This is a genomic window from Nocardioides sp. P86, from assembly GCF_023712465.1.
Classification (GTDB): domain Bacteria; phylum Actinomycetota; class Actinomycetes; order Propionibacteriales; family Nocardioidaceae; genus Nocardioides; species Nocardioides kribbensis.
On the sequence record NZ_JAMAYE010000001.1, the window covers coordinates 1,087,826 to 1,143,981 of the forward strand.

Genomic DNA, 56,156 nt, shown 5'->3' on the forward strand with positions numbered 1-56,156 from the left:
GGCCGCTCGCCGGCGCCACCGACGTGCGCGACGCACTGCTGGCCGCCTACGGCGACCCGAGCCGCGGCTACCACGACCTGCGCCACCTCGCCGAGGTGCTCGACCGGCTCGACGAGCTCGCCGCGCGGGGTGCGGCCTACCCGCAGCGCCCGGTGGTGCTCGCCGCGTGGTTCCACGACGGGGTCTACGACGGCGAGCGTGACGCCGAGGAGCGCTCGGCCGCCTGGGCCGAGCGCGCCCTCGCCGCCCACCTGCCGGCCGAGGAGGTCGCCGAGGTCGTGCGCCTGGTCCGGCTGACCGAGACCCACCAGCCCGAGGACGACGACGCCGCCGGCTGCGCGCTCTCCGACGCCGACCTGGCCATCCTCGCCGCGCCCCGCGCGCGCTACGACGACTACGTCGCCGCCGTGCGTCGCGAGTACGCCCACCTCGACGACGAGACCTTCCACGAGGGCCGCGCCCGGGTGCTGGAGAGCCTGGCCGAGAAGCCGGAGCTCTTCCACACCGCGCACGCCCGCCGCACCTGGGAGGCCCCGGCCCGCGCCAACCTCGACGCCGAGCTCGCCTCGCTGGGGGCCCGCACGGGCCGCTCCGAGGCCGTCAGCCGCTAGGGCGCCCCCGCCTCTGCGTCGTGCGCAGCCCCGCCGCGCGCAGCCGGGCGACGAGCTCGCGGCTGCTGACCGGCGTGGCACCCGCGGCCACGACGTCGTCGTACCACTCCGAGGGCACGTCGTAGTGGTCGCGGTCGAAGCCGCGCTCGGTGAAGCCCTGCGCCCGTGCGAAGGCGTGCAGCTCGTCGTAGGACGTGTCGCTGGCCAGGTGCGACCAGAGCCGGCCGTGGCCGGCGGCGTTGGGCGGGTCGATGAGGATCATCGGGTGCTCACGCACCCCATCCTGGCACCGCGCGCCGCACGAGGTGCTCGAGCGCCCGCAGCGAGGCGGCCTCGTCGAGACCACCCACGTCGAGGTCGAGGAGGTCGGGACGCTGCCCGGTGAGCGCCTCGAGGCGCGAGATCCACAGCGCCGGACCCTGCTCGCCCTCGCCGTCGACCACGCCCGCGACCGCCCGCGCCAGCGGCGTCGAGTCCCCGCGTCCCGCGCGCCGCGCGGCGACCTCGGCCGCCGGCGCCCGCAGCAGCACCGAGCAGACGTCGGCCCCGGCAGCGTGCGCGGCCCGCTCGAAGCCGGCCAGGCCCGCGGGGTCGGCGAGCAGCTGCGGCAGCACCACGTCGCGCCCGCCGCGCAGGTGGGCCGTGACCATCGCGTGCGCGACGGGTCTGGCCACCTCCCCGGTGGCGGCGAAGTCCTCCCGCCACCCACCGACCCACGTGCGCAGCGCGTCGACGTCGAGGAGCAGCGTGCCCGGGTGGGCGTCCGCCCATCGGGCGGCGAGGGCCGACTTGCCGATGCCGGGCGGTCCGTTCAGGTGGAGGAGCAGGCTCACGCCTCGACCCGGTTGCCGTCGTCGTCCCAGTGGGCGGCCACCTTCTTCGAGGGCTGGACGCGCGGCGGCTCGCCCGGCATCTTGGGGTGGTCGGGCGGGTAGTTGAGCTCCCCGCCGGGCAGCTCCTCCCACAGCTCGAGCAGCGGCTGGAGCGAGCCCGCCGCGTCGTCGATGCCGGCCCACGGGTCGCCGTGCTCGCGCAGCCGCTCGGGCACCGTGACGATGTTGAGCTCGCGGGGGTCGCGCAGCTCGGCCAGCTCCTCCCACGACAGCGGGGTCGAGACGGGCGCGCCGGGCAGCGGGCGCAGGGAGTAGGCGGAGGCGATGGTGCGGTCGCGGCAGTTCTGGTTGTAGTCGACGAAGATCCGCTGCCCGCGCTCCTCCTTCCACCAGTTCGTGGTGACGCCGGGGTCGCGGCGCTCGAGCTCGCGGCCCAGGCCGATGGCGGCGTGGCGCACGTCGATGAAGTCCCACTCCGGGCGGATGCGCACGTAGACGTGCACGCCGCGGTTGCCCGAGGTCTTGGGCCACCCGACCAGACCGAGCTCACGCAGCAGACCGTCGGCCACGCCGGCGACGCGCACGGCATCGGCGAAGGTCGTGCCGGGCTGGGGGTCGAGGTCGATGCGCAGCTCGTCGGGGCGGTCCTGCCAGCCCTCGACCGCGGGGTCGCGGCGCACCGGCCACGGGTGGAAGGTGATCGTGCCCATGTGGGCGCACCACACCGGCACCGCGATCTCGGTCGGGCAGATCTCGTCGGCGGTGCGACCCGAGGGGAAGGTGATGCGGGCGGTCTCGAGGTAGTCGGGCGCCCCCTTCGGCACCCGCTTCTGGTAGAACGCGTCGGCGTCCTTGTCCTGCGGGCCCGTGGCCAGCCGCATGCCGGGGCGCACGCCGGAGGTCCAGCGCTCCAGCGCCGTGGGACGACCGCGCAGGGCCCGCATCAGCCCGTCGTCGACGGACGCGACGTATTCCGCCACGCCCAGCTTGGTGACCTCCGGGGTGCGGTCGGTGGCCTCGAAGACCACTCGGTCGGGGCTCGAGACCCGCACGGCGCGCCCGCCCGCCTGCACCTCGACCGCGCTCGCCTTCGCCATGGGCGCCACCGTAGCGGCGAAACCCGGTCGTGACGGGCGGCGCACGCGCCGTAGCGTGACCACGTGCGCCCCGACCCCCTCTCCGATCACCACCCCGACCCCCACCCCGACCTGGTCGTCGACCGGCTCGACGTCCACAGCACCGACGCGGGCGAGCTCGCCCGCCTGCGGGCGTACGCCGACGCCTGGAGCCTCGGCTTCCACGAGGGCGGGCTCGACGACGACAAGCACCGCCGCTGGCTGGAGTCGACCCGCACCGACGACGCGGTGCTGCGGGCGGTCTGGCCGCGCACCAGCCGGGTGGCGGGCACGCCTGCGCCGGTGGGCACCTTCACCAGCTGGCAGCAGCAGGTCAACGTCGGTGGCGGGCGTCTGCTGCCGCTGCACATGATCACCGACGTCACCGTGGCCCCCACCCACCGCCGCCGCGGCCTCCTGCGCCGGCTGATGGGCGAGGACCTCGCCGAGGCCGCCGACCGGGGGCTGCCGCTGGCCGCCCTCACGGTCTCGGAGGGCTCCATCTACGGCCGTTACGGCTTCGGCGTGGCCACCCGCCGCCGGCGCATCGAGGTCGACCTCACGACCCGCTTCGCCCTGCGCGACCAGGTCGAGGACACCGGGGCGCTCGAGCTGGCCACGCCCGCCGAGGCCTACCCGGTGTGCCGCGAGGTCTTCGCGCGGGTCCTGGCCACGACGCGGGGCATGGTGGCGCGCCCGGCCCACCACGCGGTCCACGACAGTGGTGAGCACGACTGGGAGACCGGTGGCCCCGACCGCGCGTCGCGGGTGGCGGTGCACCTCGACCCCTCGGGCACGCCCGACGGCTACGTCCGCTTCCGTGTCAAGGACACCGACGGCGGGCTGGTGGAGGTGCGCGACCTGCAGGCCCTGGGCCCGCAGGTGCACCTGCGGCTGTGGCGCTTCCTCGCCGACCTCGACCTGACCGCGAAGGCGCGCGCGATAGCCCCGGTCGAGGACCCGCTCGACCTCGCGCTCACCGACCCCCGGGTCGTCACCACCACCGAGGTGCGCGACGTGCTGTGGCTGCGCGTGCTCGACCCGGTCGCGGCGCTGGAGGCGCGGCCGTGGAGCGCCGACGCGACGGTGGTGCTGGGCGTCGACGACCCGCTCGGTCACGCCGCGGGGACCTTCCGGGTCACCACCGAGCAGGGACGGGCACGGGTCGAGGCGACCGACGAGGCGCCCGGCGTGCGGCTCGGCGTCGACACGCTCGGCGCCCTCTACCTCGGCGACCGCTCCGTGCTCACCGCGGCCGCCGCGGGTCGGGTCACCGGGTCCGACGTGGCGACGTGGGCCGCGATGGCCGACCACGCCGGTCCGGCACCCTGGAACACCACCGGCTTCTGAGCGTCGCCGCCGGGGTCCGACACCGCGGGACCGGGGCTCCCCCCGGATGTCCCGGCTCCCGCGGCGCGGGGTCGGTGGGGCGGCCCTCAGCCGCGGGAGGCCTCGCCCAGCAGCGAGTTGGGGCTGAAGACCGGTCGGCGGTCCTCGTCCTCGGCGGTGGCGCGCACGAACTCGAAGCCCGACGTGGTGACCACCCGCCAGTGGTCGACCCGGGCGGCCAGGTCGGCCGCGCACGTCAGGTGCAGGGGCGGGGCGTGGAAGGCGTTGCGCCCGATCTCCAGGTCGTCGCCGACGAAGGCCACCGGGCGCCCCAGCGACTCCGCGCAGGCCCCGCAGATGCGGCTCAGGGCGCACTGGGTCACCCGGCGGGCCACGAGCTGGAGGTCGCCGGCGTCGTCGCGCTCCCAGGCGAAGGGAGCGTCGACGGCGTCGACGTCACGGCTGAGGCCCCGGATCATGACGCCTTCCGCGACCAGCCGCCCAGCTCGGCGCGGCGCGAGGGACGCTCGGCGTCGCTCTTGCGGCCGCGCTCGACCGGGGCGCGGTCGGGGCTCGGGGGCTCGGGCTTGTCGGAGGTGGTGAAGCCGTTGGGCACCGAGAGCTTGATGATGGTGCGCAGCGCCTGGCCGTACTGCTTGTGCAGCGGCCCGATCGTGTAGGGGATGTCGTACTTGTCGCACAGCGCGCGGACCTTGACCGCGATCTCGCCGTAGCGGTTGCTCGGCAGGTCGGGGAAGAGGTGGTGCTCGATCTGGTAGCCCAGGTTGCCCGACATGATGTGCAGCAGCGGGCCGCCCTCGAAGTTGGCCGCGCCGAGGATCTGGCGCAGGTACCACTCCGCGCGGGTCTCGTCCTCGATCTCCTCCTCGGTGAAGTGCATCGCACCGTCGGGGAAGTGGCCGCAGAAGATGATCACGTAGGACCACAGGTTGCGGGTGACGTTGGCCGTGGCGTTGGCGGTGAGGGTCGTGCGCCAGTGCGGCCCGCTGAGCGCGGGGTAGACGACGTAGTCCTTGAGCACCTGGTTGCGGCCCTTGCGCCAGATCTGCCCGAGCTGGCGCTTCATCTCCTTCGGGTCCTTCTTGCCCTTGCGGATGGCCTCGATGTCGAGGTCGTGGAGGGCCACGCCCCACTGGAAGAGGCTGGCGAGCAGCGCGTTGTAGACCGGCTGGCCGAGGTTGGCGGGGTGCCACTTCTGCTCGCGGGCCATGCGCAGGATGCCGTAGCCGATGTCGTTGTCGTGGCCGAGCACGTTGGTGAACTGGTGGTGCACGTAGTTGTGGGAGTGCTTCCACTGCTCCGCGGGCTGGGCGGTGTCCCACTCCCAGTTGGAGGAGTGGATCTCGGGGTCGTTCATCCAGTCCCACTGGCCGTGCATGACGTTGTGGCCGATCTCCATGTTCTCCAGGATCTTGGCCACGCCGAGCATCGCCGCCCCGGCCGCCCAGGCGGGCTTGCGGTGCGAGGCGAGCAGGGTGACGCGGCCCGCGAAGGCCAGGCCGCGCTGCACCTTGATCATCCGGTTGATGTACGCCGCGTCCGCGGCCCCGCGCGACTCCTCCACCTCCGCGCGGATCGCGTCGAGCTCGCGGCCGATCTGCTCCACCTCCTCGTCGGTGAGGTGGGTGTACTCCCGGACGTCCGAGATGGCCATGGGTCCTCCAGTGGGTGCAGCGGTGCGGGGGCTGGTGGGTCGGGTGGGTCAGATGTCGAGGGTGCAGTCGCCGGCGGCGGCGGTCACGCAGGTCTGGATCTGCTCGTTGGGCTGGGCGTACTCCTCGCCGTTGCGCAGGTCGCGCACCGCGCCGGAGACGAGGGTGACGGTGCAGGTGTGGCAGATGCCCATGCGGCAGCCGTAGGGCATGCCCACGCCCGCCTGCTCGCCGGCTTCGAGCACGGTGGTGGCGCCGTCGGCGTCCACCGTCTTGCCGGAGTTGCGGAAGGAGATCGTGCCACCCTCGCCGCCGGCGTCGCCGAGCTTCAGCGAGAAGCGCTCGAGGTGGAGCCGCTCGGCGACCCCCTCGGCCTCGAAGTGCTCGCTGAGCGCGTCGAGCATCGGGCCGGGGCCGCAGGCCCACGTCTCGCGCTCGCGCCAGTCGGGGCACACGCGGTCGAGGTCGGCGGGCGCCAGCATGCCCTCGGTGTCGGTGTGGAGGCGGTGCACGGTGAGGCCCTCGTGGCCCTCCTCGAGCCGGTCGAGCTCGTCGCGGAAGATCATCCGCTCCGCCGTCGGCGAGGAGTAGTGCATGACGACGTCGGGCATCGAGCCACGGCGGTCGAGCGTGCGCAGCATCGACATCACCGGGGTCACCCCGGAGCCGGCCACGAGGAAGAGCATCCGCGCCGGCGGGGGGTCGGGGAGCACGAAGTCACCCTCGGGCAGCGCGAGCCGCACGATCGTGCCGGGGGCCAGGCCGTTGACCAGGTGCGAGGAGAGCAGGCCCTCGGGCATGGCACGCACCGTGATCGCGATGGTGCGGCCGCTGCGTTTGGGCGCTGAGCTCACCGAGTAGGAGCGCCACTGGTACTTGCCCTCGACCTGCACGCCGATGCCGACGTACTGGCCGGGCTTGTGGTCGTAGCGCCAGCCCCAGCCGGGCCGGATCACCAGGGTGGCGGCGTCCTCGGTCTCGGGCACGACCTTCTCGATGCGGCCGCGCAGCTCGCGGGTCGACCACAGCGGGTTGACCAGCGAGAGGTAGTCGTCGGGGTGCAACGGGGTGGTCAGCTTCGAGCCCGCCCTGCGGACCCGCTCCCACGGGATCGTCCCTGCCATCGGCCCAGTGAACAGGCGTTCTCCCACTGGCGTCAACGGGTCGGAGGGGTGAACCTCCCCGACGTACTCTGGGGGTATGACCTACTCCGTTGAGAAGACCGACGCCGAGTGGCGCGAGCAGCTCTCCCCCGACGAGTACGCCGTCCTGCGCAAGGCCGGCACCGAGCGGGCCTTCACCGGCAAGTACACCGACACCGAGACCACGGGCGTCTACCGCTGCAAGGCCTGCGAGGCCACGCTCTTCGAGTCCGACACCAAGTTCCACTCCGGCTGCGGCTGGCCGTCGTTCTACCAGCCGATCAGTGACACGATCGAGTACATCGAGGACACCAGCCACGGCATGAAGCGCGTCGAGGTCCGCTGCGCCAGCTGCGGCTCCCACCTGGGCCACGTCTTCCCCGACGGCTACGGCACCCCCACCGGCGACCGCTACTGCATCAACTCCATCAGCCTCACGCTGGAGGAGAAGGCGTAGGTCGGTCGGCGTGACTCTCCGGGTCGCCATGTGGTCGGGGCCGCGCAACCTCTCCACGGCCCTGATGCGCAGCTTCGAGCACCGCGCCGACTGCACCGTCGTCGACGAGCCGCTCTACGCCGCCTACCTCGCCGCCACCGGTCTCGACCACCCCGGCCGCGACGAGGTCATCGCCTCCCAGTCGACCGACTGGGAGGCGCTGGCGCGCGAGCTGACCGCGGGCCCCGTGCCCACGCCGCTGCAGTACCAGAAGCACATGACCCACCACGTGCTCCCCGATCTCGACCAGGGCGCGCTGGCCTGGCTGCGCCACGCCTTCCTCGTGCGCGACCCCGAGCGCGTGCTCACCTCCTACGCCAAGGTGCGCGAGGAGCCGACGCTGGAGGACCTGGGCCTGCCGCAGCAGCTGGCGCTCTTCGAGCGCTTCGGCGGCCCGGTGGTCGACGCCGCCGACGTGCTCCGCGACCCGCGCGGCACGCTCACGGCCCTGTGCGCCGCGCTCGGTCTCGCCTTCGACGAGGCGATGCTGTCCTGGCCCGCGGGCCCGCGCGACACCGACGGCGTCTGGGCCCCGCACTGGTACGCCGGGGTCGAGGCCTCCACCGGCTTCGCCACCTCCTCCCCCGGCGGGCACGACCCGCTGCCCGAGCGCCTGGCGCCGCTGCTCGAGCGCTGCCGCCCCTTCTACGACGCGCTGGCCCCCCACCGGCTGCGCCCCGCCACCGACCAGGAGTCCTGAATGCTGCAGCAGTTCGACCCCCGCAACGCCGACCTCCAGGTCAACGTCGGCGGCCGGATCACCCACCGCGACGAGGCGGCGGTGAGCCCGTTCGACTCCGTGGTGCAGGGCGGCGACGCCGTCTGGGAGGGGCTGCGGCTGCACCGGGGCAGGATCTTCGGGCTCGACGAGCACCTCGCCCGGCTGCGTCGCTCGGCCAAGGCGCTGGCCTTCGCCGAGATCCCCTCCGACGCCGAGATCGTCGAGCAGCTGCGCCGCACCCTGGCGGCCAACGACATGCACGACGACGTGCACGTGCGCCTCACGCTGACCCGCGGGGTCAAGGTCACCAGCGGCATGGACCCCCGGCTCAACACCTCCGGGCCCACGCTCATCGTGCTCGCGGAGTTCAAGTCACCGGTCTACGACGCCTCCGGCATCACCCTGGCGACCTCCTCGGTGCGCCGGCACCGCGCCGACTCCCTCGACCCCAAGATCCACCACAACAACCTGCTGACCTCGATCATGGCCAAGGTCGAGGCCACGGTGGCCGGCGCCGACGACGCCCTCATGCTCGACGACGCGGGCTTCGTGGCCGAGACCAACGCCACCCACGTCTTCCACGTCGCCGGCGGCCGCGTGCGCACCTCCACGACACGGGCGTGCCCCGAGGGCATCACCCGCGAGACGGTGCTCGGGCTCTGCGCCGACCTCGGCCTGCCCACCGAGGTGTGCGAGCACTCGCTGGTGGAGCTCTACACCGCCGACGAGGTGTTCGTGACCGGCACCATGGGCGGGGTCACGCCGGTGGTCGCGATCGACGGGCGCACCATCGGCGACGGCGCGCCCGGCCCGGTCGCCGCGCGCATCTCCGCGGCGTACGCCGAGCTCACCGCCCGCTCCGGCACCGTCGTGGCCTGAGCCGGCCGCCGCTCAGGGCAGGCGCTGGACCAGCTCGGCCACCGGCACCAGGGCACCGGTGTAGAACGGGATCTCCTCGCGCACGTGGCGGCGGGCGCGGCTGGCGCGCAGGTCGCGCATGAGGTCGACGATGCGGTGCAGCTCGTCGGCCTCGAAGGCGAGGATCCACTCGTAGTCGCCGAGGCCGAAGGAGGCGACGGTGTTGGCGCGCACGTCGGGGTAGGGCCGCGCCTGCATGCCGTGCTCCTTGAGCATGTCGCGGCGCTCCTCGTCGGGCAGGAGGTACCACTCGTAGGAGCGCACGAAGGGGTAGACGCAGACGTGGCGCTTCGGCTCCTCGTCGGCGAGGAACGCCGGCACGTGCGACTTGTTGAACTCCGCGGGCCGGTGCAGCGCCATCTGCGACCATACCGGCGCCAGGCGCGAGCCGAGCGCGGTGCGGCGGAAGCGGTGGTAGGCCGACTGGAGGGCCTCGGAGTCGGCGGCGTGCCACCAGACCATGACGTCGGCGTCGGCGCGCAGCCCGGCGACGTCGTAGACGCCGCGCACCACGACCCCCTCCTCGGCCAGCTCGGCGAGGAGCTTCTCGACCTCGGCGCCCTCGGCCTCGCGGTCGGCGTCGCCGAGCACCCGGTCGAGACGGAAGACCGACCACGTGGTGTAGCGGATGGAGTCGTTGATCTCGCGCAGCCGGGCGGCGTTGGTCTGGGTGTCGCTCATGGCTCCATCATGCCGCGCGGGGCCTCGTCGGCCCACGTGACCCTGGTCGCCAGCAGCTCGCGCACCGCGCGGTGGGCCGAGCCGACGGCTGCGGGGATGCCGACCCCGTCGTAGGCCGCCCCGCAGACCGCCAGGCCCGGCACCTGCGCGACCGCGGTCCGCACCCGCGCGACGCGCGCGACGTGGCCCACGGCGTACTGCGGCAGCCCGCCGCCCCAGCGCTGCACGTGGGTGTCGACGGGGCGGGCGTCGAGCCCGGTCAGCGCGTGCAGGTCGGACAGCGACGCGGCGACGAGCTCGGCGTCGTCGGCCTGCAGGGTGCGCTCCTCGCGGTGACGGCCCAGCGAGGTGCGCAGCAGCAGCACGTCGTCGCCGTCGACCAGCCCGCGGCCGGCCTCGCGCACCCACGCCCACTTGGAGAAGGAGTACGTCGCCGCCTTGATCCGGCGGCGCTCGACCGGTGGCACCAGGAAGCCCGACGTGTCGGCGGCCGCCAGCGCCGGGGCGTCGGCGGCCCGTACGGCGAGGGTCACCACCGCCACCGAGGCCGTCTCCACCGCGGCCAGCTCGCTCGCGGCGGCGGGCGCCACGTCGGCGAGCAGCCGCGCGGTCGGCGCGGGCGGGGTGGCCAGCACGACGAGGTCGGCGCGCAGCAGCTCGGGGTCGGTGGTGGGGCCGAGCAGCAGCTCGAGGCCCTCGGGCGTGCGGCGCAGGCCGCGCACGGTGGTGCCGGTGCGCACGCGCAGCCCACCGGCGGCGACCACCGCGTCGGGCAGCGCCCCCATGCCGCCGGACGGCCCCGCAAAGACCGGGCCGGCGTACGTCGTGGGCACCGCGCCGCCGTGGGTGACCACCGAGCCGCGGGCGGCCAGCGCCACCAGCTGCGGCACGGCGGCGCGCGCGGAGATCTCACGGGCCAGACCGGAGTAGACCCCGCCGAGCAGGGGCTCGACGAGCCGGTCGGTCACCTCGGGGCCGAAGCGGGCGTCCACGAGGTCGCCGACGGTGACGTCGGCCCCCGGGTCGCCCGGGTCCCCCAGGTCGCTGGCGGGAAGGTCGACCTCCCGGGCGGCCCGGGCCAGGCCCTCGGGCGAGAGCACGCCGGAGGCCTCGAGCGCGGCCAGGTCGAGCGGCACCCCCATGAGCGAGCGCGGCAGCGGCCGCATCGCCCCGCGGCTGTGGATGCGCGAGCTGACCACGGCCGGGTGCTCGACCTCGAGCCCGACCGCGCGGGCCAGGTCGACGCCCTCGGCTCGGCGGTTGAGCATCGCCTCGGCGCCGACGTCGACCAACGCCCCGGCGACCTCGTGGCGGAGCAGCTTGCCGCCGACGCGGTCGGCGGCCTCGAGCACGACGACCTCGTGGCCGGCCTCGGCCAGGTCGCGGGCCGCGGCGAGGCCGGCGATGCCGCCGCCGACCACCACGGCCAGGGCGCGGGGGGTGCCGGGTGCAGCCATGCCACCAGCGTCTCAGAGCGGCCCACGCCGCGACGACCGGGTGCGGGGTCGTCGCGGCGTGGGAGTCGGGGGGTGGAGCCGGGGCAGCGGCAGGGGGGGGCTCAGGCCGAGGCGGCCATCCGTCCGAAGCCGCTGCGGTGGAAGACCAGCGGGGCGTCGGCGACCGCGCCCTCGACCGACTCCACGGCGTGCAGCTGGAGCAGCACGATGGTGTGGTCGCCGGCCTCGACCTCGCGGTAGAGCGAGCAGTCGAAGCGGGCCAGGCCCTCGTCGAGGGTCACCGCACCGTCGTCGGTGGTGGAGATGTCGATGCCGGTGAAGCGCTCGTCGACCGGCCCGGCGAGCTGGCGGCAGACCCCGCCGTGGTGGTCGGCCAGCACGGTGACGCCGAGGTGGTCGGCGCGGCGCAGGTCGGGCCAGGTCTTGGAGGTGTTGGCGATCGAGAACGACACCAGCGCCGGCTCCAGGCTGACCGAGGTGAAGGAGCTCGCGGCCAGCCCGACCGGGCGTCCGTCGACCTGCGCGGCCACGGCGACGACCCCGCTGGGGAAGATGCCGAAGGCCTCGCGCAGGCGCTGGGGGTCGAGGTCCTGGTTGGTGGAGAGGGCGGTGACGCTCATGCGGGGGCTCCTGTCGGGAGGTGGGGGTGGAGCGCGGGGTCGAGCAGGGCGGCCACGCGGGGCCGCGCCGTCGCGAGCCAGTCGGCGTAGGCCGCCGGGTCGTCGTGGTGCTGGTCGAGCACGTAGAGGCCGCGCACCGGCACGGTGGCGCCGAGCTCGGTGAGCACCGGGCGCAGGGTGAGCTCGGGGGCCAGGGCGTGCGCGGGGCCGGCGCCGAGCATCAGGGGCACCGCGACGCCGCGCAGGCCGGTGCCGGCGGCGAAGCGGTCGAGGAAGAGCTTGAGCAGACCCGTGTAGGTGGCCTTGTAGGTCGGGCAGGCCACCACGACGAGGTCGGCCTCCCCCACGGCCTCGACGAGGTCGGCGACGACCGCGCTGGACCAGTCGAGCAGGGCCGGGCCGAGCTCGGCGAGGTCGACGGCCAGGTCGGGCTCCTCCCCCGACAGCTCACGGGCCAGCAGCGTGGCGGCCCCGAGCGTGCGCGAGCGCGGCTTGGGGTTGCCGACCACCACCGCCACGCGGGGGCGGGCCGTCACGACGCCGCCGTGCGGCCGGCGGCCTGGAACGGCACGGCGGTGTTGTGGTGCACCGGCGGGGCCGGGTGCTCCCACAGGCCGCGCTCGGCCAGGATCGGCAGCACGCCCTCACCGAAGTGGTAGGCCCCCTCGAGGTGGGGGTAGGCGGAGAGGACGAACTCGTCGATGCCGACGGAGTGGTACTCCTCGATCCGGTCGGCGACCTGCTCGTGGCTGCCCACGAGGGCCGTGCCCGCGCCACCGCGCACGAGGCCCACGCCGGCCCAGACGTTGGGGTGGATCTCCAGGTCGTCCTTGCTGCCGCCGTTGAGGTCGAGCATGCGGCGCTGACCCTCCGACTCGCTCTTGCGCAGGCCCTCCTGCACGGCCTTGATCGAGGCCGGGTCGATGCCGGCGAGCAGGCGGTCGGCCTCGGCCCACGCCTCCTCGGCGGTGTCGCGCACGATGGTGTGCATCCGGATGCCGAAGCGGATCGGGCGCTCGGCACCGCGTCCCTCCTCGGCCGCGAGCTTCCGGATCCAGTCGACCTTCTCGGCCACCGCGGCCGGCGGCTCGCCCCAGGTGAGGTAGACGTCGGCGTGCTTGGCCGCGACCCTGCCGGCCGCCGGCGAGGAGCCACCGAAGTAGATCGCGGGCACCGGGTCGGGGATCTGACCGAGCTTCGCGCTCTCGACCTGCAGGTGCTCACCGGCGAAGTCGACCGTCTCGCCGGCCCACAGCCGGCGCACGATCTCGAGGAACTCGTCGCAGCGGGCGTAGCGGGCCTCCTTGTCGAGGAAGTCGCCGAACATGCGCTGCTCGTGGCTCTCGCCACCGGTGACCACGTTGAGCAGCAGCCGGCCGCCGGTGAGGTTCTGGAAGGTCCCGGCCATCTGCGCGGCGAGGTAGGGCGCGACCAGCCCGGGCCGGAAGGCGACCAGGAACTTCAGCCGCTCGGAGACCTGGCTCAGCATCGCGGTCGAGAGCCAGGCGTCCTCGCACCACGCACCAGCCGGGGTGAGGGCGGCCTCGAAGCCCATCTGCTCGGCGCCGCGGGCGATCTGGCCGAGGTAGGGCACGTCGGCGGGTCGACCCGACGGCCCGGCGCTCACGCCGTGGCCGCCGCCGACGACCTGGCGGCCGTCACCGCCGTTGGTGGGCAGGAACCAGTGGAACGTCAACGGGCTCATGGGGGGTTCTTCCTCTCAGATCTGACCGTGGTTGGGCGGCAGCGTGCCCTCGAGGGCGTGGTGCCCGAGGTGCTGGACCTTCCAGCTCGCGGGGTCGTGGAGCGTGTGGGTGCGGGCGTTGCGCCAATGGCGGTGCAGGTTGAGCCCGTCGAGGGCCGAACGGGTGCCGGCGACCTCGAAGAGCCGGCTGGCCACCGACACCGACACCTGGGTGGTCGAGGCGCGCGCGGCGGCCACGGCGAGGCTGGCCGCCCCGGCACTCTCGACCGTGAGGTGGGCGTCGGCGCGGTCGACGGCGCGCCCGGCCTCGGCCACCAGGGCCTCCGCACCGCGCACGGCGAGGTCCATCTCGCCGAAGGCGTGCACGACCAGCGGGTCGTCGGCGGCCCGCTCCACCCCGGCGTCGGGGTAGGGCCGCGACATCGTCGTGACGAAGCTCGCCGCGTCCTCGACCGCCGCGCGGGCGATCCCGGCGTCGATCGCGGCGTGCAGGAGCTGGGCGAAGGCGCCGTAGGTCTGCGGACCCTCGAAGGTCAGGTGGTAGGGCGTGATCCGCGAGTCGTCGACCGCCACGCCCTCGAGGCGCACCGTGCCGCTGGCGGTGGTGCGCTGGCCCATGCCGGCCCAGTCGTCGACGACCGTGACGCCCGGGGCGGTGCGCTCCACCCACGCGACGTGCATGGGGCCGTCCGCACCGAGGTGGGCGAGCACGGGGATCCAGTCGGCGAAGAGCGCGCCGGTGCTGTAGCCCTTCTCGCCGTCCAGGCGCCAGGTGCGGCCGCCGTCCGCCGTGGGTCCGGTCGTGGCGGTGGTCTCGGTCAGGGTGGTGCGGTGCTCGCGCACGTGCTTCGTGCCGACCTCCGACTGGGCGTTGCCCAGCCGGCGCCCGCGCAGCACCTCGCCGAAGAAGAACGCCTGCTGGGCCGGCGTGCCCTGGTGGCGCAGCGCGTTGACGTAGACGAAGTGGCTGTGCGGCACCTGGGCCACGCTGGGGTCGCCCGCGGCCAGCAGGCGGAAGACCTCGGCCACGACCTCCACCGGCAGGTCGGCGCCGCCGTGCTCGGCCGGCACCGTGATCGCCAGCAGCCCCGAGGCCGACAGCAGGTCGAGCTCCGCGGCGGGCAGCACCCGCTCCGCGTCGCGGCGTACGGCGCCCTGCGCCAGCTCGCCCGCGAGGTCGGCGGCGACGCGCAGCGCGGCGTCGGCGTCGAGCACGGGCACCGTCGCGGGGGCGGTCAGCGTCGTCACCGGCCGACCCTCGCGAGCTCGGCGGCCTCCAGCTCGCGCACGATCGGCAGCACCTCGCGACCGAAGTGCTCGACGTCCTCGATGAAGTGCAGGAAGCCCAGCAGCATCATCTGCACGCCCTGCCGCTTGTACTCCATGATCCGGTGGGCGACCTGCTCGGGCGTGCCCACCAGGCCGGTGCGGAAGCCGTCGTTGTACTGCACGAGGTCGGAGAAGTCGGAGTCCTGCCACATGCCCTTCTTGTCACCCGTCGACTGGCCGGCCTGCTTGACCGCGGAGCCGAAGCCCTCGACGGCCTCGACGTCGGCCTGGTCGATGATGTCGTGCAGCACCTGGCGTGCCTCGGCCTCGCTGTCGCGGGCGACCACGAAGCCGTTGACGCCGAACTTCACGGCCCCCTCGGGGCGGCCGTTGACCCGGGCCACGTCGGTGACGTCGCGGACCTGCTCGGCGACGCCGTCGGGGGTGTTGCCGTTCATGAAGTACCAGTCGGTGACCCGCCCGCCCATGCCGCGGGCGTCGGTGGAGTTGCCGCCCATGAAGATCTCGGGGTGGGCCCGGCCGGGCACCTCCAGCGGCTTCGGCTTCAGGTCGAAGTCGTGCAGGCGGTAGAAGTCGCCCTGGTACTCCGCGTGGTCGCTGGTCCAGATCTCGCGGACGTAGCGGATGAACTCCTCGGCGCGGCGGTAGCGCTCGCCGTGCTCGAGCCACGGCTCGCCGAGCTGGGTGAACTCGTCCTTGAACCAGCCGGAGACGACGTTGATCGCGGCGCGCCCACCGGAGATCTGGTCGGCGGAGGCGATGAACTTGGCCAGCACGCCGGGCTGCCACAGGCCGGGGTGGACCGCGGCGATGACGTTGAGCCGCTCGGTGGCGAGCAGCAGCGCGAGGGACAGCGAGGTCGACTCGTGCTGGTAGGCCGCGCCGTAGGAGGCCATGTAGCGCACCTGCGACAGGGCGTACTCGAAGCCGCTGTCCTCGGCGACCTTGGCCAGGCGCTTGTTGTACTCGTAGCTCCAGTCGGTGCGCTGCTCGATCTTGCTGACGACCAGGCCGCCGCTGACGTTGGGCACCCAGTAGGCGAACTTGAGCGGCTCGTGCCCCGGCTGCACGCCGGACTCACCGCGGGTCTGCTGCACGGTCATGGGGACTCCTCGTGGTCTCTCGCGGCCGAAGCCGCTTATGTCGATAAGGTTGCTGGACAATTGGTGCGGATGCAAGGCAGGACCCCCCTGAGCCCCACCGGAAGGGGCGACGGGGTGACAGGCAGCGCCTCTCACCGCCCGACCGGACCCGTCACCGGTCGCGGCGCGTCGCCCCGATCGACCAGGCGTACGGCGGGGTCGCGCCGTTGACGAGGTGGTCGCCGACCACCCGCGCCTTGAGGATCCGGGGGTTGTGCGACGACACCGTGCGGGCGTTGCGCCAGTGCCGGTCGAGAGCCCGGCCGCGCGCGGTGGCCGAGGCGCCGAGGGTGTCGAAGAGGTCGTTGGTGGCGCGCAGCACGAGGTCGGTGACGACGACCTGCGCGGTGGACGACTCGATCTCGCCGACCTCGACCAGTCGCCGGGTGCGCTCGGGGTCGCCGTGCGCGGAGTCGGCGACGGCCTGGAGGGCCTCGGCGACCCGCAGCGTGGCGGCCTCCGCGGCGTAGACGGCGGCGGCGATCTCGCCGATGCGGGCGAGCACCTGCGCGTCGTCGCGCACCCGCGCGGCGTTGGCGTGGGAGTAGTTGCGCTCGCGGCGGCGCACCTCGGTGACCGCGTCGGCGAGCGCGGCACGCCCGATCCCGGCGAGGGTCGCGAGCAGGTTGAGCTGGTAGAGCGCGGTCTGGTGCGGGAAGCGCTCCTCGAAGGCGAGCACGTCCTCGGCGGGCACGCGCACGGCGTCGAAGCTCGTCGTGCCGCTGCCGGTGCCACGCTGACCGAAGCCGTCCCAGTCGTCGACGACGCTGACCCCGGAGCGGCGGGTGTCGACGATCGCGATGGCGAAGTCGTCGGCGCCGCCGACCCCCGCGCCACCCTCGCCCTCGTCGCCCTCGTCGCGCAGGGCGTAGACGTCGACCCACTCGGCATAGATGGTGCCGGTCGTGTAGTACTTCGTGCCGTCGAGGCGGTAGTCGCCGCCCGCGAGGCGGGTGAGCACCGTGCGCTGCGTGCCGATCTCGGTGGCACCGACCTCCGACCAGGCGTTGCCGGCGATCTCGCCCGCGGCGAACCGGTCGAACCACCGCGCCTGGTCGGAACCGCGGGCGTGCTGCCACAGCCGGTCCTCGACGAGGGCGAAGTGGCCGCGGAAGGCCTGCGGGAGGTTGCTGTCGACCGCCGCGAGCTCGATCCACAGCTGGGTCACCTCCGGCAGCGACAGCCCCTCCCCGCCGTGCTCGCGCGGCACGCGCACGGCGCCGAAGCCGGCCGCCTTGAGCCAGGCGACCTGCTCGACCGGCAGCTCGCCGTCGAGCTCGCGCCCGACGGCCCCGGCCGCGATCCGCTCCCACAGCGGGGCGTAGGTCGCGCGCAGCCCCGCCAGTCGCGGGGAGTCGACGGCGACGTGGGGCACGAACGGCACGGCGGCCTGCCGGGCGGGGGCCCGCCCCACGGACGACCGCGCGGCGGGCTGGACGGACGGCTGGACAGACATGGGCGCTCCTCGGCTACAGTCATGACACGGTTTGTCTAGTGACTTGGTCGACTATGACGTCGAGGAGTCCCGGGGGCAAGCCGACACCCGCCCCTCCCAGGAAGGATCCCCGGTGCGCATCGAGCAGCTGGAGTACCTCGCCGCCGTCACCCAGCACGGCTCCCTGCGCCGCGCCAGCGAGCGACTGCACATCTCCCAGCCGGCGCTCAGCGAGGCGGTCAGCAAGCTCGAGCGCGAGCTCGGCGTGACGCTGCTCGACCGGCGCCGGTCCGGCGCCCGGATCAGCCGCCAGGGCCGCGACCTGCTGCAGAACATGGTCGACGTGCTCGAGGCCGTCGACCGGCTGCGCACCGCCGCGGGCGACCAGACCGCCTCGGCCCGGCTGATCCGGCTCGGCACGGTCAACGCCGCCACCTCCAGCCTGCTCGTGCCGGCCGTGCGCGGACTGCAGGACAGCCACCCCGGCACCACGGTCGAGGTGATGACCATGCAGCAGGCCGAGATCGACGCCGGCCTGCACGAGGGCTCCCTCGACCTCGGCCTGGTCAACGTGCTCTCCGGCGACGACACCCCCACCGACCTGGTCGGCACCGACCTCCTCCACGGGCGCCCGGTCGCCGTGCTCCCGGCCGGTCACGCGCTCACGGCGTACGCCGAGGTGAGCGTCGACCAGCTGCGCGCCGAGCGCTTCGTCACCATGCGCGCGGGCTACCTGATGCACCGCTTCGCCCACCGCCTCTTCGCCGGCCACATGCCGGCCGCCTGCCACAGCACCGACGGCGCCGAGCTCGGCAAGGTGATGGTGGCCGAGGGGCTGGGTCTCACCGTGCTGCCCGACTACAGCGTCGTCGACGACCCGCTCGAGCGCGCGGGCCTCCTCACCACCCGGCCCATCGCCGGTGACCGCACGGTGGTGTCGCTGGTGCTGCGCCACCGCGCTCCCGACCGGGTGCCGGTGCAGGTGCGCGAGCTGCGGGGCCTGCTGGTCGACCTGGCGCGCCGGCGCAGCAGCGGAACCACCCTGGCCGTCGCGGCGTCCCAGGGGGCATGACCCGACGCCACCGCAGCGCCCCGGCCGCCCTGCCGACCGCTCTCCTGCTCGCCCTGCTCCTCGGCCTCACCGCCTGCGCCGGCGGCGGCTCCGACGAGGCGTCCAGCACCGCCGACACCGCCGGCACCGCCGACGCCGCCGCCGACGCCGTCGGGCCCGAGTCGGCCCTGTCCTCGGCGGTCGAGGGCGGCGCCGGCGGCACTGCCGCTCGCGCCCGGCCCGCGGCCGTCGAGCCGGCCGCACCGGCGATCATCTCCACCGGCAGCCTCGAGGTGCGCGCCGACGACGTGGCGGCGGCCCGCGACGAGGTGCAGGACGTGCTCGACCAGACCGGTGGGACGGTCGCGGAGGAGCGGTCGACCAGCGACGAGGACGGCGCCGTGGAGTCGACCCGTCTGGTGCTGCGCGTGCCGAGCGAGGACTTCGCCGTGGCGATGGAGGCCCTGGAGGGCATCGGGGTCACCGAGGACTCGCGCCGCGCGAGCGAGGACGTCACGACCCAGGTGGTCGACAACGAGGTGCGGGTGCGGGCCCAGCGCGCCAGCATCGCGCGCATCGAGGCCCTGCTGGCGCGGGCCGAGACCATCGGCGCCGTCATCGGCATCGAGGGTCAGCTGACGCGTCGCCAGGCCGACCTCGACTCGCTGCTGGCCCAGCAGGCCTACCTCACCGACCAGACCTCGCTGTCGACGATCACCCTCAGGCTCACCCGCACCCCCGACCCCGCCGCCACCCAGCGGCCCGAGGAGGACCGCTCGGGCTTCCTGGCCGGGCTGGCCGCCGGCTGGGACGGCCTGTCGTCGGTGGCGGTGGGTGCGGCCACCGCGCTCGGCGCCGTGCTGCCCTTCGCGGTCGTGGCGCTGCTGCTCGGCGTGCCGCTCGCGCTGCTGGTGCGCTCGCTCAGAGCGGGTAGGACTGCACGAACTCCGTGAGCCGGGCCAGCTGGTCGGGGTCGGTGGAGGGGATCACGCCGTGGCCGAGGTTGAACACGTGTCCCCGGGCGGCGCGGCCGGCCTCGATCACCTCGGCGGCGCGCGAGGTCATGACGTCGGTGGGGGCGAAGACCAGCGTCGGGTCGAGGTTGCCCTGCACGGCGCGGTCGCCGACCTGGCCGATGGCCTGCGTCAGCGGCGTACGCCAGTCGACGCCGACCACGTCGGCACCGGCCTGACCCATCAGGCCCAGCAGGTTGGAGGTGCCGACGCCGAAGTGGATGCGCGGCACGCCGAGCGCTCCGGCCCGCTCGAGCACGCGGGCCGAGTGGGGCATGACGTGCTCGACATAGTCGGCCGGGGTCAGCGCGCCGGCCCAGGAGTCGAAGAGCTGCACGGCAGAGGCGCCGGCGGCGACCTGCACCTCGAGGTAGGCCGCGGCGATCCCGGCGATCTTGGCCATGAGCGCCTCCCACACCTCGGGGGCGCCGAACATCATGGCCTTGGTCTTGGCGTGCTCCTTCGACGGCCCGCCCTCGACGAGGTAGGAGGCGACCGTGAATGGCGCGCCGGCGAAGCCGATCAGCGGGGTGGCGCCGAGCTCGCCGACGAGACCCTGCACGGCCTGGGTGATGAAGGGCACGTGCTCGGGGGTCAGGTCGGGGATGGCGGCGACGTCGGCCAGCGTGCGCACCGGCTCGGCGACCACCGGGCCGATGCCGGGCTTGATGTCGAGGTCGACCCCGACGGCCTTGAGCGGCAGCACGATGTCGGAGAAGAAGATCGCCGCGTCGACGCCGTAGCGACGCACCGGCTGCATCGTGATCTCGACCACCAGGTCGGGGTCCATGCAGGACTCGAGCATGCCGACGCCCTCGCGCACCCGGAGGTACTCGGGGAGGCTGCGGCCCGCCTGGCGCATGAACCACACCGGCGTGTGGGGCACCGGCTCCCCCCGGACGGCCTTGAGGAAGGCGCTGTCGGCGAGGTCCTGCGCGGGCGCGGTGGCAGTCGTCACGGGCACAAGGGTCGCACTCCCCCCGGCGTGTTCGCACATCGGTTCGAGTCCTCCCGACCTACTGTGGCCCCATGGTCGTCCGCCAGGAGACGCGCCCGGGTGCGGGCGCGGACGCGCAGCCCCCCGAGTTCCGGCAGGCTGTCGCCAGCATGCAGGGTGCGCGGCTGCGCCCCGAGGTGCTCTGCGAGCAGATGCCGGCGCCGCAGCGGATCGCCCCCTACGCCTCCGCACTGTCGGCCGACGTGACGGTCGACGGCACCGACGTCGGCACCGGGCGGATCATCGTGCTCCACGACCCCGACGGCAACGACGCCTGGGAGGGCACCTTCCGCTGCGTCGCCTACGCCCGCGCCGACATCGACGTCGACCTCGTGGCCGACCCGATGCTGCCCGAGGTCGGCTGGTCCTGGCTGGCCGAGGCGCTGGAGTCCCACGGCGCCGCCCACCTGGCCGCGTCGGGCACCGTGACCACGGTGACGACCGAGAGCTTCGGCGGCATGGCCGAGGAGGGGCGCACCGCGCAGATCGAGGTGCGCGCGTCGTGGACGCCCGCCCTCGGCGACGACGGCGCCCCCGACCTCGCCCCGCACGTCGAGGCCTGGGGTGAGCTGCTGTGCACCGCCGCGGGCCTGCCTCCCGTGCCCGACGGGGTCACGATGATGCCGAGCCGCCGCGGGCAGCGCGGCCCCACCCGCTGATGACGGACGAGCCCGACACCACCCCGATCCCCGAGCAGGCCCCCGAGCAGGCCCCCGAGCTGCCGCTGCTGACGCTGCGCGACGGCCTGCCGCCGCTCACCGACACCGACGCCGGCCTGCGCGAGGTCTGCGCGTCGCTGGCCGCCGGCACCGGCCCGGTCGCCATCGACGCCGAGCGCGCGTCGGGCTACCGCTACTCCGGTCGCGCCTACCTCATCCAGCTGCGCCGTGAGGGGTCCACGACCTTCCTCGTCGACCCGATCGGCCTGTCGAGCCTGGCCCCGCTCCAGGAGGCGCTGGCGGGCACCGAGTGGATCCTGCACGCCGCCACCCAGGACCTCCCCTGTCTCACCGAGCTCGGCCTGCACCCCGACGCGCTCTTCGACACCGAGCTCGCGGGCCGGCTGCTCGGCTACCCCCGCGTCGGGCTGGCCACGCTCGTCGAGACGCTGCTGGGCGCCCGGATGAAGAAGGAGCACTCCGCGGTCGACTGGTCGACCCGGCCGCTGCCCGAGCCGTGGCTGGAGTACGCCGCGCTCGACGTCGAGGTGCTCGTCGAGCTGCGCGACCGGCTCGCCGCCGAGCTGGTCGAGGCCGGCAAGGACGAGTGGGCGCGCCAGGAGTTCGACGCGCTGCGCGGCTTCGCGCCGACACCGCGGGTGGATCCCTGGCGGCGTACGTCGGGCCTGCACCGGGTGCGGGGACGACGCTCGCTGGGCGCGGCCAAGGCGCTGTGGGAGGCGCGCGACGAGATCGCCGAGCAGCGCGACGTGACGCCGGGGCGGATCATCCCCGACGCCGCCATCGTGGCGGCCGCGACCGCGATGCCGGAGGACCGGGCGGCCCTGCTGGGCACCAAGGGCTTCCACGGCCGCGGCGCGGAGCGCTACTCCAGCCGCTGGGTCGCCGCCGTGCGCGGCGCCGCCGAGGCCGAGGAGAAGGACCTGCCGACGCGCTCGCCGCGCTCCGACGGCCCGCCCCTGCCCCGCGCGTGGGCCGAGCGCGACCCGGTCGCCGCCCGCCGGCTCCAGCTCGCCCGCGAGCAGATGGCGGCCCTCGCCGAGGAGCAGCACCTCCCGGTCGAGAACGTCCTCACCCCCGACTACCTGCGCCGCACCCTCTGGGACCCGCCGCACACCCGCGAGCCCGCGGCCCTCGCGGAGGCGGTCGCCGCCCTGCTGAGCGGCTACGGCGCACGTCCGTGGCAGGTCGCGCTGGCCGAGCCGGTGCTCACCGCCGCGATCCTCGAGGCCGACCTCCCCGTGGAGGAGCCGGTCGAGGGGGACTGAGCCTCACTCCTCCTCGGAGTCGTCCTCCACGGGCTGCTCCAGCACCTCGCGCGACTCCTCGTCGATCTGCGTGGTGAGCTCGTCCAGCGGCAGCACGCCCGGCGCGCTGACCAGCTCGCCGATGGTCGGGTCGACCGCGGCCTGGAGCTCGCTGTAGGTGTCGAGCAGCGGCGGCAGCACCATGAAGCGGTTGGTGTAGGTGAAGACGCCCGCGCTGGCCGGCTGCTCGTCGGTCTGCAGGAAGTCCTCCGAGAGGGCGACCTCCTGGTTGGCCGGCACGAGGTGCCCGGCCCGGGTGACCACGGCGACCTCCGGCGAGGAGATCATGTGGACCAGGAAGTCGGCCGACTCCACCAGGCTCTCGGTGTCGGGGTCCAGGCACAGCCCGGTGAGGTCGCCGATGGTGGCGGTGGTGTCGAGGGTCGGCATCGGCAGCACGTCGAAGTCGAGTCCGTCGACCTCGCGCAGCTCCGGCACGAGGTCGCGGAAGCCGGCGATCATGCCGACCTTGCCGCGCTTGAACCACTCCAGCCCGGAGGCCTGGTCGAGCTGGTCCTGGCTGAGGGTCAGGCGCGGGTCGCGCAGCACCTCGAGGGTCGTCTCGAGCGCCTCGCGGGTGTCGTCGCTGGAGAAGTCCAGCGACGTGGGCTGGTCCTCGTCGTCGAAGACCTCTCCTCCCCCGGCGTAGACGAAGGGCGAGAGGCCGCGCAGGGTGGGGTCGATGTAGACGCCGCGGGTGCCGCGGCGCGGCTTGGCCGCGAACTCCGCGGCCGCGCGGAACTGGTCGAAGGTGAAGCGCGAGTGCGACTCCGGCGGCACCGAGATGCCGCGCTCGGCCATGGTGTCGAGGTCGACGAGGTCCTCGTTGTAGTAGATGACCATCGGGGAGACGCCGTAGGGCATGCACTGCAGCTTGAGGTCGGCCGAGAACGCCTCCTGGGCGTCGCGGGAGTAGACGTCGCCGAAGGAGACGTCGCGCTCGTCGAGCAGCTCGTCGACGGGACGGGTCCAGCCCTGCTCGCGCAGCCAGGTCAGGTCGCGGCGCGAGGCGAGGTAGACGTCGGGCACGTCGGTGCCGCGGCGCAGCGCGGCGACGAAGGCCTCGCGGGTGGGCCAGGAGCGCAGCTCCACGCGGCTGGCGTCGGAGACCTGGTTGAACTGGCGCACGGCCTGCTGGTAGGCGCTGATCTCCTCCGGGGCACCCCAGGCGCCGAAGGTCAGGTCGACCTGGGGCACCTGCGAGGTCTGCCCGGTCGGCTCCGGCTGCGGGGCGGGGGCGTCGCCTCCCTCGTCGGAGCAGGCGGCCAGCCCGAGGGAGGCGCCGAGCGCGAGCACTGCCAGGAGCGACGTACGCCGCCGGCCCGATCGTCCGAACCTGCTCACCGACACCCCGTCCCGCGCTCCGACACTGCCTGAGACACCCGTGGGGCGCCGCGGGTCAGCCTACCGAGCGGGTCCTCAGGGGTGTGGTGCGGCCTCGGCCGGGCCGTGCCGGGCCGTCTCGGGGCCTGCTCAGCGCCAGCCGTGCAGTGCCCGCGCGGCCGCGACGACCTCGTCGAAGCGCGCGCGGTCGAGCGCCGCGCCCTCCCGGCGCACCGAGGCGGGGTCGAGGTCGAGCAGCCGGTCGAGCCGCACCTCGCTCGGGCGGCCCTCGCGGTCCCACCCGCCGGCGCCGACGTCGAGCCAGTGCCGGCCGTGGCGCGCCTCGTCGGCGGCGTCGCGGTCGTGGTCCTTGCTGGTGAGCATGAGCGCCACGAGCCGCCGCCCGCGGCCCGCGCGGGCCAGGACCAGCACGGGGCGGTCCTTGCCGCGCCCGTCGTCCTCCTCGTAGGGCACCCACGCCCAGACGACCTCGCCGGGGTCGGGGCGGCCGTCGGCCCGGGGCGCGTAGTCGAGACGGGGCCCGGACCGGGCGCCGGACCGGGGCCCGGGGGACGACCCGGGCCGGGGAGCCGGGCGGGTGCTCCGACGCAGGGCACGGACGACACGGAGGGCGGTGCTCAGACGGGAGCTCATGGTCGCCACGCTAGTCGGAGCACGCCGGACCGGGAGCGCCTCACGGCGCGTGGCCGCTCGTAGCGGCTTATTGTGGGACCCGGGGCTGCCGCGGCCCGGCGTGCTCCTGAGTGAGAGTTTAACGACCCGGGGCACGTCGTCCAACCGCACCGCTACCGCGGGAGCCGGCTCAGGCCAGGCGCGAGGCCAGCTCGGCGTGGCCCGCGGCCTCGAGCTGCTCGGAGAGCCCGAGCATGCGCTGCACCTCGGCGTCGGTGCGCTCGGGCAGTCCGGCGCGACCGGTGGCGACGACCCGGGAGAAGGCCGCGGCGCGGAAGAGCACGTCGGCGAAGTCGCCGGCGACGATGCCGCGCAGCACCTGGTCGACCATGGCCTGGAGGCTCTCGGGCGTCGGCGGGTCCGCGACGCCGGCGACGACCCGCGCTACCTGGGCGCGGGCGCGCCCGGCCTCGAACTCGCGCGCCACGGCGGTCGGGTCGGCGTGCACCCACTGCCGCAGCACGAAGAGCCGCCACAGGCAGCCGGCCAGCGAGTCGGCCGGCGAGCCGGCCCACACCTCGGCGATGGTCTCGATGCCCTCGGTCTCGGCGAGGTGCAGCAGCCGCTCGGCCACGGCGTCGTCACGCGAGTCGGCCGCGCCGCGCACCAGCAGGTGGGCGGCGCGGTCGGCGGCCTCGCTGACCATGGCGGGGTCGTCGCCGCCGACGAACTCGTCGAAGAAGGCCCCGGCCTTGCGCATGGGCCGGTGGTGGGGGCGCTGGGTCACCCGCTCGACACTACGCCCGGGCTGTGCGGCCACGGACCCGTCAGCCCAGGGCCTTGCGGATCCGCTGGTCGCTGACCGGCACGGCGGTGCCGAGCTGCTGGGCCCACAGCGAGACCCGCCACTCCTCCAGCAGCCACCGCACCTGGCGCAGCGCCTCCCCCGGCGGGCGGCCCGGCGCCAGCGCCTCGGTCCGGTGCGTCCACGCGGCCTGCAGGTCGGCCACCTGGTCCATCAGCAGCCGGTCGCGGTGCGCGGCGGCGCCGCCCTGGTCGAGACGGGCCCGGCGCTGGTCGAGCGCGGCGAGGTAGGTCGGGTAGCGCCGCAGCCAGGTCGTGCCCGCCTCGGCGACGAACCCGCGGTGCACCAGCCGCGCGAGCTGGGCGCGCATGTCGGTGAGGGCCGGGAGCATGGCCATGTCGGCGCGGCCGGACAGCGACTTCTCGGTGCGCCGCCACGCGTCGAGCACGCGCACCACGTCGCCGAGCACGGCGCGCAGGTGGGCCTCCTGGTCGCGGCCGGCGGCCTCGCGCAGGGCGGCGTACGCCTCGGGGGTGCGGGCGGGCGGGCGGGCGTCGACGACGGCCTGCACCACGGCGGCACGGCAGTCCTCGAGCAGCTCGGCCACCGAGGCGTACGGCGAGCCGGCCAGCCCGAGCTTCTCGGCGTTGGTGAGGGAGTCGAGCACCCGCTTGACCGGCGAGGGCAGCTCGAGCAGCAGCAGTCGCGCGACGCCCAGGCGGTGGCGGGCGTCGCGCTCGTCCTCGGAGCCCGCGACCGCGAGCCCGACGCTGGCGCCCTCGTCGACCAGCCCCGGGAAGCCGCGGACCTCGTGGCCGGCGCGGGTCTGCACGAAGGAGGGCTCGATGGTGCCGAAGGTCCAACCGGTCTCGCCGCTGCGGGCGACCCCGGAGTCGGCGGCCACCTCGGCCATCGCCTGGGCGAAGCGCGGGCGCAACGGCTCCTTGAGCGCCTCGAGGTCCTTGCCGCGGGCCTGCTCGGCCCCGGTGTCGTCGACGACGCGGTAGGTCGGCCGCAGGTGCTCGGGCACCTTGGTCCAGTCCCACGCCTCGCGGGGCACGACGACGCCGGTGGTCGAGCGGCACCAGCGCTCGAGGGCGTCGAGCAGCGGCTCCTCGCCCGCCGGCACCTCGCGCAGGAAGTCGCGGGCCCGGTCGGGGGCGGGCACGAAGCTGACGCGCAGGTTCTTCGGCAGGCTGCGGATCAGGCTGGTGACCAGCTCCTCGCGCAGCCCCGGCACGACCCAGGAGAAGTCGTCGGCCCCGACGCGGTTGAGGGTGGTGACGGGCACGTCGATCGTGAGGCCGTCGTCGGCGGCCCCCGGCTCGAAGTGGTAGGCGATGGGGAACGTCAGGCCCTCGTCGGCGGCCCACTGCTCGGGGTAGTCGGCCTCGCTGACCTCGGCGGCCGCGTCGTGGGTCAGCATCGCCGGGTCGAAGGTCAGCAGGTCGGGGCGCCGGCGGCGCTCCTGCTTCCACCACTGCTCGAAGTGCGAGCCGCTGACGACGTCGGGGCCGATCCGGGCGTCGTAGAAGTCGAAGAGGGTGTGCTCGTCGACCACGATGTCGCGGCGCCGGGCGCGGTGCTCGAGCTCGGCGGCCTCCTCGAGCAGGCGGAGGTTCTCGGCGTAGAAGCGGTGGCGGCCCGAGGTGAGCTGCGCCCACTCGCCGTAGACGAGCGCGTGGCGGATGAAGAGCTCGCGCGAGAGCTCCTTGTCGACCTTGCCGTAGGCCACGAGCCGGTCGGCGACCAGCGGCACGCCGTAGAGCGTCGCCCGCTCGTAGGCCACGACCGAGGCGCGCTTCTTCGACCAGTGCGGCTCCGACCAGGTGCGCTTGACCAGGTCGCCGCCGAGGCGCTCGGCCCAGGCCGGGTCGAAGCCCGCGGCCTGGCGGGCCCAGAGGCGGCCGGTCTCGACCAGCTCGGCGGCCATGACGTACTGCGGGGGCTTCCGGGCCAGGCCGCTGCCGGGGAAGATCGCGAACCGGGCGCCGCGCGCGCCCAGGTACTCCCGCATCGGGCGGCGACCGGTGCGCGCCTTGGCGCCCGGGGCCTCCTTCTCGCGCTCCTCCAGCAGACCGATCTGCGACAGCAGACCCGACAGCAGGGCCTGGTGGATGCCGTCGGAGTCGGGCTGGTCGGCGGGTCGGCCGACCTCGATGCCCATCTCCTTGCAGACCTGGCGCAGCTGCGACTCGAAGTCCTGCCACTCGCGCACCCGCAGGTAGTTGAGGAACTCCCGCTTGCACATGCGGCGGAAGGCACTGCCGGAGAGCTCGCGCTGCTGCTCGCGCAGGTGCGACCACAGGTTGAGCCAGGTCAGGAAGTCGGAGCCCTCGGCCTTGAAGCGGGCGTGGAGCTGGTCGGCCTGGGCCTGCTGCTCCGCGGGGCGCTCGCGGGGGTCCTGCAGCGACAGCGCCGCCGCGACCACGAGCACCTCCCGCACGCAGCCGAGCCGCTCGGCCTCGAGGATCATGCGGCCCAGGCGGGGGTCGATCGGCAGCCGGGCGAGGCGCTGCCCGAGCCGGGTGAGCCGGCGGGCCTCCGGGGCGCCGGTCGAGGGCAGCGCGCCGAGCTCCTCGAGCAGCTGCACCCCCGACTGCACGTTGCGCCGGTCAGGGGGCTCGACGAAGGGGAAGCGGGCCACGTCGCCGAGGCCGAGGCTGGTCATCTGCAGGATGACGCTGGCCAGGTTGGTGCGCAGGATCTCGGGGTCGGTGAACTCCGGGCGCGCCTCGAAGTCCTCCTCGGAGTAGAGCCGGATCGCGACGCCGGCCGCGACGCGACCGCAGCGCCCGGAGCGCTGGTTGGCCGAGGCCTGGCTGATCGCCTCCACCGGCAGCCGCTGGACCTTGGTGCGCAGCGAGTAGCGGCTGATGCGCGCGACGCCGGTGTCGACGACGTAGCGGATGCCGGGCACGGTCAGCGAGGTCTCCGCGACGTTGGTCGCCAGCACGATGCGGCGCCCGGTGTGGGAGCTGAAGACGCGGTGCTGCTCGGCGGCCGAGAGCCGGGAGTAGAGGGGCACGACCTCCGTGCCGCCGCCGCGGGTGCCCTGGGTGGCCTCGGACAGCGCCTCGGCGGTGTCGCGGATCTCCCGCTCGCCGGGCAGGAAGACCAGGATGTCGCCGGGCCCCTCGGCGAAGAGCTCGCGGCAGGCCTCCACGATCGCCTCGGTCTGGTCGCGCACGACGACCTCGCCGTCCACGTCCTGGTCGTCGCCCGCCTCCTCCGGCAGCACCATGAGCGGGCGGTAGCGGACCTCGACGGGATAGGTGCGCCCCGACACCTCGATGATGGGGGCCGGCTTCCCGTCGCGGTCGGCGAAGTGGGCGGCGAAGCGCTCCGGGTCGATGGTGGCCGAGGTGATGACGAGCTTGAGGTCGGGTCGCTGCGGCAGCAGGCGGCGCAGGTAGCCCAGCAGGAAGTCGATGTTGAGCGAGCGCTCGTGGGCCTCGTCGATGATGATCGTGTCGTAGCGGCGCAGCATGCGGTCGCGCTGGAGCTCGGCGAGCAGGATGCCGTCGGTCATCAGCTTGACCCGGGTCGAGCGGGTCGTGCGGTCGGTGAAGCGCACCTGGTAGCCGACCACCGACTCCTCCCCCAGCGGCTGGCCGAGCTCGTCGGCGATCCGCTCCGCCACCGACCGGGCCGCGATCCGGCGCGGCTGGGTGTGGCCGATCAGCCCGCCCGAGCTGCGCTCCTTGCCGTCGCGGCCCTTCCTCGTCGTACGCCGGCCGCGGCCGAGCTCGAGGCAGATCTTGGGCAGCTGCGTGGTCTTGCCGGAGCCGGTCTCCCCGGCCACGATCACGACCTGGTGGTCGCGGATGGCCTGCGCGATGTCGTCGCGGCGCTGGGTGACGGGGAGCTCGGCGGGGTAGGTGATCGAGAGCTCGGGCGGCGCCTGCTCTCCGGCCGGGCGCGGGGAGGACATGATGCTCCCCATTCTGCCTGCGGCCGGGTGACGGGGGCCAACGGGTTGCCGGCGCGGGCCCTCGGCCTCTGGTCGCGCCGGCTGCTGGCGGCGCACCCTGGGTCATGCGCCGTCTGCTGATGCTCGTGCCCGCCGCCCTCCTCGCGCCGCTGCTCGCCGTCGCGGGGCACGTCGGACCCGCGCAGGGCGGTGAGACGTTCATCAGCCCCACCCACGGGCTCGACCCCGACGACTGGTCGCTGCGTCGGCTCGACTGCGACCTCGTGGAGGCCGACACCACCCGCGTCGGCCTCACTGCCGGACCCGCCACCTCCGGCCAGGGCAGCCTGCTCGTCGAGGGCACCGCCGACTCCCTGGGCGGGGTGGTGCGGCACCGCTCGGGGTCGTTGCCGTCGGTGTCGGTGGTGGTCATGGGCGCGGGGGGCGGCGAGGACGCGCCGGAGGGCGTCGCGCCGCAGGGTGTGTGGTGGGTCGAGGCCGGCGGCGTCACCTACACCAGCGACCCGGTCGACCTCGGCGACGGCGTCTTCGAGCGGGTTCACCTCGACGCGGCCGTCCTCCACGGTCCCGACTTCACCGGCAGCGTCCGCGACGTGCCCGGCAACCAGGACGACTGGACGGCTGGCCTCCTCACCGGAGGCTGCGTGGGGAACCCGACGGCCCGCCTCGACGTCTTCTTCTGGAAGAAGAGCCGCTTCGGCGACGACCTGGAGCCGAGCGACTGGCTGCGCCTCGACCACGTCGCCGACGTCGGCGACCCGCCGCCCGTCGGCAGCCGCTTCACGCTGCGCGCCCGCGCCCTCCACGCCGGGCTGCTCACCGGCGTGGTCACCCCGGTCGACGGCGCCCGGGTCCACTTCCGACGGGTGCTCACCGACGGCGCGGTGCGCACCACCTCCGAGCAGCGCGCCAACGCTCGCGGCTGGGTGACCCTGCGACGCACCGCGGACCAGAGCGCCACGTGGCGGGCACGGCGGGACCGCTCCGGTGGTCGACCCGACGTGGTCAGCCCGGCCCACGACGTTCACGCCGCCCTGGCGCTCTCACGCCCCCGCCTCGACGGCACCCCCTGCCCGGGCGTCCGGGCCTGCGAGGACATGACCGTCGACGGCCCCCGGGTCGTCGTCTCGGGCACGCTGGCGCCACCGCGCGGTCGGGTCGAGGTGCACGTCACCCCGGTCGACGGCGACCCGACGGTGCACATGGTCCGCCCCGGACCACGACAGCGCTGGCGCACCGCCTTCTCCCTGCCCGCGGGTCGCTACCACGTCTTCGTCGACGCCCTCTCGACCTCGCCCGAGTACGTCGACGCCAACGCCTGGTGGCTCGACCTCCGCGTCCACTGACGCGCACCCGTCAGGGGTGCGATCGGCCGTGAGGCCCCGCGCCTCAGCCGGCGCGGACGAGGGTCGTCCAGCCGAGCGGGTTGGTCCAGGCGTAGGTGCCGTCGGGGGCGCGGTGGTAGCTCCGGGGTGGGCTGCCCTCGGAGCCGGTGGTCTTCAACCGGTGGTGGTGGCGGCACAGCGGCGCGAGATTGGAGGGGTGCGTCTGGCCGGGGCGTCCGCCGTCGTCGAGGGATCGGTAGGGCTGGATGTGGTCGAGGTCGCAGCGTCGTGAGGGCACGGTGCAGCCGGGGAACACGCAGCGTGGGTCGCGCAGGGTGACGTGTTCGCGCATCCAGGGTGGTGGGTCGTGCCGGTCCACGGCGCCGGCGGTGGTGGGGTCGAGGTCGATGACAGGTCTCACAAAGACCTTGGTGCCGTCCAGCCAGCGGCGCAGGGTGGTGGTGGAGACGACGCCGAGGCCCTCGACGACCGCGGTGCCGGGTGGTGGTCCGGTGCGGTCGATCTGGGACAGGTGGCTGATCTCGTGGTGGCGGTGGACCGGCGTGGGTCGCAGGCCGGGGCCGGTGGTGCGGTACGCGTCCCCCGCAGGCCGCTCGTGCTCAGGCTGGTCTTCTGCGGGCCGCTCGTGCGCGGGACGCTCGTCCGCGGGCTGGGCGTCGGTGGGCTGTGCATCGGGCGTGGGGTGGCTTCGAGACGCTCGCTGCGCTCGCTCCTCAGCCACCGGGGCCGTGACCTGTCCGGCGGTGGTCTCGGGGGCGTTGCCCGCGGCGGGGCTTCGAGACGCTCGCTGCGCTCGCTCCTCAGCCACCGGGGCCGCCGCGAGGCCTGCAGGCGCTGCTGCAGGGGGCTCGAAGTCGTCCTCGGAATCCGGGGCGGGCAGGTCCCGGGGGTCCGGTGGGGGTTCTCCGGCCGGGGCCTCGGCGGGCGACGGAGGCTCCTCCGGCGCGGGTTCTTCCCCACTCGTGCGGGCGGCGTCGAGGGCGGCGAGGGTCTCGGCGCGTGCGAGGTCCTCGGGGCGCAGGTGGACGTAGACCACCCGCTCCTTCGCAGTCGTGAGCTCCACCGAGTCCAACGCCGTCAACCCCTGGGCGCGGTCGGTGATGACGCCGATGGCGCGGGCCTTGCGGACCTCCAGCGACTCGACCACTGCTCCAGTGGTGCTCTGGTGGCGGCCGAGCTCGGCGGCGGTGGCGCAGATCAGGTCGTGGAAGCGGGTGAGGTCCTGGGTGTCACCGGTGGCCTCCAACCACGAGGTGCCGGACGCGGACCCGCGGTCGACGTCGTGGGTCACCCTCACGTTCCACCCACCGCGGGCCCGCTGCTCCAGCGCGGCCTGGGCGTGGGGGTCGTGCCTGGCGGCCGCCTCGGCGACGAACAGCTCGATCCGTCGCGCGCCCAGGCCCTGCGCGCGGGGGCCGAGGGCGGCGACCTTGCGGTCCACGAACGCGGCCCCGGTGTCGTTGAGGACCTGGGTCTGGGAGGCGATCCGCCGGGCGCGCCAGCCGGGGAGGGTGAGGTCGTCGACCATCGCCCAGATGCGGGGCAGCCGGTGGACGAGCTCCATGACCTCGGCGAGGTTGCAGCCGGCGTTGAGCGGCGACATGTCCAGGGCCAGGGCGAGGGGTTCGGCGGCGAACTCGTCGAGGCCGTGGCGGATCATCCCGGGCACTGACCAGGCGTAGGCCCGGTCGGGGTTCAGTGCACCCCAGCGGGCCATGACCCGCAGGGTGCGGCGCTCGGCGGCGCGCACCGAGCGGGCGGTGTCGGCGGCGTACTCCAGGACGTCGTCGGCCTCGAGGGACTCGACGTCGACCACGGTGCCGGTGGTGTCGAGGTCGAGGAGCATGCGCCTAGTTTATTCGTACAGGCATTCGATTGCTAAAGGCTATCGTCGGCCTGGGGAGAGGGTTCCGCTGTCGCGTGAGAGTGGTTTCGAGACGGTCGCTGGCGCTCCCTCCTCAACCACCGCGAGGCTGACGCTCCCTCCTCAACCACCGGGGCGCGGGCGCTCCCTCCTCGACCACCGCGGGGACTGCGCTCCCTACTCAACCACCGCGGGGCTGGCGCTCCCTGCCCGACCAGCGAGGCCCGGACCGGCCACCGGACTCACGGTCGGGGCACAGGGTGGGGACAGCAGGGGCGTCGACGCTGGCGGCATGAGTGACCAGACACCCGACCTCCCTGCCGTCTCCCGTCCGAACGCCGACGACGCCCCACCGGCCGGAGGTGGGTGGCGGCGACGGGTGCTCGCCCTGCGGGGCGTCGTGGCCGTCGCGCTGGCCAGCCTGCTCATCGGCGGGACCGGCGGCGCCGTGCTCGGCGTCGCCGCAGGCGGGTCCGACGACGGCCGGTCGGGCGGACCGGGCGCTCCGGGCGGCTTCGGGGGACGACCGCCGGTGCAGCAGGGGACCTTCCCGGGACAGCCGTCGGACGACGGCTCCGCCGACGCGCCGGGCTCCCCCGGCGACGCCACCTCTCCTCTTGGCGCCTCGACCAACCCCACCCCCACGACCGGCGCCACCGGCGACTGACCCACGACCGACGGAGGGCCCACGACCGACGGAGGGCCCACCCCGGTCTCGTCGCCCATCCCCGCACCACCTCGCTCCCCGCCGTCACCGCTGAGCGCACCGTCACGGCACGCACGTCCGACACCCAGGACGCCCACAGCGGACTCACAGGCACCTGGGCCAGAGTGGAGCCATGGAGCTCACCCGACCCGACGGCAGTCCCCTGCGCGTCCTCGTCGTCGACGACGAGGTCAACATCGCCGAGCTGATCTCGATGGCGCTGCGCTACGAGGGCTTCGAGGTGAGCGCGGCCCACACCGGCACGAAGGCGGTGGCCGCCGCGAAGGACTTCCGCCCCGACGCCGTGGTGCTCGACATGATGCTGCCCGACTTCGACGGCCTCGAGGTGCTGCGTCGCATGCGCACCCACGACCCCGACGTGCCCGTCGTGTTCCTCACGGCGCGCGACGCCGTCGAGGACCGGGTGGCCGGCCTGACGGCGGGTGGCGACGACTACGTCACCAAGCCCTTCTCGCTGGAGGAGGTCGTGGCGCGGCTGCGGGGGCTCATGCGGCGCGCCGGGGCCCAGCAGGCCGCCGAGTCGTCGGTGCTCACCGTCGGCGACCTGTCCCTCGACGAGGACAGCCACGAGGTCTTCCGCGGCGGCACCGAGATCAGCCTGACCGCCACCGAGTTCGAGCTGCTGCGCTTCCTCATGCGCAATCCCCGCCGGGTGCTCAGCAAGGCCCAGATCCTCGACCGGGTGTGGAACTACGACTTCGGCGGCCAGGCCAACGTGGTGGAGCTCTACATCTCCTACCTGCGCAAGAAAATCGACGCCGGTCGCGACCCGATGATCCACACCATGCGCGGCGCGGGCTACGTGCTCAAGCCCGCCGCCTAGGCGCCGGCACGCCGTGGGCCGCCTCGCCTCCCTCACCTCCCGCCTGGTCGTCACGGCCGTGGCGCTCGTGCTGCTCGTCTCGCTGCTCATCGGCACCGTCGCCACCCTCGCCGTGCGCTCTTACCTGCTCGGCCAGGTCGACGACGACGTGAGGGCGGCGCTGCAGCGCGCGGAGTACGTCGCGGCGTCGCAGTTCTTCGTGCCCTGCTCGACCCCCGCCCCGCCCGCCGGGGGCGTGCCCGACGACCTCGACGACCGTGACCGGGGGCCTGGCGACGGCGACGACCCCGGCCGGGGACAGTCGGTCGGCACCCTGACCGCCTTCTTCGAGCAGGAGGCCGGGACCGACCCGGCCGGCTGCGTGCTGACCCCCGGCGAGGACGGGCGGCCCGGCACCCGCGCGCTCTCCACGGCCGCCCTCGACCTCCTGGCCGACCTCCCTGCCGACGGCCGCCCGCGCGAGGTCGACCTGCCCGGCGTCGGGTCCTACCGCGTGGCCGTGCGCGAGACCGCCACCGGCGGCTACACCGTGGCCGCGGGCCTGCCGACCGACGACCTCGACGGGGTGGTGTCGACCCTGGTCACCACCGAGGTGGTGCTCATCCTGCTCGGCGGGGCCGTCGCCGGGCTGGCCGGCCTGCTCGTCGTACGCCGACAGCTGCGACCCCTCCGCGAGGTCGCCGACACCGCCCACACGGTGGCCGAGCTGCCGCTGGCGCAGGGCGAGATCGACCTGACCGAGCGCGTGCCCGCCCACCTCACCGACGAGCGCACCGAGGTCGGCCGGGTGGGCTCGGCGCTCAACACGCTGCTGGCCCACGTGGAGTCGTCGCTGGAGGCCCGCCACCGCAGCGAGCTGCAGGTGCGCCAGTTCGTGGCCGACGCCTCCCACGAGCTGCGCACGCCGCTGGCCACGATCGCCGGCTACACCGAGCTGGCCCGCCGCCGGCCCGACGACGCCGCCGCGGTCGCCACCGCCCTGGCGAAGGTGGAGGAGGAGTCGGGGCGGATGACCTCGCTGGTCGAGGACCTCCTCCTGCTCGCGCGCCTCGACGCCGGGCGACCGCTGGAGTCGGCGCCGGTGGACCTCACCCGGCTGCTGCTCGAGGCGGTCTCCGACGCCCGCGTGCTCTCCCCCGACCACCACTGGCGCCTCGAGCTGCCGGAGGAGGCGCCGGCCGAGGTGGACGGCGACGAGCAGCGGCTGCACCAGGTCGTCACCAACCTGCTCACCAACGCCCGCAAGTACACCCCCGCCGGCTCCACGGTCACCGTCACTGCGCTGCCCGAGGGCTTCCGGGTGCACGACGACGGGCCGGGCTTCCCGCCCGAGCTGCTGGACCACGCCTTCGAGCGCTTCGCCCGCGGCGACACCGCGCGCACCCGCGGCGGCGCGGCCGCACCGGGCGGCGCGGGGCTCGGGCTGGCGCTGGTCGAGGCCATCGTGACGGCCCACGGGGGCCGGGTCACGCTCGTCAGCCGACCGGGCGACACCGCGGTCGAGGTGACCCTGCCCGGGGCGGTCGACTGAGGATCGACTGAGGGTCGACCCCGGGGCGACCGGGTCGGTCGAGGGGGCCGTCGAGCATTCGGCGGCCCGCCGTACGTGGGGTTACTCTCGTGGGGGATTGTCTGACAATCCTCGGATTCCGTCCCCGTGCCTGGTGGTGTGGGGAGGTCGCGCGACGCGACCCACGATCCGACCGACCCGCCCCGACCCTCCCGCACGCCGGGACGGGCCTCCAGGAGGAGACGAGCCATGACGGCATCCCTGACCGACGCCACGACCGCCACCACCGAGGTCGCCCGCAGCACCGAGCTCTACCAGCGCGCCGAGGCGCGCACGGCGCACAACTACCACCCGCTGCCGGTCGTCGTGGAGCACGCCGAGGGCGCCTGGATGACCGACGTCGACGGCAAGCGCTTCCTCGACCTCCTCTCGGGCTACTCCGCGCTCAACTTCGGCCACGGCCACCCCGGCCTGCTGCGCGCCGCCCACGAGCAGCTCGACCGCCTCACGCTCACCAGCCGTGCCTTCGTGCACGACCGCTTCGCCGACTTCTGCGCCGAGCTGGGCGACCTGTGCGGCAAGGAGCTCGTGCTGCCGATGAACACCGGCGCGGAGGCCGTCGAGACCGCGATCAAGGTCTCGCGCAAGTGGGGCTACGAGGTCAAGGGCGTGACGCCCGGCCAGGCCAAGATCATCGTGTCCTCCGGCAACTTCCACGGCCGCACGACGACCATCGTCAGCTTCTCCGACGACCCCGACGCCCACAACGGCTTCGGCCCCTTCACCCCCGGCTTCCAGATGGTGCCCTACGGCGACCTCGAGGCCATCGAGGCCGCGATCGACGCCGACACCGTCGCCGTGCTCATCGAGCCGATCCAGGGCGAGGGCGGCGTCGTGCTGCCCCCCGACGGCTTCCTGCGCGGTCTGCGCGAGGTCTGCACGCGCGAGAACGTGCTGATGGTCGCCGACGAGATCCAGGCCGGCCTGGGCCGCACCGGCAAGACCTTCGCCTGCGACCACGAGGGCGTCGTGCCCGACGTCTACGTGCTGGGCAAGGCGCTCGGCGGCGGCATCGTGCCGGTCTCGGCCATCGCCGCCGACCGTGACGTGCTCGGCGTGCTGCGCCCCGGCCAGCACGGCTCGACCTTCGGCGGCAACCCGCTGGCCTGCGCCGTCGGCCTCGAGGTCGTGCGGATGCTCGCCACCGGCGAGCACCAGGACCGCGCGGCCGAGCTCGGCGTCGTGCTGCGCGACCGGCTCGAGGCGCTGGTGGGCCACGGCGTGCTGCGCGTGCGCACCCGCGGCCTGTGGGCCGGCATCGACATCGACCCCGCCGTCGGCACCGGCCGCGAGGTCTGCGAGGCGCTCATGGCGCGCGGCGTCCTGGCCAAGGACACCCACGGCTCCACGATCCGTCTGGCCCCGCCGCTGGTCATCACCGCCGAGGACCTCGCCTGGGGCCTCGACCAGCTGGCCGAGGTCGTCCGGGCCGCCGATCCGGCGTAGGCTCGGCGCCGGGTGGCCCTCGCGGGTCACAGGCCGCTGACAGCGCGGCCCTGAGGTCGCCCCAGCCGGCGGCCGCAGGCTGGCGGTCATGTCGACCAGCACCGCCGTACCCGTCCGAGCGACCACCCACCCAGACGCGGGCGCCACCGCTCCCGGGGTCCTGAGACTCCCCCGGGAGCGCGTGGCGCTCGCCCTGCTCCTGGGCTCGACGGCCCTGCTCTACCTGTGGGGCCTCGGCGCCTCGGGCTGGGCCAACTCCTTCTACTCCGCCGCCGTGCAGGCCGGCTCGGAGTCGTGGAAGGCCTTCTTCTTCGGCTCCTCCGACGCCGCCAACTCGATCACCGTCGACAAGACCCCGCTGTCGCTGTGGCCGATGATGCTCTCGGTGCGGGCCTTCGGGCTCTCCTCCTGGGCGATCCTCGTGCCGCAGGCGCTGATGGGGGTCGGCGCCGTCGCCCTGCTGCACGCCCTCGTGCGGCGCGCGACCGGGTCGGCCGGGGCCGGTCTGCTGGCGGGCGCCGTGCTGGCGCTCACGCCGGTGGCGGTGCTCATGTTCCGCTTCAACAACCCCGACGCGATGCTGGTGCTCCTGCTGGTGGCCGCGGCGTACGCCGTGCAGCGCGCCCTCGAGGGCGTCCGCCCGGTGCGGTGGATCGCCCTGGCCGGGGCGCTGGTCGGGCTGGCCTTCCTGGCCAAGATGCTCCAGGCCTTCCTGGTGCTGCCGGCCTTCGCCCTCGCCTACGCCCTCTTCGCCGCCGTGCCGCTGGGACGGCGGGTGGGCCACCTGCTGGTCGCTCTCGCATCGATGGTGCTCGCCGGCGGCTGGTGGGTCGCGATCGTCGAGCTGTGGCCCGCGTCCTCGCGGCCCTGGATCGGGGGCTCGCAGGGCGACTCGATCCTCGAGCTGACCCTCGGCTACAACGGTCTGGGCCGCATCACCGGCGAGGAGACCGGCTCGGTGGGCGGCGCAGGCGGCTGGGGCGAGACCGGGGCGCTGCGCCTGCTCGGCAGCGAGATCGGCGGGCAGGTCGCGTGGCTGCTGCCCGCCGCCGTGGTCCTGGGGGCGACGGCGCTGGCCCTCACCTGGCGCCGCGGCCCGGCGTCGGCCCGTGGCCCCCGCAGCCCCCGCGTGCTGCGCGGCACGCTCGCCGTCTGGCTGGGCTGGCTCGTGGTCACCGCGGTGACCTTCTCCTTCATGGGCGGCATCTTCCACGCCTACTACACCGTCGCCCTGGCCCCCGCGATCGCCGCCCTCGTCGGCATCGGCGCCTGGTCGGCGTGGTCGCACCGCGACTCGCTGCTGGTCAGCGGGGTGCTCGCCACGACCACGGCACTGACCGCGTCGCTGGCCTTCGTGCTGCTCGACCGGGCGGGCGACTGGCACCCCTGGCTGAAGTACGTCGTGGCCGCGGTCGGCGCGCTCGCCACGCTGGCGCTCGCCGGGGTGCGGCACCTGCCCCGCCGCGCGGGCCGGGTCGTGGCGGCCGCGGCGCTGGTCGCGGCCCTGGCCGGCCCGACGGCGTACGCCCTGTCGACCGCCGCCACCCCGCACACCGGCTCCATCCCCACCGCAGGGCCGACGACCACCACCGGCCCCGGGGGCACGGGCGGCCCCGGGGGGATGGGCGGCCCCGGGGGGATGGGCGGCCCCGGCACGACGGGCGCAGCGCCCGGGGCGAGCACCGGTGGGCTGCTGGAGGCCAGCACGTCGAGCGAGGCGATCGACGCCCTGCTCACGAGCGACGCCGACTCCTTCACCTGGGTCGCGGCGGCGGTGGGGTCCAACACCGCGTCGGGCTACCAGCTGGCCACCCAGGAGCCGGTGATGGCGATCGGTGGCTTCAACGGCAGCGACCCCAGCCCGACCCTCGCGGAGTTCCAGCAGTACGTCGCGGACGGCGAGATCCACTGGTTCATCGGCGGGGGCGGCACGATGGGCGGTCCCGGCGCCGGCGTGGGCGGGTCCGACGGCGGCTCGGACGCGGCGGCGGAGATCACGGCCTGGGTGGAGTCGACCTTCACCGCGCAGAGCGTCGACGGCGTGAGCCTCTACGACCTCTCGGCCGGGGTGGAGTGAGACCCGGTCGACGGCGCGGCCGGCGGCAGCACCCCGACCAGCGCGGGCAGCGAGCCCGCCATCATCGCCACCAGGTCGTCGCGGGAGATGCCGGCGGGGTGCTCGATCCAGGCGAGCACCAGCTGCTCGTTCATGGCCGCCCAGGCGCGCACCATGAGCCGGCTCGCGGGGGTGTCGGGGACGAGCTGGCCCTGGGCGTCCTCGCGGAAGATGCGGTCGGTGAGGGTCGAGCGGGCCTCCTCGTAGATCTCGCGGAGCGTCTCGTTGCCGCCGGCGGCGCCCTTGACCAGCGAGAGGTAGCCCTCGTGGTTGGCCACGACGTAGTCGAGGTAGGCGGTCATCGACAGCAGCAGCCGCTCGATCGGGTCGCCCACGGTGGGTGGGGCGGTCTGCTCGATGAGGTCGTCGGCGGCCCGGCGCACGACGGCCTCGTGAAAGGCGTGCTTGTTGCCGAAGTAGTGGTAGAGCAGCCCCCGCGAGATCCCGGCCTCCTCGGCGAGCAGGTCGATGCTCAGCTCGTCGACCGAGCGGGTCGCGAGCAGGCGCACGCCGAGGTCGAGCAGCTGGGCGCGGCGCTCGTCGGGGCTGAGCCGGGTGCGGGAGGAGGTGCTGCGGGTCACGGGCCCCACTCTATTGACACTTTTTCAATAACGCCAATACCCTCGTGACCATGACCACCGACACCACCCCGGTCCCGGCCGGCGCGCGCCGCGTCGACCACCTCGTCGTCGGCGCCGGCTTCGCGGGCCTGTGCGCCGCGATCCAGCTCGACGCCGACGGCGAGCGCGACTTCGTCGTCCTCGAGAAGGGCGGCGACGTCGGCGGCACGTGGCGCGACAACACCTACCCCGGCGCCGCCTGCGACGTGCCCAGCCAGCTCTACTCCTACTCCTTCGCGCCCAACCCCGACTGGTCGATGTCGTTCTCGCCCCAGCCGGAGATCCAGGCCTACATCCAGCGCGTGGCGCGCGAGTCGGGCGTGCTCGACCGCTTCGTGTTCGACACCGCGCTGGAGACCGCCACCTGGCGGGCCGAGGAGCAGGCGTGGCTGGTCGAGACCAGCCGCGGCGACTACCTGACCCGCGACCTCGTCGTCGGAGCCGGTGGCCTCTCCGAGCCGAAGCTGCCCGACATCGAGGGGCTGGCGTCCTTCGGCGGCGAGGTCTTCCACTCCGCCCGCTGGGACCACACCGCCGACCTGAGCGGCAAGCGCGTCGCCGTCATCGGCACCGGCGCCTCGGCGATCCAGATCATCCCCGAGGTCGCCGAGCGGGCCGAGCACCTCGACGTCTACCAGCGCACCGCGCCCTGGGTGATGCCGCGCCACGACCGCACCTACTCGCGCCTGGAGAAGGCCGCCCTGCGCCACGTGCCCGGGCTGCAGAAGGCCTACCGCACGGCGATCTACTGGGGCCGCGAGTCCTACGTGCCGCCCTTCACCCTGGCCCCCGCGGTGCTGCTGCCGGCGCGCAAGGCCGCCGAGGCCAACATCGCCCGCTCGATCAGCGACCCGGAGCTGCGCGCGAAGGTCACCCCCGACTTCCAGATCGGCTGCAAGCGGATCCTCATCTCCAACCGCTACTACCCCGCCCTGGCCCGCCCGACCACCGAGGTGGTCACCGACCGGATCGCCCGGCTCACCGAGCGCGGCATCGTGACCGCCGACGGCACCGAGCGCGAGGTCGACGTCGTCATCGTCGCCACCGGCTTCCACACCACCGAGCTGCCCATCACCGAGCACCTCGTGGGCCGCACCGGCCGCACCCTGGCCGCGCGCTGGAAGGAGAGCGGCATGGCGGCCTACAAGGGCACCACCGTGCCGGAGTTCCCCAACCTCTTCCTCCTGGTCGGCCCCAACACCGGCCTGGGCCACTCCAGCATGGTCTTCATGATCGAGTCGCAGGTCGCCTACGTGCGCGACGCGATCCGCACGATGCGCCGGCACCGCTACGCCACGGTCGAGCCCACCGAGCGGGCCACCGCCGCCTGGAACGAGAGCCTCCAGCAGCGCATGGACCGCACGGTCTGGAGTACCGGCGGCTGCTCCAGCTGGTACCAGGACGAGCACGGGCGCAACACCACCCTGTGGCCGCGCTCCACCTTCGGCTTCCGCCGCCTGCTCGCCCGCTTCGACACCCCGGCCTACGCCGTCGGCGCGCCGCGCACCGACCCCGCCCCCCGCAGCACCCCGACACGTGAGGACGTGAACGCATGAAGACGCTGACCGACAAGGTCGTCGTGATCACCGGCGCCGGATCCGGCATCGGCCGGGCCCTGGCCCTCAACCTCGCCGGCAAGGGCTCGCGCCTGGCCCTCTCCGACGTCGACGAGGCCGGCCTGGCCGAGACCGCCCGCCAGGCGCGGGCCGCCGGCGCCCGCGACGTGCGCACCGACCGGCTCGACGTCGCCGACCGCGACGCCTTCGAGGCCTACGCCGCCGCGGTCGTCGACCACTTCGGCCGGGTCAACGTGGTCGTCAACAACGCCGGCGTCGCGCTGGCCGGCGACCTGGTCGAGCTGGAGTACGACGACATCGACTGGATCATCGGCATCAACTTCTGGGGCGTGGTGCACGGCACCAAGGCCTTCCTGCCCCACCTCATCGCCTCCGGCGACGGCCACGTGGTCAACCTGTCCTCGCTCTTCGGGCTGATCTCGATGCCCGGGCAGAGCATGTACAACGCCTCCAAGTACGCCGTGCGCGGCATGACCGAGGCCCTGCGCGAGGAGATGCTCATCGCCGGCCACCCGGTCGGCGTGACCTCGGTGCACCCCGGCGGCATCAAGACCGCCATCGCCCGCAACTCCCGCGTCTCCGCGGGCGAGGACCAGGCCGCCACGGCCAAGTTCTTCGACGAGAAGCTGGCCAAGATGACCCCGGAGAAGGCCGCCGCGATCATCGTGCGCGGCATCACCCGCAACCAGGCCCGGGTGCTCGTCGGTCTCGACGCCCACGCGCTGCACACCTTCGGCAAGCTGGCCGGCTCCCGCTACCAGGACGTCGTGGCCAAGGTGTCGAAGAAGGTGCTCCCGCCCAAGACCCAGGTGGTCTGAGGCCCGTGCGACCGGCGCCGGGGCAGCCCGTCCGCATCGAGACCACCAAGTGGGGCGACCGGCCCCACTGGCGGATGGCGGGCGTGCACCTCGGCGCCGACGAGCACGGCGACTGGGTCGGCGTGCCCCGCGGCACCCACCACGCGCGCCCCGGCGCCGCCTTCGTCTCCGAGGTCGACACCGTCACCCTGCTGCCCGTCGCGACCGCGCAGTGGTGGGTCGCCACCTTCCACGCCCCCGGCACGTGGGCCTCGGTCTACGTCGACATCACCACGCCACCCCGCTGGCTCGCGGGGCCCGACGGCCCGGTGGTCACCGCCGTCGACCTCGACCTCGACGTGGTGCGTCGCGCCGACGGGAGCGACTACGTCGACGACGAGGACGAGTTCGCCGAGCACCGGGTGCGCTACGCCTACCCGCCCGAGGTCGTCGCGGCCGCCCGGGCGTCGTGCGACGCGGTGCACGCCGCGGTCGCCGCGCGCAGGGCGCCGTACGACGGGAGCGCGGAGGTCTGGCTCGAGCGGCTGGCTCAGCCCGGCTGAGCCGTCGACCCGGCCCCGTCGTCGCCCGTGACGCCCGTGCTGAGGTCGTCGGCGTCCTCCGCGCGGGACCGGGCGCGACCGCGGCGCGAGGTCTGCGCCGAGGAGCCGGGGCGACGGCTGCGCACGCGCACCGGGCCGACCAGTCGCGGCCCCGAGAGCCTGACCTCGAGCTTCTGCGCCTCGCGCTTGAGGGGCTGGGCGACGTACTCCCCGAGGATGACGCCCGCGGCCAGCGCGATCGCGACCGAGGCCGCGGTGACCATGGCCAGCAGGCCCTCGGAGCTGTCGCGGCGCCCGCCCTCGGCCAGCAGCGTGAGGCCGCGGTAGATCGAGATGCCGGGCAGCATCGGCACGATCGCCGAGACCACGACCACCAGCGGGGGCACCCGCATCCGGCCGGCGACGGCGAAGGCGACGAGGCCGACGAAGAAGGCCGCGGTGCCGACCGACCACGCCCGTCCCAGGCCCGGCTGGGCCAGCGACGTCGAGATGCCCATGGCCACCGCGGCGATGCCCGCGATCGGGGCGAGGATGCGCCCCGGGGAGTAGGAGGCGAAGGCGAAGGCCGCAGCGGCCAGCGCCGAGCCCACGATCATCAGCCCCACGCTCTGGATGTCGACGCGGCCGGGGTCGATCTCGGGGATCTGGACACCGACCACGTTGGCCAGGCTGAGCCCGCCGCTGACCCCGGCGATGATGCCGGCCGTGGCCAGGATCGCCTCGGTCAGCCGGGCGCCGGCGGTGATGTAGAAGCCGGTCAGGGCGTCCTGGAGCCCGCCCATGAAGCCGACGCCGGCCAGCAGCATGACGATGTTGGCCGTGATCACCAGCGAGACGTCGATGCTCAGCGGGCTGGCCGCGGCGGCCGCGGCGATCAGCGTCGCGGCGCCCGCACCGGCGACCTGCTGGTAGAAGGCCGGCATCCGGCGCTTGGCCATGCGCAGCTGGAGCCGGTCGATGGTGACCGCGCTGAGCAGGGCCAGCACGACCACGGCCGCGTCGCCGCCGAGCTGCATCGCCACGCCGGCGCTCATCGCGGCCCAGGCCCCGGTGACGGCCCAGCGGGGCCGGTCGTGACCGGTGGAGACGATGCGCCCGAGCTCGGCCCGGGCCTGGCGCAGGTCGAGGTCCTCGCGCAGGACGTCGCGCACGAGGTGGTCGACGCGGGTGAGGTGCTGGTAGTCGATGACGCGCTGCTTGACCTGGCGCGTGGCGATCACCGGGGGCTCGTCGGGGCTGGTCTGGTGCGACATCTCCAGGGAGGTGAAGGTGATGTCGCACTCGGCCTGCCAGAAGCCGAGGGCGCGCGCCAGCGAGAGCATCGTCGCGGTCACGTCGGCCGCGCCGGCGCCCGAGGACAGCAGCACCTCCCCCACCCGGAGACAGAAGTCCAGGGTCAGGTTCAGCTCACGGTTCTCCGACATGGCCGCGATGCTCGCAGGGCCTGCCCCGGGCTGGCCAAACTCGGCCGCTGCGATCTGCCTCACGCCGGCCGTGTGGTTCGCTGGGCGCGTGCGCATCGACTTCCACGGGTCGCCGACCCCCACGCTCGGGGTGGAGTGGGAGCTCGCGCTGGTCGACAAGACCGACCGCGACCTGACCCACTGCGCCGCCGACCTCTCCGCCCTCGCCGGGCCCCGGCTGCCCCACCCCGAGCGGCTCCACAAGGAGCTGCTGCGCAACACCGTCGAGGCGGTGACGGGCATCTGCGACACCGTCGGGGACGCCGTCGAGGACCTCCGCGCCACCCTGGAGGCGGTCGTGCCGGCCGCCGACGAGCTGGGCGTGGACCTCTACGGCGGTGGCACCCACCCCTTCGCCTCCTGGACCACCCAGCAGCTCAGCGAGGGCCACCGCTACGAGGAGCTGATCAACCGCACGCAGTGGTGGGGCCGGCAGATGCTGATCTGGGGTGTGCACGTGCACGTCGGCCTGCCCGAGCGGCGCCGCGTGATGCCGGTGCTGTCGTCGCTGCTCAACCACTACCCCCACCTGCAGGCCCTCTCGGCCTCCTCCCCGATCTGGGCCGGGGTCGACACCGGCTACGCCTCCAACCGGGCGCTGATGTTCCAGCAGCTGCCGACGGCCGGGCTGCCCTTCCAGTTCGCGACCTGGGAGGAGTTCGAGCGCTTCGCCCGCGACCAGCTCACCACCGGCGTGATCGACGACCTCTCCGAGATCCGCTGGGACGTGCGGCCCGCCGCCCACCTCGGCACCCTCGAGAGCCGGGTGTGCGACGGCGTCTCCACCTTCTCCGACCTCGCGGCGCTGACCGCGCTCACCCAGTGCCTCGTGGTCGACCTCGACACCCGGCTGGCCGCCGGCGAGGAGCTGCCCACCATGCCGCCGTGGCACGTGCAGGAGAACAAGTGGCGCGCGGCGCGCTACGGCCTCGAGGCCATCGTGATCCTCGACGAGCACTCCACCGAGCGCCTGGTCACCGACGACCTGGCCGACCTGCTGGAGCGCCTCGCCCCGGTGGCGGAGCGGCTGGGCTGCTCCGAGGAGCTCGCCCTGGTCGGTGACATCCCCCGCCGGGGCGCGTCCTACCAGCGCCAGCGGGCGGTGGCCGAGCGCACCGGCGGCGACCTCGTGGCGGTCGTCGACTCGGTGGTGCAGGAGCTGCGCGCTGAGCTGTGACCCGGCCCGCGCGGCTCAGCGCGGTGGCGGGGGCAGCGCGTCGGTCGACTCCAGCTGCGAGAGCCCGGTGAGCATGAGCAGGTCGACGACGACGGAGCGCAGCTGGGCCAGCACGACCTCGGCGGTCATCTCCTCGGCGCGCTCGACCGAGCCGGTGGCCATGCCCACCGCCAGCAGCGCGGGCATCGCCGCGGTGGGCTGGCGGTCCTGGGTGAGCTCCTCGACCACCACGTCGACGGCGTCGGCGAGGTCGCGGGCCAGCGCGGAGTAGGAGGGGGGCACCGGTCGGCGGTGGTAGGCGGCGACCGCGACCTGGCGCACCAGCACCCGGGTGCTGCGCATCGCGCGGTCCATCGGGCCCACCAGCTCCGCCATGCGCCGGATGCCCGGCTTGTGCCGCACCCGGAACGGCGAGGACGCCACGATGGCCATGCCCTCGTCGGCCGCCGACTGGAGCTGGCGGATGAGCGCGTCGGTGCTGCGGGCGTCGTCGAGCAGGGCCATGCCGCGCTCGACCTCGCCGTCGACCATGACGTCGGCGGCGCCGCGCAGGAGCTCGGCGACCTTGCGCAGCACCACGGCGGCCTGCTCGCGCGGGCGCCGCAGCGCCGCCGCCGGCACCACCGTGGCCGCCACCAGGGCGACGCCGCCCCCGATGAGGGCGTCGGTCCACCGGGTCAGCGAGGCGCCCGACCCCGGCAGCAGGGCCACGACGAAGATCGACTGGATCGCGGCCTGGTTGACGAAGAGGGTGCCCGCGTCGAGCAGCACCGCTGCGGTCATGGCGAGGGCCACGATGAGCCCCAGCTGCCAGGCGCCACCGCCGAGCCAGACGATGAGCAGGTCGGCCAGCAGCACCCCGATGGCCACGCCCGCCGTCACCTCCGCCACCCGGCGCAGCCGCTGGCCGTAGGAGGTGCCGAGGCTGACCACCGCGGCGATGGGCGCGAAGACGGGCACGTCGTGACCCAGCAGGTCGCTGGCGATGAGCCAGGCGACGGCGGCGGCCACCGCGCACTGGAGGATCTGCCAGCGCTTGGAGCGCCAGCGGGCGACCCGCACCCGCGCCGAGCTGCGCGAGCGGCTCCACACGAGGTCGAACGGCGGGGCCTCCATGGTCCTGATCGTGCCAGACCCCGAGGCCCCGCCGTGGCCGGAGCGGCGCGGGCGGACGACCTAGCGGTGGGCCCAGTCGAGGGCCTGCTGGAGGTCGGCGAGGTCGCGGTACCAGACCCGCACCTCGGTGCGGCAGCGCACCCGCGCGACCCGTGTGTCGTACTCCCCGCACTCGGCCGCGGCCTCGGAGTCGGTGGGCGGGTAGAGCGCGGTGCCGTCGTAGTGGTGGACGCCGAAGCCGTTGGCGGCGTCGCCGGTCACCTCGACGATGGTGTCGGGCGGCGGCTCCGCCGGCGCCTGGGTGCCGTTGCTGGCGCCCGGCAGCAGCAGGCCGACCCCCGCCACGGCACCGGCGAGGCCGACCAGGGCGGTGACCCGGGCCGGGGACCTCACGCCGCGCTCCGGGCCCACTTCAGCGCCTGCTTGGTGTCGGCGAGGTCGCGGTACCACGTCTTGACCTTGGTGCGGCAGCGCGCCTGCCCGATCCGGGCGGGGTAGTCGGCGCAGTCGTCGAGGGCCTCGCGCAGGCGCGGGGGGAAGTCGGAGCTGCCGTCGTAGTACTTGATGCCGAAACCTGTCTGGGCGTCGCCGGTGACCCTGACGATCGTGTCGGGCGCCGGCGGGGTGGGGTCGGCCTGGGCCGCGGCCACGCCGACGAGGGAGCCGGTGGTGGCGGCGAGCGTGAGGCCGGCCGCCGCGACGGCCAGGCGCAGGGTGGAGTTGGTCATGGTGTCTCTCCCGAGGGTCGCGCACCGGGGGGATCCGGTGTCGACGACGACGCTAGGGAGATCCGGGCCCCGCCGGGCCCGCCCGCGGCCGCCTGGGGAGGGACCTACGGGCGCGGGCGCCTGTGGACGACTCGTGGGCCGGCCCGGGTCGGCCCGGGTCGGCAGGGTCCGGCCGGGGTCAGCGGGCGAGGGTGACGGTCAGCGTGGTGTTGGTGCAGCCGTCGGCCACGGAGGCCAGCGCCGCCTTCTCCGCCGCGTCGACGCTGAGCCGCCAGCGGTGCTTGACCGCGACGTACTCCGAGACGTAGCGGCACACCTGCTGGGCCGGCAGCCACTCGGCGGGGTCCTGGTCGCTCTTGGCCTGGTTGACATTGTCGGTGACCCCGACCAGCGAGCGGTGGTCGCCGAGGTCGTTGGCGTAGGCCTGGCGGGTCGCGCTCGACCAGGTGCGGGCGCCGGAGTCCCACGCCTCGGCCAGCGGCACCATGTGGTCGATGTCGACGTCGGAGGTGGCGGTCCACGACGCGCCGTCGTAGTAGGAGTACCAGCGCCCGCCCGACAGCGCGCAGCCCGAGCCGACCGTGACCGGGTCGTCGGCCTCGCTGATGAGCACCTCGTTGCGGGTGCTGCACCCGTCGCCGTCGGCGTCGATCCAGTGGGTGAACAGGTCGCGGGAGTAGCCCGTGCGCACCTCGGTGGCGGTCGGCAGGTCGCTGACGGCGGTGCGCAGCGGCGCGGAGTAGTCGGCGGCGTGCGCCGCGCTCGGCAGCACGACCGCGCCCGCGGCGAGGGCCGCGGAGACGAGGACGGAGGGCAGGAGACGGCGGACCACGAGGGCTCCCGGGAGTCGGAGGGACGGCGTACGTCGAGCCTGCGGCCGCCGCCGGGGCCCGGCAAGACCCGCGCGCGAGGACGAGGGGAACCCCTCAGCCGGGGTGGCGCACACCGCCCTGCGGTCGGCGTCACTTCGCCGTGAGTTCACCGTTCACCTTGTGGCGGCCGTCACGGCGAGACATCCTGGCCCCCGGGCCGCCGCCGAGCAGCCCCCTGCCAGCGAAAGGCCCCCTCGTGGTCACTCCGATCGACCCCACCGCCACGGCGTTCCTGCTGGCCGAGAACCGTCACATGCCGATGCACGTGGGCGGGCTGCAGCTCTTCGAGAAGCCGGCCGGCGCGGGCCCCCACTACGTGCGCGAGATGTACGAGCAGATGCGCGACGTCGAGGAGATCGCACCGCTCTTCCTCAAGCGCCCCCACCGCTCGCTGCGCACCGCGGGCCAGCTGGTGTGGGTGCCCGACGAGGACTTCGACGTGGAGCACCACGTGCGCCACAGCGCGCTGCCGGAGCCGGGCCGCTACCGCGAGCTGTTCGAGCTGTGCTCGCGGCTGCACTCCACGCGCCTGGCCTGGGAGCGCCCGCTGTGGGAGTCGCACGTCATCGAGGGCCTGGCCGACGGCAAGGTGGCGCTCTACACCAAGTCGCACCACGCGCTGGTCGACGGCGTCTCGGCGATGCGCCTGCTCCAGAGCGTGCTGGGCACCGACCCCGACGAGCGCGACATGCCCGCGCCGTGGGGCTACCGCCCACCCACCCGGTCGAAGGCGCTGGCCACCACCCGCGACCGCAGCCTCGCCGAGCTGCCGCTGCGGGCGGCGCGCACGGCGCTGGGCATCAGCGCCGAGGCCGCGGGCATGCCCTCGGCCCTGGTGCGGACCCTGGCCCGCGGGGTGCGCAACGAGACGACCACGGTCTCGCTGCGCACGCCGCGCACGATGTTCAACCGCCCGATCACGGGCGCCCGACGCTTCGCGGCCCAGGACTGGCCGATCGAGCGGCTGCACGCCATCGGCCGGGCCACCGGCACGACCCTCAACGACGTGGTGCTCGCGATGTGCAGCGGCGCGATGCGCGCCTACCTGCTCGAGCTCGACGCGCTGCCCGACCAGCCGATGGTGGCGATGGTGCCGGTGGGGCTGAACGCGAAGTCCTCCCACATCGCCTCCGCCGACGGCGGCAACGCCGTGGGCGCGGTGCTGGCCCAGCTGGCCACCCACCTCGAGGACCCGGCCGACCGGCTGCGCAGCATCCACCGCTCCATGGTCGACGGCAAGGAGGCGCTGTCGTCGATGACACCGACGCAGATCATCGCGATGACCGCGATGGGCCAGGCGCCGGCGATCATCCCGCCGCTGCTGCGGATGCAGGGCATCGTCCGCTCGCCCTACAACCTCATCATCAGCAACGTGCCGGGCCCCCGCACGACCCACTACTGGAACGGCGCGCGGATGACGGGGGTCTACCCGCTGTCGATCCCGATCAACGGCATGGCCCTCAACATCACCTGCACCTCCTACGACGGCCAGATGGCCTTCGGGCTCACCGGCTGCCGCCGCACCGTGCCGCACCTGCAGCGGCTGCTGACCTTCCTCGAGGACGAGGTCGCGGCCCTGGAGAAGGCCGCCGGCGTGGAGTGACCCGGGGTCGGCCACGGGTCAGGCGGGCGGCTCGACCCGCTCCTCCAGCCCGCCGCCGACGGTCTCGGCCACGGCGCGCAGCCGCGCCCGGGTGATGTCGGCGACCGTGACCAGGCCCGCGGCGTGGGCGTTGGACCCGACGCGGGTCGGCGCGGCCACGTCGACGCTCGTGCAGGCGCGGCTGCCGCCGTCGGCGGCGTTGGCCAGCGCCACCGCGTGGCCGGTGGTGCCGCTGCCGGCGAAGAAGTCGAGCACCCGCGCGTCGGCGGGCATCGTGGCGAGCACGCGGCGCAGCAGGCCGGTGGGCTTCGGCGACTCGAAGACGTGGCCCACCAGCTCCTTGAGCTCGGCCACCGCGGTGTCGGTGGAGCCCACCTCCTCGGCCAGCCAGATCGTGGTCAGCTTCTTGCGCCGGCCCGGGTGCAGCCAGTCGCGCTGGAAGACGTCGACCCGCGGGCCGCGCACGCCGTTGACGGTGCGGCAGACGAGGTCGTCGGGGCGCTGGTCGATGAGGGGGCGGCTCCAGCGCCAGACCGCGGGCCGGCCGTCGCCGAAGACGGGCTCGATCTCCACCGCGCCGTCGAAGGGGGCGGTGGCGACGCGGCCGGTGACCGGGTCGCCCCACACCGCGAAGTGCAGCGTGCGGGAGGTGGTGGGGTTGAACTTCTTGTTGGTGTTGCGCAGCGGCAGGTGCCGGAAGCGCCGCCCCGTCGCGGCGTCGGTGAGCGGGAAGTCGCGCTCGTCGACGGTGTCGGGGCTGCTGGCCTGCAGCACGCAGCGGCGCGGGTCGCGGGCGTAGACCAGGAGGTACTCGTGGCTGGTGGCGAAGCCGCCGCCGAGCTGGCGGCCCTTGGGGTTGAGGTTGACCACGACCTGGGCCAGGAAGCCCTCCTCGCCCAGGACGTCGTCGAGCAGCAGCCGCAGGTGGGCCGCCTCGTGGTCGTCGATGCTGACGAAGAGCGCCCCGGTGTCGGCGAGCACGTCGCGGGCCGCCTCGAGGCGCGGGCGCATGAAGGCGGTCCAGGCGGCGTGGCGGCCCTCCCCGGGCGCGCCGCGGCGGTCGTCGGCGTAGGCGAAGGCGTGCCCGGTGTTGTAGGGCGGGTCGATGTAGACCAGGTCGAAGGCCTCGCCGCGCGCGGCGCACGCCCGCAGGACGGCGAGGTTGTCGCCCTCCACGAAGGTGTTCCACACCGGCACGCCGCCGACCCTAGTGCGACACCGCTGCGCCCGTCCGGCCACGCCGGTGTGGAGCGCCGGGTGAGAATGGCGCCGTGGGGTTCTCGCAACGACGCGCGCAGCGGCGCTGGGCCAGGGAGATGGAGCGGCGCCTGCGCGAGCTCGACCGTCTCGACCAGGCCCACGGCCTCGGCGCCGGCCCGACCCACCGTCCCGTGCGGGAGCCGTGGGGCGCGCGCCGGCGTACGTCGCGACCGCGCCGGGAGCGCCGCACCCACGGGCCGGTGCTGCCGGGGCTACTGGTGGCGGTCGTGGTGACCACGCTGCTGCTGATGCGCGACCCGGGCGCCTTCGGCAACCGGATGCGCGACCTGCTGGGTCGCAACGACCGGCTGGGCGACCTCGTGGGCGTGGAGGACACCGGCGGGTCCTACGACTTCAGCCTCACCCAGCGCGGGGGCCGCCAGCCGGTGAGCTGGAACCCCTGCGAGCCGATCACCTACGTGGTCAACCCCGCCGGGGCGCCGCAGGACTGGGAGGTGCTGGTCTCGGAGTCGGTGGCCGAGATCGAGGGGGCCACCGGCTTCCGGTTCAGCGACGAGGGGGTGACCGACGACCGCGACTTCGAGCGGCGCGAGAGCCTGCTCGGTCGGCCCGCGCCGGTGCTCATCGGCTGGTCGGACGACGAGGAGGTGCCGCGCCTGGCCGGCGACGTCGCCGGGCTCGGCGGCAGCGCGACCAGCCAGGGCCTGGGCCGGCGCTACTACGTCACCGGCATGGTCGCCCTCGACACCGACGTCTACGACCGCCTCGCCGACGAGCCGGGCGGGCGCGAGCAGATGCGCGCCATCCTGGTGCACGAGCTCGGCCACGTCGTGGGCCTGGGCCACGTCGACGACCCGGAGGAGCTGATGAACGCCGACAACCTGGGGCGCACCACCCTGGGCGAGGGCGACCGCGAGGGTCTGGCCCGCCTGGGCTCGGTGCCCTGCTCCTGAGGCGGCCGGGCCGCGTGGTGCTGGAGGGAACTGTGGTGCATCTGCCCCGCGAGCACGGGTGAGAGGCTTAGCCTTCATGCCGTGCGCGTCTCCCGACCCCTGGCTGCCGCGGCGCTGAGCGGGCTGCTCGCCCTCGGTGCCCCGGCCCTGGCGACCCCCGACGACCCCGCTCCCGCCGGCTCCGCGAGTCCTGACCCGAGCCCTGCCGGGAGCTCGGCTCCGGCGACCCGGCCCGGCACCGCCGCCGGCGAGGGCCGCGACCGGCAGACCTCCGACGGCCTGGCGGGTGCCCTCGCGGCGCCCGGCACCGCCGACGACCGTCGTCTCCTCACCCGCAGCGTCGTCTCGGTGCGCCGGGTCGCCCCCGGCGTCGAGCTGCGGGAGTGGAGCCAGACCGACGCCCGCGGCCCGGTCCGCGCGCACCTGCTGGTGGTCGACCCCTCGGTGAGGGGGGTGGGCCTCGACTACGCCAACCCCGGCCGGGTCGCCGCCACCGAGACCGTGCTCGACATGGCCCAGGACCGGCCCGCCGCGGTCGGCGCCGTCAACGGCGACTTCTACGACATCGGCCGCACCGGCGCCCCGCTCGGCGTCGGCCGCTCGCAGGCCGGGGGCGTCATGAACGCCCGTGCCTCGGGGTGGAACTCCGCCTTCTACCTCGGCGCCCACGGCGCACCCCACATCGGCACGGTCCGCCTGCGGGCCTCGGTCGTCGACCGCCCCGGCATCGACGTCACCAACCTCAACTCGCACTTCGTGGCTCCCGGCGGGGTCGGGATCTACACGCCCCGGTGGGGTCGCTCGCCGGGCTACCAGGTCGTGCAGGACCAGCAGGAGGACGTGCGACTCGTCGTCGTGCGCGACGGCCGGGTCGTCGCCAACCGCACCCGCCTCCAGCCCGGGGCCAGGATCGACGGCCGGCTGCTCGTCGGGCGCGGCGACGGGGCCCGCTCCCTGCGCGCGCTGCGGGTCGGGACGCCGGTGCGCACCACCTGGTCGCTCGAGGGCGCCCCGCGCATGGTCGTGACCGGCAACAAGTTCCTCGTCGACGACGGGGTGGTGCAGGTCGTCGACGACCGCGAGATGCACCCGCGCACGGCGGTGGGCATCGACGCCGACACCGGCGAGGTGCTCGTGCTCGTGGTCGACGGCCGCTCCCAGCAGAGCCGCGGCCACACCATGGTCGAGCTGGCCGACCTCATGATCGACCTCGGCGCCGACGAGGCGCTCAACCTCGACGGCGGTGGCTCCTCCACCCTCGTGGCCGAGCAGGGCGACGGCGGGCTGGCGGTCGAGAACGAGCCCTCCGACGACTTCCAGCGGTCGGTGGCCAACAGCCTCCTCGTCACCTACGCCGCGCCCCGCGGCTGACCCGGTCCGGCCGGCGCGGTCGTCGGCCGGCTCAGCCGTCGGCCCGGTCGTCGGCCCGGTCGTCGACCAGCACCAGCGCCACCGTCGTCACCGGCGCCAGGCACTCCCGACCCGTCGCGGCGGCGGGGACGGCCTCGAGCCGCAGCCCCTCACCGGCGCCTTCCACCGCGACGTCCTCGGCCGGCTCGCAGCCCACCGCCACGACGCCGCCGACCAGCGCACGCCCCTGCGGCACGTCGGTGCGCTCGACCGCACGGCGCACCTCGCCCACCAGCGGCCCCCGCAGGTCGGCGACCAGCGCGGCCACGTCGCCCGGCTCGCGCAGGCGGGTCGGCTCCGCCTCCGCCCGGCCACCCGCCGCCGTGGCGCTCAGCAGCGCGACGACCTCGGGCTCGGTGCCCGTGCGGACCGGGTCGGCGGCCGACCCCGAGGTCTGGTCGTCGGCGCAGCCCGACGCGAGCACGAGCACGGTCAGGGTCCCGAGGAGGAGGCGCATGGTCCTCCGACGGTAGCCCGCGGCGCGGGGTTCCCGCGGGCAGCGCGGCGCCGGCGTGGCAGGCTCGGCGCGTGAGCCCGCGGCAGACCTTCACCCGCGCCGAGCTGGAGGGCTTCCGCGACGCGGAGGTGCCCGACCTGCTCGGCGACGACGCGCACCCGGTGCGGCTGCTCGTGGTCGGGATCAACCCCGGCCTGTGGACCGCGGCGACCGGCACGCACTTCGCCCACCCGGGCAACCGGTTCTGGCCCGCGATGCTCCGCGCCGGGGTGATCGAGCACCCCGTCGACCCGGCCGCGGGCTTCACCGACGTCGACCGCGACCGGCTGCGCGAGCGCGGCATCGGGCTGACCAACCTCGCACCCCGCGCGACCGCCAAGGCCTCCGAGCTCGCCGCCTCCGAGCTGCGCGCCGGAGCCGAGCGGCTCACGGCGCTGGTCGAGCGGGTGCGCCCCCGCGTGGTCGCGGTCGCCGGCGTCACGGCCTACCGCACCGCCTTCGCGCTGCCCCGCGCGCAGCAGGGCCGCCAGCCCGAGCCCCTGGCCGGCGCTCAGCTGTGGATCGTGCCCAACCCCAGCGGGCTCAACGCCCACGAGACCACCGAGACCCTCGCCGTGGCCTACGCCGAGCCGGCGCGGGCCGCGGGGCTGCTCGCGGACCCGCCGCCCGCGACCTAGGCCGGGAAGGGCTGGTCCTTGCCGAGCACGGTGAGGCCGTCCTCGACCACGAAGCCCCGGGCCCGGTCGGCCTCGGGGTCGACGCCGACCTGCGCGCCCGCGGGCACCACGACGTTCTTGTCGAGGATGGCGTTGCGCACGACCGCGCCGGCGCCGACCTGCACGCCGTTGAGCAGCACCGAGCCGCTCACCTCGGCGCCGGACTCCACCCGCACCGCGGGCGAGAGCACCGAGCGGCTGACCGCGCCGCCGGTCACCACGGCCCCGGGCGAGAGCACGGCCTCGTCGACCTCGGCCTTGGTGCCGTCGCCGCCCTGCACGATCTTGACCGGGGGCTGCGGGCCGTAGGCGGTGTAGATCGGCCAGTCGAAGTTGTAGAGGTTGAAGACCGGCAGCGGGGAGACGACGTCCATGTGGGCGGCGTAGTAGGACCCGAGCGTGCCGACGTCGCGCCAGTAGCCGCGGTCACGGTCGGTCGCGCCGGGCACGACGTTGTCGCGGTAGTCGTAGACGCCGGCCTGGGAGCGGCGCACGAACGCCGGCACGATGTCGCCGCCCATGTCGTGCTTGGAGCCGGGCGTGGTGGCGTCGCGGGTGACGGCCTCGACGAGCGCGTCGGCGTCGAAGACGTAGTTGCCCATCGAGGCCAGCACCTCGCCGGGGCTGGAGGGTAGCCCCACCGGGTCGGTGGGCTTCTCGAGGAAGTCGCGGATGCGGCTCGGCTCGTCGGGCACGACGTCGATCACGCCGAACTGGTCGGCCAGCGAGATCGGCTGCCGGATCGCCGCGACGGTGCAGGCCGCGCCGCTCTCGACGTGCTGGGCCACCATCTGGGAGAAGTCCATGCGGTAGACGTGGTCGGCCCCGACCACGACGACGATGTCGGGCTTCTCGTCCTTGATCAGGTTGAGCGACTGGTAGATCGCGTCGGCGCTGCCGAGGTACCAGTGCTTGCCCACGCGCTGCTGGGCCGGCACCGGGGTGACGTAGTTGCCGAGCATGGTCGACATGCGCCACGTCTGGGTGACGTGGCGGTCGAGGCTGTGGCTCTTGTACTGCGTGAGCACCACGACCTGGAGGTAGCCGGAGTTGACGACGTTGGACAGGGCGAAGTCGATGAGGCGGTAGATGCCCGCGAAGGGCACGGCGGGCTTGGCCCGGTCGGCGGTGAGCGGCATCAGTCGCTTGCCCTCACCGCCGGCGAGCACGATGGCCAGGACCTTCTTGCGGGAGGCGCTCATGGCGCCACCGTAACGCCCCGGACCCCCGGCTGGGCAGGTCAGCCGACGCGCACGTCCACGACGTCGGGGTAGAAGGCGACGTGACCGGCGATCTCGGCGACCGCGGGGTAGGGCGCGTCGTAGGTCCACACCTTGTTCTCCAGCGTGCGGCCCCCGACCACGAGGCTGTAGTAGCCGGCCTCGCCCTTGTAGGGGCAGTAGGTGGCGTGCTCGGTGCGGGTCAGCACGAGCGGGTCGACGTCGCCGATCGGCACGTACTGCACGGGCGGGTAGCCGGCCTCGGCCAGGCTGAGCGCGGCGTCGGTGCGCGCGACCACGTGGCCGTCGACGCTGACGGTGACGGGCTGGCCGGTGGCGGTGACCGAGATCGGGTGGCTGGCGTCGGGGACCTTCACGGGGCGGGTGCTCATGCCCGCCCCAACCCGGCGTCCACGGGCGCTGTTCCCGCGCGGCGTGTCGACCCCGGGGCGAGTAGGTTCCTCTGCGTGCGAGTCGACGTCCTGAGCAAGGAGTACCCCCCGGAGATCTACGGCGGGGCGGGGGTGCACGTCGCCGAGCTGGTGCGTGCGCTGCGCGCGATGCCCGACGGACCCGACACCCGGGTGCACGCCTTCGGCGCCCCGCGCGAGGAGCCCGGCACCTCGTCGTACGCCGACCTGGGCGAGCTCGCCGGCGCCAACCCGGCCCTGCGCACCCTGGGCGTGGACCTCGCCATCGCGCAGGGCTGCGCCGGCAGCGACCTGGTGCACTCCCACACCTGGTACGCCAACATGGCCGGCCACCTCGCCTCGCTGCTGCACGGCGTGCCGCACGTCGTCTCGGCGCACTCCCTGGAGCCGCTGCGGCCCTGGAAGGCCGAGCAGCTCGGGGGCGGCTAC

Annotated in this window: 54 protein-coding genes (2 of these 54 running past the window's edge); 24 read left to right on the forward strand and 30 right to left on the reverse strand. The window is 74.4% G+C overall.

The window, feature by feature from the left end:
• A protein-coding gene (locus tag M3673_RS05070) for a hypothetical protein (protein WP_251532419.1) crosses the window boundary here: on the forward strand, positions 1-611 show its 3' portion. It extends 34 nt beyond the left edge of the window; 611 of the gene's 645 nt are visible here — the last part of the coding sequence; its start codon lies beyond the left edge, outside the window; it ends in the stop codon at positions 609-611.
• On the opposite strand, the gene M3673_RS05075 is transcribed toward M3673_RS05070, so the two are convergent.
• Genes M3673_RS05075 through M3673_RS05085 form a run of 3 tightly spaced genes read right to left on the reverse strand, consistent with a single transcriptional unit; the run spans position 601 to position 2,541 of the window.
• On the reverse strand, positions 601-888 hold the full coding sequence (locus M3673_RS05075) for a DUF4031 domain-containing protein (RefSeq protein WP_251532421.1): 288 nt from the start codon (positions 886-888) through the stop codon (positions 601-603). The genes M3673_RS05070 and M3673_RS05075 overlap by 11 nt on opposite strands.
• Positions 881-1,444 carry an AAA family ATPase gene (locus M3673_RS05080; RefSeq protein WP_251532423.1) on the reverse strand — a complete coding sequence of 188 codons (564 nt, stop codon included), beginning with the start codon at positions 1,442-1,444 and terminating at the stop codon, positions 881-883. Before M3673_RS05080 ends, M3673_RS05075 begins: the two co-directional genes overlap by 8 nt.
• Positions 1,441-2,541 carry a DNA polymerase domain-containing protein gene (locus M3673_RS05085; RefSeq protein WP_251532425.1) on the reverse strand — a complete coding sequence of 367 codons (1,101 nt, stop codon included), beginning with the start codon at positions 2,539-2,541 and terminating at the stop codon, positions 1,441-1,443. Before M3673_RS05085 ends, M3673_RS05080 begins: the two co-directional genes overlap by 4 nt.
• Before the next feature lie 63 nt (positions 2,542-2,604).
• On the opposite strand from M3673_RS05085, the gene M3673_RS05090 reads away from it, so the two are divergent.
• Positions 2,605-3,909, forward strand: a complete 1,305-nt coding sequence (locus tag M3673_RS05090; protein ID WP_251532427.1) for a GNAT family N-acetyltransferase — start codon at positions 2,605-2,607, stop codon at positions 3,907-3,909.
• Positions 3,910-3,995: 86 nt separating this feature from the next.
• On the opposite strand, the gene M3673_RS05095 is transcribed toward M3673_RS05090, so the two are convergent.
• Genes M3673_RS05095 through M3673_RS05105 form a run of 3 tightly spaced genes read right to left on the reverse strand, consistent with a single transcriptional unit; the run spans position 3,996 to position 6,685 of the window.
• Positions 3,996-4,367, reverse strand: coding sequence for a hypothetical protein (locus M3673_RS05095; protein WP_056862036.1), 372 nt, complete (start codon positions 4,365-4,367; stop codon positions 3,996-3,998).
• Positions 4,364-5,563, reverse strand: a complete 1,200-nt coding sequence (locus M3673_RS05100; RefSeq protein WP_056862035.1) for an acyl-CoA desaturase — start codon at positions 5,561-5,563, stop codon at positions 4,364-4,366. The genes M3673_RS05095 and M3673_RS05100 overlap by 4 nt, the downstream gene beginning before the upstream one ends.
• 48 nt (positions 5,564-5,611) lie before the next feature.
• Positions 5,612-6,685 (reverse strand): ferredoxin reductase, encoded by a 1,074-nt coding sequence (locus tag M3673_RS05105; protein WP_251532429.1) that lies wholly within the window; start codon positions 6,683-6,685, stop codon positions 5,612-5,614.
• Positions 6,686-6,761: 76 nt separating this feature from the next.
• Between M3673_RS05105 and msrB the strand changes: the two genes are divergently transcribed.
• Genes msrB through M3673_RS05120 form a run of 3 tightly spaced genes read left to right on the forward strand, consistent with a single transcriptional unit; the run spans position 6,762 to position 8,799 of the window.
• On the forward strand, positions 6,762-7,160 hold the full coding sequence (msrB, locus tag M3673_RS05110) for a peptide-methionine (R)-S-oxide reductase MsrB (RefSeq protein ID WP_056904833.1): 399 nt from the start codon (positions 6,762-6,764) through the stop codon (positions 7,158-7,160).
• Positions 7,161-7,170: 10 nt separating this feature from the next.
• A complete protein-coding gene (locus M3673_RS05115; RefSeq protein WP_251532431.1) occupies positions 7,171-7,899 on the forward strand; it encodes an HAD family hydrolase in 729 nt (242 codons plus the stop codon).
• Positions 7,900-8,799: an aminotransferase class IV gene (locus M3673_RS05120; protein WP_193662609.1), complete on the forward strand. Its 900-nt coding sequence runs from the start codon at positions 7,900-7,902 to the stop codon at positions 8,797-8,799. It begins immediately after the preceding gene.
• 12 nt (positions 8,800-8,811) lie between these two features.
• Here the strand turns inward: M3673_RS05120 and hemQ are convergent, their stop codons facing one another.
• From hemQ to M3673_RS05160, 8 genes are all read right to left on the reverse strand, one after another.
• Complete coding sequence (gene hemQ / locus M3673_RS05125; RefSeq protein ID WP_193662612.1) at positions 8,812-9,519, reverse strand: hydrogen peroxide-dependent heme synthase; 708 nt, start codon at positions 9,517-9,519, stop codon at positions 8,812-8,814.
• Complete coding sequence (gene hemG, locus M3673_RS05130; protein WP_251532433.1) at positions 9,516-10,976, reverse strand: protoporphyrinogen oxidase; 1,461 nt, start codon at positions 10,974-10,976, stop codon at positions 9,516-9,518. Before hemG ends, hemQ begins: the two co-directional genes overlap by 4 nt.
• A gap of 101 nt (positions 10,977-11,077) precedes the next feature.
• The gene (locus tag M3673_RS05135; protein WP_193662627.1) at positions 11,078-11,596 is read right to left on the reverse strand and encodes a flavin reductase family protein; all 519 of its coding nucleotides are present in this window, start codon (positions 11,594-11,596) and stop codon (positions 11,078-11,080) included.
• Positions 11,593-12,132, reverse strand: coding sequence for an NAD(P)H-dependent oxidoreductase (locus tag M3673_RS05140; protein WP_251532435.1), 540 nt, complete (start codon positions 12,130-12,132; stop codon positions 11,593-11,595). Before M3673_RS05140 ends, M3673_RS05135 begins: the two co-directional genes overlap by 4 nt.
• Entirely contained in the window at positions 12,129-13,301 is a 1,173-nt protein-coding gene (locus M3673_RS05145) for an LLM class flavin-dependent oxidoreductase (protein WP_056904838.1), read from the reverse strand. The genes M3673_RS05140 and M3673_RS05145 overlap by 4 nt, the downstream gene beginning before the upstream one ends.
• Before the next feature lie 15 nt (positions 13,302-13,316).
• Positions 13,317-14,549: an SfnB family sulfur acquisition oxidoreductase gene (locus M3673_RS05150; RefSeq protein ID WP_251532442.1), complete on the reverse strand. Its 1,233-nt coding sequence runs from the start codon at positions 14,547-14,549 to the stop codon at positions 13,317-13,319.
• Positions 14,546-15,694: a dimethylsulfone monooxygenase SfnG gene (sfnG, locus tag M3673_RS05155; protein WP_251532444.1), complete on the reverse strand. Its 1,149-nt coding sequence runs from the start codon at positions 15,692-15,694 to the stop codon at positions 14,546-14,548. The genes M3673_RS05150 and sfnG overlap by 4 nt, the downstream gene beginning before the upstream one ends.
• A gap of 151 nt (positions 15,695-15,845) precedes the next feature.
• A complete protein-coding gene (locus M3673_RS05160) occupies positions 15,846-17,189 on the reverse strand; it encodes an acyl-CoA dehydrogenase family protein (protein WP_251532445.1) in 1,344 nt (447 codons plus the stop codon).
• 112 nt (positions 17,190-17,301) lie between these two features.
• Between M3673_RS05160 and M3673_RS05165 the strand changes: the two genes are divergently transcribed.
• Both M3673_RS05165 and M3673_RS05170 read left to right on the forward strand, forming a co-directional pair.
• On the forward strand, positions 17,302-18,240 hold the full coding sequence (locus tag M3673_RS05165) for a LysR family transcriptional regulator (RefSeq protein WP_193662635.1): 939 nt from the start codon (positions 17,302-17,304) through the stop codon (positions 18,238-18,240).
• Positions 18,237-19,172, forward strand: coding sequence for a DUF4349 domain-containing protein (locus tag M3673_RS05170; protein WP_251532446.1), 936 nt, complete (start codon positions 18,237-18,239; stop codon positions 19,170-19,172). The genes M3673_RS05165 and M3673_RS05170 overlap by 4 nt, the downstream gene beginning before the upstream one ends.
• On the opposite strand, the gene hemE is transcribed toward M3673_RS05170, so the two are convergent.
• Positions 19,141-20,190, reverse strand: coding sequence for a uroporphyrinogen decarboxylase (gene hemE, locus M3673_RS05175; protein WP_235558562.1), 1,050 nt, complete (start codon positions 20,188-20,190; stop codon positions 19,141-19,143). The two genes, M3673_RS05170 and hemE, sit on opposite strands and share 32 nt — an antisense overlap.
• A 71-nt stretch (positions 20,191-20,261) precedes the next feature.
• Between hemE and M3673_RS05180 the strand changes: the two genes are divergently transcribed.
• Positions 20,262-20,888 carry a DUF3000 domain-containing protein gene (locus M3673_RS05180; protein WP_056904844.1) on the forward strand — a complete coding sequence of 209 codons (627 nt, stop codon included), beginning with the start codon at positions 20,262-20,264 and terminating at the stop codon, positions 20,886-20,888.
• The gene (locus M3673_RS05185) at positions 20,888-22,177 is read left to right on the forward strand and encodes an HRDC domain-containing protein (protein WP_251532448.1); all 1,290 of its coding nucleotides are present in this window, start codon (positions 20,888-20,890) and stop codon (positions 22,175-22,177) included. The genes M3673_RS05180 and M3673_RS05185 overlap by 1 nt, the downstream gene beginning before the upstream one ends.
• 3 nt (positions 22,178-22,180) lie before the next feature.
• Here M3673_RS05185 and M3673_RS05190 read toward each other — a convergent pair whose 3' ends face one another.
• From M3673_RS05190 to hrpA, 4 genes are all read right to left on the reverse strand, one after another.
• A complete protein-coding gene (locus M3673_RS05190) occupies positions 22,181-23,560 on the reverse strand; it encodes an ABC transporter substrate-binding protein (RefSeq protein ID WP_193662643.1) in 1,380 nt (459 codons plus the stop codon).
• Between the two features lie 129 nt (positions 23,561-23,689).
• Entirely contained in the window at positions 23,690-24,193 is a 504-nt protein-coding gene (locus M3673_RS05195) for a type II toxin-antitoxin system PemK/MazF family toxin (protein ID WP_251532450.1), read from the reverse strand.
• Positions 24,194-24,362: 169 nt separating this feature from the next.
• Entirely contained in the window at positions 24,363-24,959 is a 597-nt protein-coding gene (locus tag M3673_RS05200) for a hypothetical protein (protein WP_251532452.1), read from the reverse strand.
• A 40-nt stretch (positions 24,960-24,999) separates the two neighbouring features.
• Positions 25,000-28,911: an ATP-dependent RNA helicase HrpA gene (gene hrpA, locus M3673_RS05205; protein ID WP_251532454.1), complete on the reverse strand. Its 3,912-nt coding sequence runs from the start codon at positions 28,909-28,911 to the stop codon at positions 25,000-25,002.
• A 104-nt stretch (positions 28,912-29,015) separates the two neighbouring features.
• On the opposite strand from hrpA, the gene M3673_RS05210 reads away from it, so the two are divergent.
• Positions 29,016-30,257 carry a hypothetical protein gene (locus tag M3673_RS05210; protein ID WP_251532457.1) on the forward strand — a complete coding sequence of 414 codons (1,242 nt, stop codon included), beginning with the start codon at positions 29,016-29,018 and terminating at the stop codon, positions 30,255-30,257.
• 43 nt (positions 30,258-30,300) lie between these two features.
• On the opposite strand, the gene M3673_RS05215 is transcribed toward M3673_RS05210, so the two are convergent.
• On the reverse strand, positions 30,301-32,103 hold the full coding sequence (locus tag M3673_RS05215; RefSeq protein ID WP_251532459.1) for a hypothetical protein: 1,803 nt from the start codon (positions 32,101-32,103) through the stop codon (positions 30,301-30,303).
• Positions 32,104-32,413: 310 nt separating this feature from the next.
• On the opposite strand from M3673_RS05215, the gene M3673_RS05220 reads away from it, so the two are divergent.
• The 5 genes from M3673_RS05220 to M3673_RS05240 all read left to right on the forward strand — a co-directional run bounded on the left by M3673_RS05220 (position 32,414) and on the right by M3673_RS05240 (position 38,764).
• Positions 32,414-32,788, forward strand: a complete 375-nt coding sequence (locus tag M3673_RS05220; protein ID WP_251532461.1) for a hypothetical protein — start codon at positions 32,414-32,416, stop codon at positions 32,786-32,788.
• A gap of 172 nt (positions 32,789-32,960) precedes the next feature.
• Positions 32,961-33,671 (forward strand): response regulator transcription factor, encoded by a 711-nt coding sequence (locus M3673_RS05225; protein ID WP_056865799.1) that lies wholly within the window; start codon positions 32,961-32,963, stop codon positions 33,669-33,671.
• Positions 33,672-33,684: 13 nt separating this feature from the next.
• Positions 33,685-35,202 (forward strand): HAMP domain-containing sensor histidine kinase, encoded by a 1,518-nt coding sequence (locus M3673_RS05230; protein ID WP_251532468.1) that lies wholly within the window; start codon positions 33,685-33,687, stop codon positions 35,200-35,202.
• 228 nt (positions 35,203-35,430) lie between these two features.
• Positions 35,431-36,687, forward strand: coding sequence for an ornithine--oxo-acid transaminase (gene rocD, locus M3673_RS05235; protein ID WP_228941099.1), 1,257 nt, complete (start codon positions 35,431-35,433; stop codon positions 36,685-36,687).
• 181 nt (positions 36,688-36,868) lie between these two features.
• Complete coding sequence (locus M3673_RS05240) at positions 36,869-38,764, forward strand: glycosyltransferase family 39 protein (protein WP_251532470.1); 1,896 nt, start codon at positions 36,869-36,871, stop codon at positions 38,762-38,764.
• Here M3673_RS05240 and M3673_RS05245 read toward each other — a convergent pair.
• Positions 38,737-39,384 (reverse strand): TetR/AcrR family transcriptional regulator, encoded by a 648-nt coding sequence (locus tag M3673_RS05245; protein WP_251532471.1) that lies wholly within the window; start codon positions 39,382-39,384, stop codon positions 38,737-38,739. The two genes, M3673_RS05240 and M3673_RS05245, sit on opposite strands and share 28 nt — an antisense overlap.
• Positions 39,385-39,434: 50 nt before the next feature.
• Between M3673_RS05245 and M3673_RS05250 the strand changes: the two genes are divergently transcribed.
• The 3 genes from M3673_RS05250 to M3673_RS05260 are packed head-to-tail and all read left to right on the forward strand — an operon-like array spanning position 39,435 to position 42,360.
• Positions 39,435-40,979 carry an NAD(P)/FAD-dependent oxidoreductase gene (locus M3673_RS05250; RefSeq protein WP_251532472.1) on the forward strand — a complete coding sequence of 515 codons (1,545 nt, stop codon included), beginning with the start codon at positions 39,435-39,437 and terminating at the stop codon, positions 40,977-40,979.
• Positions 40,976-41,818 carry an SDR family oxidoreductase gene (locus tag M3673_RS05255; RefSeq protein ID WP_056865795.1) on the forward strand — a complete coding sequence of 281 codons (843 nt, stop codon included), beginning with the start codon at positions 40,976-40,978 and terminating at the stop codon, positions 41,816-41,818. The genes M3673_RS05250 and M3673_RS05255 overlap by 4 nt, the downstream gene beginning before the upstream one ends.
• Positions 41,819-41,823: 5 nt before the next feature.
• Positions 41,824-42,360, forward strand: coding sequence for a DUF402 domain-containing protein (locus M3673_RS05260; RefSeq protein ID WP_193662660.1), 537 nt, complete (start codon positions 41,824-41,826; stop codon positions 42,358-42,360).
• On the opposite strand, the gene M3673_RS05265 is transcribed toward M3673_RS05260, so the two are convergent.
• On the reverse strand, positions 42,348-43,784 hold the full coding sequence (locus M3673_RS05265) for a threonine/serine exporter ThrE family protein (protein WP_228941103.1): 1,437 nt from the start codon (positions 43,782-43,784) through the stop codon (positions 42,348-42,350). The two genes, M3673_RS05260 and M3673_RS05265, sit on opposite strands and share 13 nt — an antisense overlap.
• Positions 43,785-43,872: 88 nt before the next feature.
• Between M3673_RS05265 and M3673_RS05270 the strand changes: the two genes are divergently transcribed.
• Positions 43,873-45,000, forward strand: a complete 1,128-nt coding sequence (locus tag M3673_RS05270; RefSeq protein WP_251532473.1) for a glutamate--cysteine ligase — start codon at positions 43,873-43,875, stop codon at positions 44,998-45,000.
• A 15-nt stretch (positions 45,001-45,015) separates the two neighbouring features.
• Here the strand turns inward: M3673_RS05270 and M3673_RS05275 are convergent, their stop codons facing one another.
• From M3673_RS05275 to M3673_RS05290, 4 genes are all read right to left on the reverse strand, one after another.
• Positions 45,016-46,116, reverse strand: a complete 1,101-nt coding sequence (locus M3673_RS05275; RefSeq protein WP_251532474.1) for an aromatic acid exporter family protein — start codon at positions 46,114-46,116, stop codon at positions 45,016-45,018.
• A 60-nt stretch (positions 46,117-46,176) separates the two neighbouring features.
• Positions 46,177-46,509, reverse strand: coding sequence for a hypothetical protein (locus M3673_RS05280; RefSeq protein WP_193662671.1), 333 nt, complete (start codon positions 46,507-46,509; stop codon positions 46,177-46,179).
• Entirely contained in the window at positions 46,506-46,844 is a 339-nt protein-coding gene (locus M3673_RS05285) for a hypothetical protein (protein ID WP_251532475.1), read from the reverse strand. The genes M3673_RS05280 and M3673_RS05285 overlap by 4 nt, the downstream gene beginning before the upstream one ends.
• A gap of 178 nt (positions 46,845-47,022) precedes the next feature.
• Entirely contained in the window at positions 47,023-47,676 is a 654-nt protein-coding gene (locus tag M3673_RS05290) for an HNH endonuclease family protein (RefSeq protein ID WP_251532476.1), read from the reverse strand.
• Between the two features lie 236 nt (positions 47,677-47,912).
• Here M3673_RS05290 and M3673_RS05295 point away from each other — a divergent pair, with 236 nt between their 5' ends.
• A complete protein-coding gene (locus tag M3673_RS05295) occupies positions 47,913-49,319 on the forward strand; it encodes a wax ester/triacylglycerol synthase family O-acyltransferase (protein WP_193662768.1) in 1,407 nt (468 codons plus the stop codon).
• A gap of 18 nt (positions 49,320-49,337) precedes the next feature.
• Here the strand turns inward: M3673_RS05295 and M3673_RS05300 are convergent, their stop codons facing one another.
• On the reverse strand, positions 49,338-50,516 hold the full coding sequence (locus M3673_RS05300; RefSeq protein WP_251532477.1) for a site-specific DNA-methyltransferase: 1,179 nt from the start codon (positions 50,514-50,516) through the stop codon (positions 49,338-49,340).
• Positions 50,517-50,590: 74 nt separating this feature from the next.
• Here M3673_RS05300 and M3673_RS19575 point away from each other — a divergent pair, with 74 nt between their 5' ends.
• Both M3673_RS19575 and M3673_RS19580 read left to right on the forward strand, forming a co-directional pair.
• On the forward strand, positions 50,591-51,493 hold the full coding sequence (locus tag M3673_RS19575) for a matrixin family metalloprotease (RefSeq protein WP_156718290.1): 903 nt from the start codon (positions 50,591-50,593) through the stop codon (positions 51,491-51,493).
• Positions 51,494-51,574: 81 nt separating this feature from the next.
• Positions 51,575-52,864, forward strand: a complete 1,290-nt coding sequence (locus M3673_RS19580; RefSeq protein WP_308196099.1) for a phosphodiester glycosidase family protein — start codon at positions 51,575-51,577, stop codon at positions 52,862-52,864.
• A 31-nt stretch (positions 52,865-52,895) separates the two neighbouring features.
• Here M3673_RS19580 and M3673_RS05320 read toward each other — a convergent pair whose 3' ends face one another.
• The gene (locus M3673_RS05320; protein WP_251532478.1) at positions 52,896-53,360 is read right to left on the reverse strand and encodes a hypothetical protein; all 465 of its coding nucleotides are present in this window, start codon (positions 53,358-53,360) and stop codon (positions 52,896-52,898) included.
• Positions 53,361-53,431: 71 nt separating this feature from the next.
• Here M3673_RS05320 and M3673_RS05325 point away from each other — a divergent pair, with 71 nt between their 5' ends.
• On the forward strand, positions 53,432-54,037 hold the full coding sequence (locus tag M3673_RS05325; protein ID WP_251532479.1) for a mismatch-specific DNA-glycosylase: 606 nt from the start codon (positions 53,432-53,434) through the stop codon (positions 54,035-54,037).
• Here M3673_RS05325 and glgC read toward each other — a convergent pair.
• Together glgC and M3673_RS05335 are read right to left on the reverse strand one after the other, a co-directional pair.
• A complete protein-coding gene (gene glgC, locus M3673_RS05330) occupies positions 54,034-55,278 on the reverse strand; it encodes a glucose-1-phosphate adenylyltransferase (RefSeq protein ID WP_193662841.1) in 1,245 nt (414 codons plus the stop codon). The genes M3673_RS05325 and glgC overlap by 4 nt on opposite strands.
• A gap of 38 nt (positions 55,279-55,316) precedes the next feature.
• Entirely contained in the window at positions 55,317-55,688 is a 372-nt protein-coding gene (locus M3673_RS05335; protein ID WP_056865784.1) for a DUF427 domain-containing protein, read from the reverse strand.
• 75 nt (positions 55,689-55,763) lie between these two features.
• Here M3673_RS05335 and glgA point away from each other — a divergent pair, with 75 nt between their 5' ends.
• Positions 55,764-56,156, forward strand: the 5' end (the start) of a protein-coding gene (glgA, locus tag M3673_RS05340; RefSeq protein ID WP_251532480.1) for a glycogen synthase. 810 nt of this gene lie beyond the right edge of the window; only the first 393 of its 1,203 coding nucleotides appear in the window; it begins with the start codon at positions 55,764-55,766; the stop codon falls past the right edge of the window.

Excerpts from the sequence above, each read along its gene's own strand:
- M3673_RS05085 (WP_251532425.1), bottom strand. The coding sequence starts at position 2,541 with ATGGCGAAGGCGAGCGCGGTCGAGGTGCAGGCGGGCGGGCGCGCCGTG.
- M3673_RS05095 (WP_056862036.1), bottom strand. The coding sequence starts at position 4,367 with ATGATCCGGGGCCTCAGCCGTGACGTCGACGCCGTCGACGCTCCCTTC.
- M3673_RS05100 (WP_056862035.1), bottom strand. The coding sequence starts at position 5,563 with ATGGCCATCTCGGACGTCCGGGAGTACACCCACCTCACCGACGAGGAG.
- M3673_RS05105 (WP_251532429.1), bottom strand. The coding sequence starts at position 6,685 with ATGGCAGGGACGATCCCGTGGGAGCGGGTCCGCAGGGCGGGCTCGAAG.
- msrB (WP_056904833.1), top strand. The coding sequence starts at position 6,762 with ATGACCTACTCCGTTGAGAAGACCGACGCCGAGTGGCGCGAGCAGCTC.
- M3673_RS05120 (WP_193662609.1), top strand. The coding sequence starts at position 7,900 with ATGCTGCAGCAGTTCGACCCCCGCAACGCCGACCTCCAGGTCAACGTC.
- hemQ (WP_193662612.1), bottom strand. The coding sequence starts at position 9,519 with ATGAGCGACACCCAGACCAACGCCGCCCGGCTGCGCGAGATCAACGAC.
- hemG (WP_251532433.1), bottom strand. The coding sequence starts at position 10,976 with ATGGCTGCACCCGGCACCCCCCGCGCCCTGGCCGTGGTGGTCGGCGGC.
- M3673_RS05135 (WP_193662627.1), bottom strand. The coding sequence starts at position 11,596 with ATGAGCGTCACCGCCCTCTCCACCAACCAGGACCTCGACCCCCAGCGC.
- M3673_RS05145 (WP_056904838.1), bottom strand. The coding sequence starts at position 13,301 with ATGAGCCCGTTGACGTTCCACTGGTTCCTGCCCACCAACGGCGGTGAC.
- sfnG (WP_251532444.1), bottom strand. The coding sequence starts at position 15,694 with ATGACCGTGCAGCAGACCCGCGGTGAGTCCGGCGTGCAGCCGGGGCAC.
- M3673_RS05160 (WP_251532445.1), bottom strand. The coding sequence starts at position 17,189 with ATGTCTGTCCAGCCGTCCGTCCAGCCCGCCGCGCGGTCGTCCGTGGGG.
- M3673_RS05170 (WP_251532446.1), top strand. The coding sequence starts at position 18,237 with ATGACCCGACGCCACCGCAGCGCCCCGGCCGCCCTGCCGACCGCTCTC.
- M3673_RS05180 (WP_056904844.1), top strand. The coding sequence starts at position 20,262 with ATGGTCGTCCGCCAGGAGACGCGCCCGGGTGCGGGCGCGGACGCGCAG.
- M3673_RS05185 (WP_251532448.1), top strand. The coding sequence starts at position 20,888 with ATGACGGACGAGCCCGACACCACCCCGATCCCCGAGCAGGCCCCCGAG.
- M3673_RS05195 (WP_251532450.1), bottom strand. The coding sequence starts at position 24,193 with ATGAGCTCCCGTCTGAGCACCGCCCTCCGTGTCGTCCGTGCCCTGCGT.
- hrpA (WP_251532454.1), bottom strand. The coding sequence starts at position 28,911 with ATGTCCTCCCCGCGCCCGGCCGGAGAGCAGGCGCCGCCCGAGCTCTCG.
- M3673_RS05210 (WP_251532457.1), top strand. The coding sequence starts at position 29,016 with ATGCGCCGTCTGCTGATGCTCGTGCCCGCCGCCCTCCTCGCGCCGCTG.
- M3673_RS05215 (WP_251532459.1), bottom strand. The coding sequence starts at position 32,103 with ATGCTCCTCGACCTCGACACCACCGGCACCGTGGTCGACGTCGAGTCC.
- M3673_RS05220 (WP_251532461.1), top strand. The coding sequence starts at position 32,414 with ATGAGTGACCAGACACCCGACCTCCCTGCCGTCTCCCGTCCGAACGCC.
- M3673_RS05225 (WP_056865799.1), top strand. The coding sequence starts at position 32,961 with ATGGAGCTCACCCGACCCGACGGCAGTCCCCTGCGCGTCCTCGTCGTC.
- rocD (WP_228941099.1), top strand. The coding sequence starts at position 35,431 with ATGACGGCATCCCTGACCGACGCCACGACCGCCACCACCGAGGTCGCC.
- M3673_RS05250 (WP_251532472.1), top strand. The coding sequence starts at position 39,435 with ATGACCACCGACACCACCCCGGTCCCGGCCGGCGCGCGCCGCGTCGAC.
- M3673_RS05255 (WP_056865795.1), top strand. The coding sequence starts at position 40,976 with ATGAAGACGCTGACCGACAAGGTCGTCGTGATCACCGGCGCCGGATCC.
- M3673_RS05265 (WP_228941103.1), bottom strand. The coding sequence starts at position 43,784 with ATGTCGGAGAACCGTGAGCTGAACCTGACCCTGGACTTCTGTCTCCGG.
- M3673_RS05275 (WP_251532474.1), bottom strand. The coding sequence starts at position 46,116 with ATGGAGGCCCCGCCGTTCGACCTCGTGTGGAGCCGCTCGCGCAGCTCG.
- M3673_RS05285 (WP_251532475.1), bottom strand. The coding sequence starts at position 46,844 with ATGACCAACTCCACCCTGCGCCTGGCCGTCGCGGCGGCCGGCCTCACG.
- M3673_RS05320 (WP_251532478.1), bottom strand. The coding sequence starts at position 53,360 with ATGCGCCTCCTCCTCGGGACCCTGACCGTGCTCGTGCTCGCGTCGGGC.
- glgC (WP_193662841.1), bottom strand. The coding sequence starts at position 55,278 with ATGAGCGCCTCCCGCAAGAAGGTCCTGGCCATCGTGCTCGCCGGCGGT.
- M3673_RS05335 (WP_056865784.1), bottom strand. The coding sequence starts at position 55,688 with ATGAGCACCCGCCCCGTGAAGGTCCCCGACGCCAGCCACCCGATCTCG.